Here is a 57,671-nt window from a genome sequence, read left to right as displayed (position 1 = left end):
GGCAATTGGCTTAATGCTGCTTGCTGCCTCACCAGGGGGGCCTACTGCGAACTTATTTAGCTATGTTTATAAAGGTGACGTTGCCCTAAATATTACCCTAACCGCAATGAACTCTGTGATGGCAACCTTTACGCTGCCTTTTATTGTTAATTTGTCTTTTCTGTATTTTATGACCGATCAACAACAAATTGGCATGCCAATTGAAAAAATGGCACAGGTTTTTTTACTGATTATTGTGCCTGTATGTGTAGGAATGGCGGTGCGTAATGCAATGCCACAAATTGCATTACAGTTGGGCAAACCTATGCGTTTGATGTCCATTTATTTCATTTTCGCTTTATTCTTTTATGCGCTTTTCCGCGAACGCGCCAATGTCTTTGACTATTTCAGTGCGATTGGTATCGCCACAGCGCTTTTTTGCTTTTTAAGTTTACTTATTGGTTATCTTGTGCCGTATTTGGCGGGTGTGCCTGATCAACAAGCACGCTCTTGTTGTTTTGAAATTGGCATTCATAACACTGCTGTTTCTTTAACCGTTGCGCTATCGGTTTTGCAAAGCACTGAAATTGCCATTCCTTCTGCGATTTACACCATTTTTATGTATATGTTCAGCTTTATTTTAGGGAGTATGTTAGCTAGACAATCGGCCAAACTTGCCCATCAACACAAACAGGAGCAGAGTTTAAACCACAATAAAAATACAATTTAAAACGTGAGCAAAATTAACTACATATTAAACAAACAGTTAAATATCAAATAAATTATTGTAGATGTAAAAACAAAGGAGTGTTTATGGATTCAGGATTAATCACAATATTTTTGCCGCTGGCTTTGGCCGTGGTCATGGCTGGACTTGGCTTAGAACTCACTCCTAACGACTTTAAACGGGTGAGCAAACACCCCAAAGCGGTGTTTATTGCTTTATTTTGTCAATTGGTCGTCCTGACAGCAATTGCATTTTTTATTTGTAAACTGCTGAATTTACCACCATTGCTTGCAGTCGGACTCATGCTACTGGCAGCATCTCCTGGCGGGCCAACAGCCAACTTGTTTAGCTACTTATATAAGGGCGATATTGCCCTAAACATCACCCTTACTGCCGTCAATTCCGTGATTGCAGCATTTACCTTACCACTGATTGTCAACTTTGCCATTCAGCATTTTATGCAGGATGGGCAACAAGTTGGCTTACAATTTGCCAAAGTATTGCAGGTGTTTTTAATTATTATTATCCCTGTCACTTTAGGGATGTTAGTACGCCATTTTAGCCCTCAAACGGCAGACCGCTTAAACAAACCTGTGCGTATTTTTGCTGTGGTTTTTCTAATTGTGATTATTATTGGCGCAATTGCCAAAGAGCGAAACAACATCATGCTTTATTTGGCAGATGTAGGACTTGCCACTGCCCTGTTCTGTGCCTGCAGTTTATTGATTGGTTATTTTGTCCCGCGTTTCTTTGGCGTAAATAGCCAACAAGCCCGAGCCTGCGCCTTTGAAATTGGCATTCACAACAGTACCCTTGCAATGACTATCGCCCTAACCGTTATGTCAAGCTCAACCATTGCCATGCCTGCTGCGGTTTATTCTATTTTCATGTATATTTTTGCCGCAATTTTAGGCACATTACTAAATAAATTTGTGCCGACACCTGCATCGGAGCAATCTGCATCCTAAACAAGTCTCTCAATCATCCCCAATCCAGCAATTTGACTGTTTTGGGGATGATTGAGCGATGATGGTTCAAACAAATTCTTAACTTATATTTTTTAGAGTTATATTTTTGTCACATTATTCGACTATAAGCATAAAGCGAATTTGAAACTTCCAATCGTATAGAGTTTTCCCTTTCGCAATCCGAATAAAAAATAACAGCGTCTGCACCAGTTCAGTTACAATAGCGCTTTCGCATTAAATTTTAGGTTATCTCCGTGAAGTGGTTACAAATACATATTACTGTTGATCAAGCGCAAGTCGATTTTACTGAAACCCTGCTCAGTTCATTGGGTGCAGTCAGCGTAACCTTAGATGATGCGGAAAATCAGGACTTACTTGAGCCACTGCCAGGTGAAACACCACTTTGGAACAAAGTCATTGTGACAGGTATTTATGCACAAGACGAAGGTGAAGAAATTGATGTTGCAGCCTTAGAAACCTTTATTCGTGCGCAAATGCCAGATGCCCCTTTACGCAGTGAATTTTTGGAAGATCAGGTTTGGGAACGCTCATGGATGGATTACTACGAGCCAATCCAGATTGCAGAGAAATTCTGGATTGTACCTGAATGGTTAGAACCACCTGAGGCAGATGCAGTCAATATTAAACTTGACCCAGGTTTGGCTTTTGGTACAGGTAACCATGCCAGTACGTTCCTGTGCCTGCAATGGTTAGGTAAAACCAATGTAAAAGATAAAGTCGTGATCGACTACGGTTGTGGTTCAGGTATTTTAGGAGTAGCGGCTTTGTTGCTCGGTGCAAAAAAAGTCTATGCGACTGATATTGACCCGCAAGCAGTTTTAGCGACCAAACAAAATGCAGAACTCAACGGTGTACTTAAAAACTTATATGTGGGACTTCCAGAAGAGTTCAATGAAACCATCGGTAATGAAAAAGCAGACATTTTAGTTGCCAATATTTTGGCAGGCCCATTGATGATGCTTGCGCCAGAGTTTGCAACTTTAATTAAATCTGAGGGCGAGTTCGCACTTGCAGGTGTAATTGAAGAGCAAGTTGCTGAAGTTTCTAGTGTTTATTCTGAATTTTTTGATATAGTACAAGTCGAAAAACGTGAAGAAAACTGGTGTCGAATTTCTGGGAAACGCCATCCCCACTAACTGTAATTTTTGAGTTATGAGTGACAAGCAAACCAAGTGCCCTGAATGCCAAACTGTTTATAAAGTATCCGTTGCGCAGCTGACCGTTGCGCAAGGGATGGTTTGTTGTCCTAAATGCGACAATACCTTTAATGCTCTTTCGCATTTGGTATTTGCCTTTCCTCAAAATAAAAACTCAGTCACATCACAATTACATCACATTCAAAACCGCAGTTTTATGCAGGCAACTGCTGAACTTGCGCAACCGCAACATATTTTAGATATTTTTCAGCGTAAAGTTGAACATTCCAATATTGATCTGAAAACCTATCTGAATAACCTCAATTATTTCAGTACTGAACCGATTGGCAACATTCCTGCCATGAAGTTGTCTGCGCCTGATCTTGAAAGTGAAAAAAAGCATGGCAATGGTTACTACTTACTTTGGGGAATTATTAATCTTTTATTGATTGGCTTGTTGATCTTCCAAATTTTGTGGTTTAACCCAAAGTTTTTAAACAGCAGCCCTGCACTGAATTCTGTGTTTACCCAAGTCTGTCAATTTTTTAACTGTAGCAGTTTAGAAGAACGCTATAGCTTAATTTCAGCAAATCGCGTGAAGGTTAAACGTGTAGATCGTATGAATACACAATTTACGGGTGAGCTGATCAATTACTATGATAAAAGCTTGGCTTTGCCTAATATCAAAGTCACTTTAAAAGAAAAACAACAAACATTATCGACTTACATCTATTCCCCACAGGAGTATTTGGTCGAAAGTCTTTCGAGCATTCAACGTATTCCTAAAAACAGTCCATTTAAGTTTGACATTTTAGTTCCAATATCACGAAACGACTTCGATGCCTATACTTTAGAAATTATCAAGCCTTAATTCACAAAAAAATAGCGAAAAAAATTAAAAAAATTGCAGTTTTCTTGCTCACTTTTTCTCATACAATGGTATCATACGCGCCACGAAAGCTTTGTGCTGCAAACTCCTCGCAAGATTCACAACAAATATAGATCTGTCTAATGCGCTTTATTTTTATATATCGCGTACAGAGTAGATTTTTTGTTTTGATTTTGGTCTGTAACAATTATTAATGTATTGTTACGCTTAAATTTCGACCAATGCCTAGAGTTGTGGCAAGCTAAATGTTCCAGTTTTAGAACTTCCCGTTTTAGGATCTAAAACGGAGTTCATTTAATTTATAGACCACATTGATATATCACTTTATCCCAGTGATATCTGATTTTCGGATTAATTCGCATGAATAGCAAATCTCCTATTTTTACTGCACAATCTGATGTTGCTTTACGTATTCACGTAGATCGCGCAGTTCGCCATTATTTTGCACAACTACAAGGTGAACAACCTTCACAAGTGTATGACATGGTGTTAGCAGAAATGGAGAAACCTCTTTTATCTGTTGTTCTTGAATACACTCGCGGTAACCAAACACGCGCTGCTGAAATTCTTGGACTAAACCGTGGTACTTTACGTAAAAAGTTAAAAGCTCACGGTTTAATGAGTGAATAAGTGATAAAATGCTTGCGACCTCCGCAGGCATTTTTTTTACCTGCATTTTGCTAGTTTGTTTTAATCTGTAATTGAAAACTGTGACGAAGATCATGACTATTAAACGCGCTTTAATCTCTGTTTCTGACAAAACAGGTATTGTTGAATTTGCACAAGACCTTGCTGCTCTTGGGGTAGAAATTTTATCTACTGGCGGTACTTATAAGTTGCTTAAAGACAACAATATTGCTGTCGTAGAAGTATCAGAGCATACTGGTTTCCCTGAAATGATGGATGGTCGTGTAAAAACGTTACACCCAAAAATTCATGGCGGTATCTTGGCTCGTCGTGGTCTAGACGAAGCAGTCATGGCAGAACACAATATTGATGCCATCGACTTGGTTGTTGTTAACCTTTATCCATTTGCTGCGACTGTTGCAAAACCAAATTGTTCACTTGCAGATGCGATTGAGAACATCGACATTGGTGGCCCTACTATGGTTCGCGCTGCAGCGAAAAACCATGCTTCTGTAGGTATTGTAGTAAATGCTTCTGACTATGCGACTGTTATTGCAGAAATGAAAAGCAACGGTGCATTGTCTTACGAAACTCGTTTTGATTTGGCAGTGAAAGCATTTGAACACACTGCACAATATGACGGCATGATCGCCTCTTACTTAGGTGCACGTGTAGGTAAAGAAGAAGGTACTGCTGACCAATTTTCACGTACATTCAATACACAATTGAACAAAGCGCAAGATTTACGTTACGGCGAAAACCCGCATCAATCTGCAGCGTTCTATGTAGACCCTGCTGCAACTGAAGCTTCTGTTTCTACAGCGAAACAGCTTCAAGGTAAAGAATTATCTTATAACAACATTGCAGATACTGATGCCGCACTTGAATGTGTGAAATCATTTGCAAAACCTGCTTGTGTGATCGTAAAACACGCGAACCCATGTGGTGTTGCTGTATCTTTAGACGGTATTCAAGCGGCTTATGACCTTGCTTATGCAACTGACCCTGAATCTGCATTTGGTGGCATCATTGCGTTTAACCGTGAGTTAGACGTTGCCACTGCACAAGCGATTGTAGACCGTCAATTCGTTGAAGTAATCATTGCGCCTAGCATTGCAGATGGCGTACTTGAAGTGACTGGCGCGAAGAAAAACGTACGTGTATTGGTATGTGGTGAGCTTCCTGCGATTGATGCACGCGCTCCACAAATGGATTACAAACGTGTCAACGGCGGTTTATTGGTTCAAGATCAAGACTTGGGCATGATCACTAAAGATGACTTAAAAGTTGTGACCAAACGTGCACCAACTGAACAAGAAATTGACGACATGATCTTTGCTTGGAAAGTTGCGAAATACGTAAAATCGAACGCAATTGTTTATGCAAAAAACCGTCAGACCATTGGTGTTGGTGCAGGTCAAATGAGCCGTGTAAACTCTGCTCGTATTGCTGCCATTAAAGCAGAACATGCAGGTTTAGTGGTTGAAGGTGCAGTAATGGCATCTGACGCATTCTTCCCATTCCGTGATGGTATTGATAACGCAGCTAAAGCTGGTATCAAATGCATTATTCAACCGGGTGGTTCTATGCGTGATGAAGAAACGATTGCAGCAGCAGATGAAGCTGGTATTGCAATGGTCTTCACTGGCATGCGTCATTTCCGTCACTAATTAAACTCATTAATTAGAAGTCGTATTTAATAATCCTCCGAAATCCCCCTTTTTTATAAAAGGGGGACTTTTCACGTAAGGGAACTGTGTTTTTATGCACAATCTCCTTCCTTTTCAAGGGTGAAAAGCATAGCTTCGCTAGGGGGATTTTATTCTTTGAGGGATTTTTAGATGAATATTTTAGTTTTAGGTAGCGGCGGTCGTGAACATGCGTTGGCATGGAAAATCGCACAAGATGACAAAGTCGCTAAAGTCTTCGTTGCACCGGGTAATGCAGGTACGGCAACAGAAAACAAATGCGAGAATGTAGCGTTAGATATTCAAAATAACCCTGCAATCATCGACTTTGCCAAAAATAATGCTGTTGATTTAATCATTGTTGGCCCTGAAGCACCACTGGTCAATGGTGTAGTAGATGCCTGCCGTGAAGCGGGTTTAAAAATTTGGGGCCCAACCCAGTTTGCTGCACAGCTTGAAGGTTCTAAAGCCTTTGCCAAGCACTTTTTAAAACGTCACAACATTCCAACTGCATTCTATGACGTATTCACCGAAGTTGATGCGGCAAAAGCATTTGTTGAAAAAAATGGTGCTCCAATCGTGATCAAGGCGGACGGTCTTGCTGCAGGTAAAGGCGTGATCGTGGCGATGACCAATCAAGAAGCATTTGATGCAATTGATGACATGCTAGCAGGCAACAAATTTGGTGATGCAGGTTCACGTGTAGTCATTGAAGAATTCCTTGCAGGTGAAGAAGCTTCTTTCATTTGTATGATTGATGGCGACAACATCCTTCCTATGGCAACTTCACAAGACCACAAGCGTATTTTTGAAGGCGACCAAGGTCCAAATACTGGTGGTATGGGTGCATACTCTCCTGCCCCTGTCGTGACTGCAGACGTATTTGAAAAAACCATGAATGAAGTGATGCGTCCTACTGTTGAAGGTATGAAAAAAGACGGTCATGTTTATACAGGTTTCTTATACGCAGGCTTAATGATTGACGACAAAGGTCAACCAAAAGTGATCGAGTTTAACTGCCGTTTTGGTGACCCAGAAACACAACCAATTATGATGCGCTTAAAGTCATCTTTGGTAGATTTGGTTGAAGCAGGTATTGCTGGCAACTTACCTGCCGAAGCAGACTGGGATGAACGCAAAACTGTCGGGATTGTATTGGCGACTGCGGGTTACCCTGAAACTTCAGGCAAAGGTGATGTGATTTCTGGTTTAGAAACACAAATGGCAGATGCGAAAGTATTCCACGCAGGTACAGCAAGCAATGCCGATGGTGAGATTGTGACCAATGGTGGTCGTGTACTGTGTGTAACTGCGCTCGGTAATACCATTGGCGAAGCGCAAGCTAAAGCCCTTGAACTGTGCGAAAAAGTTACCTTTGATGGTGTGCAATATCGTAAAGATATTGGCTATCGTGCCATTGCTCGTGAAAATGCTTAAAATTTTTAGTTTAGCCTAAAAATTTAAGTCCATAAAAAAGCTCGTCACTGTACGAGCTTTTTGTTTATCAGGTTGTAACTCATGTACATTGTGGTAATCTACGTTTATAAAATACTTTAGATCAATAAACATGCAAAAAATAAAAAGCTTCAAAGAATTTTTAATTTCAATATTCGTTGAGTTTACATTGCAAATACTTTTTATTTTTGCAGGATTAATATATTTGGCTTATGTTTTTATAGGGATAGGTTCATTGTTACTCTGTTTGCCTTATATATGGGCGATATATTATCGTTGGAAAAATCATTCATAACTTCTTTTATGTATTTACAGCCATGTTCTGATTCTTGTAACTAAGCCGATTTCATACCGACAATTTCATATCTCGTTTTTTACTATCGATTGCAGAATAAATTTTAAAGCACCTAAATATTTAAACACTTGTTCAAATCCTTAATCTTTACAGAATATATTTATTTATAAGAACTTATTTTGACTTATTCGCTTTCTGTTGTAAAAACAGTGATATGCATAACATACACAGCACTATATAGAATTATTTTTTATTGTTATGATGGTGCATCTTTTGAAAAAGTGAATTGCCCATCCATCTCAAAATTATTGATTGAGCTGTGGGCTGACTTTTTCAGTACTCAAACAATACCTACAACATATTTGAGAAACATACAAAATCATCATCATGCGATTCCATCCATCGTGCTGATTTGATTCTTCTCAATCATTGGCAACTTTAGGCACGGCTTAAACTTGCTCGGGATATATTCATGAAAAAGCTCCTTGGTCTTGTACTTGGTCTTTCAGTTGGCTTGGCTGGCTGTGGCAAACAAGAAGCGCCTGCGACTGACGCGGCACAAAAAGATTCTTCTGCTCTACACACTGTCAATATGGCATCGACTGGTTCAGATGCAGATATTTGGCGTTTTATTGCCGACTTACCTGAAACCAAAGCAGCAGGTATTCAACTTGAAGTGAAAAACTTCACCGATTACGTGTCAATGAACACGGCGGTAGCAAATAAAGAAATTGATCTTAACGCATTCCAATCTTATGCCTATATGGTGGCATTTAATGCCAACAATAAAGATCAAATTGCACCGGTCGCAACAACTTACTTAGAGCCAATGGGTATTTACTCAAGCAAAGTGAAAAAGTTGGATGAGTTCAAAACAGGTGCAACCATTGCTATTCCAAATGATGGTGCCAATGAATCACGTGCACTGTTATTACTTCAATCCGCTGGTTTGGTTAAACTGAAAGATGGTTTTGACAATGTTCAAGGCACGCCTGCAGACATCGTAGAAAATGCGAAGCAAATTCAAATCAAACCGATTCAAATGGCAACGGCTGTACGTGTAAAAGATGAAGTCGATGCAATTGTTTTGGGCAACACTCTTGCAATGGAAGGTGGTTTGAACGTACTGAAAGATTCAATTTATTACGAGCCAATTGACCAGAGCACAAAAATGAATGTCAACATTCTCGCGACTGCTGCAGATCGTCAAAATGACCCAATCTTGCAAAAAGTAGGTGCGTTGTATCATACCGAAGCGGTGAAGCAATATATTGATCAGCACTTTGGCGGAACAAAAGTTGCGGTAAATAAACCTGTCAGCTATTTCACTGAAGCAGCAAAATAGTAATATAATGCGTTAAACAAAACAGGCAAAGCGAACTTTGCCTGTTTTTTCATTTATGGACATTTCTTGACGATATGATTGAATTTAAAAACATTTCAAAGCACTATCAGCTCAAAGGTCAAACACTGCGTGCGTTGGATCAAATTAACCTACAAATTCCAACAGGCAGTATTTTTGGCATTATTGGCTATAGTGGTGCAGGTAAAAGTACGTTAATCCGCTTGATCAATTTGTTGGAGCGTCCAAATGCTGGGCAAGTCATCATTCATCAAAAAGATTTTACTGCACTCAATGCCCGCGAATTACGTCAAGAACGTGCCCATATTGGAATGATTTTTCAGCACTTCAATTTATTGCAGACCAAAACTGTTGCTGCCAATATTGAAATGCCGATGAAACTGTTAGGCTGGAACAAAGCCGAACGCGAAAAGCGTTTAAATGAATTACTTGAGTTTATTGATTTAAAACATAAAAAAGACGCTTACCCTGATGAACTTTCAGGCGGACAAAAACAACGTGTCGGTATTGCGCGTGCGCTAGCCAATCATCCTAAAATTTTACTCTGCGATGAAGCAACTTCAGCACTTGATCCACAAACCACCAAATCTGTGCTGGAATTACTGAAAAAAATTAACCGCGAACAAGGCATTACCATTGTAATGGTCACACATGAAATGGATGTGATTGAATCGGTTTGTGATTATGTGGCGGTGATGGAACAAGGCAAAGTCATTGAAACAGGTTCAACCCTAGAAATATTTAGTCAACCGCAACATCCGACCACCAAAAGCTTTATTCAAACCGTGTTGCAGCAGCAATTGCCTATCAATATTTTGAATAATCTGGAAAATCAAAATCAGCACAGCATTTATTGTCTGAAGTTTTTAGGTAAATCAGCTCAGGAAACCGTAATTCAAGCCGTCATTAAACAGTTTGATATCAGCCTGAATATTTTATTTGCCAATATGACCGAAATTGATGGCGCTGTGATTGGGCAAATGTTTATACAATTGCTCGGTGATGCAAGCGTCATTCAACAAGCACTTGAATTTCTGCAAGCCAATGGTGTTGAAGTTGAACAGTCAGGAGTACAAGCATGAGAGATTTAATTGTACAGTGGCTGACCTCAGTAACTGCGCCTTTCTGGAAAAGCTCTTTATCTATTGACCAGTTTGTTACAGCCTTACAAGAAACCTTTCACATGGTGTTCTTTGCCATGTTGTTTGGTTGTATCTGGGGCTTTATTCAGGGCATTACCCTTGTAGTGACTCGTCCGACAGGTATTTTGCCAAACCGTGTGATTTATCACGGGCTTAACCCGATTGTAAACGCACTGCGCTCCCTACCCTTTATTATTTTATTGATTGCGGTGATTCCGCTGACTAAATTGTTAGTGGGTACATCCATCGGAACTTGGGCAGCCATTGTTCCACTGACCATTTATGTCGGCCCGTATATTGGTCGTTTGGTAGAAACTTCACTGCTTGAAGTCAATGAAGGGATTGTCGAATCTGCACAGGCAATGGGTGCTACACCCTTACAGATTATCTTCAAATTTATTTTACCTGAAGCACGTAGCTCACTCATTTTGAACCTAACCACAGCCACCATTAGCTTAATTGGCGCAACTGCTATGGCAGGCGCAGTCGGTGCAGGCGGCATTGGTGACCTTGCTATTTCTTATGGTTATCAACGCTTTGATAGTAGTGTCGTGATGCTAACCGTGGTGGTCTTATTAATTTTAGTGCAATTGGTGCAAAGTTTAGGCGATTGGTTATCTAAACTCAGATAAATCTTTCATCTACACATCAGAAATAGATTCACCATTTAACTCCTTGCTACTCGTATGAGTGTGTAAGGGGTTAAAACCACACTCCTTCTCCATGCATACGTGATTCACGCCATATCAACATCCAAAAAACTGAAATTTTGATATACGGTCAAGATCATCGAAAACCGTAGGAAAAACTTTGCAGCATGTTTTGTCTTGAGCAGAGCATGCTAAACTAACCCGTGATTTTTTAAGGGACTGATTCATGCGCTTTGTTCATTTAGGTATACATACAGAATTTTCGATTACCGAGTCGATTGTACGCGTACCTGACTTGATTAAAGCTGCAGTCAATGAAGAAATGCCTGCTTTGGCATTGACCGATCTCTCTAACCTGCACGCTGCCGTAAAGTTTTATGGCAAATGTTTGGGGCAAGGCATCAAACCGATTTTAGGTTCAGTGCTGCGTTTAAATGATGCCGATCATCGTGTGACGCTATTGTCGATGAACAATCACGGCTGGCGCAATCTGACCGAACTGGTGTCGCGTGGCTATATTGAAGGTCAGCAACTCAATATCCCTTGCGTCAATAAAGCATGGATTTTAGAACAAGCCGATGATCTGATTCTGTTACTCGGCATTCAAAGTGATGTCGGCAAAATGCTGATCACGTCCAATCCACAAAAAGCCGAACCGTTGCTAGAAGAATGGATAGAAAAATTTGGTAATCGGGTCTATTTGGCGCTGACCCGTACAGATCGTCCCGATGAAGATGCTTTTATTGCCGAAGCGGTTAAATTAGCTAAAAAATATAATATTGGCGTGGTGGCACATAATGATGTGCACTTTGTCCGCCGTGAAGATTATGAAGCGCACGAAGCGCGAGTTTGTATTGCCGATGGTTATGTTTTAGGGGATAACCGTCGTCCTAAAACGTATAGTCCTGAGCAATATTTTAAAACTACTGCAGAAATGACGGAATTATTTTCCGACATTCCAAGTGCTATTGAAAACAGCTATCACATTGCCAAACGCTGTAACGTCACGCTGCAATTGGGTAAATATTTCCTTCCAGATTATCCAATTCCAGACGGACACACCATTGATACCTACTTCGCGCACCTATCCAAACAAGGTTTAGAAGAACGTCTAAATGTGCTCTATCCTGTCACACAGCGCGATGAAGACTGGGCAGAAATTCGCAAACCTTATGATGAACGAATTGAATACGAAATTAATATTATTAACTCGATGGGCTTCCCGGGTTACTTCCTCATCGTCATGGACTTTATTCAATGGTCTAAAAATAATGGCGTACCTGTTGGGCCGGGTCGTGGTTCAGGCGCAGGCTCATTGGTCGCTTATAGCTTAAAAATTACCGACTTAGACCCATTGCGTTATGAACTACTCTTTGAACGTTTCTTAAACCCAGAACGTGTATCCATGCCCGACTTTGACGTCGATTTCTGTATTGCAGGACGCGATAAAGTCATTGATTATGTGGCACGCACCTATGGACGTGATGCGGTATCACAAATTGCCACTTTCGGTACTATGGCCGCCAAAGGTGCGATTCGAGATGTCGCACGGGTTTTGGGCAAGTCTTATGGTTTGGCAGACCGTATTTCTAAACTGATTCCAACTAAACCTTTAGGGCTTAGTTTGGAAGAATCAATTGAAGCCGAACCACAGCTGAAAGATGTGGTGACCAATCCATCTAACCCAGACTATGACGATGCTTCAGAAATTTGGGAAATGGCTTTAAAACTTGAAGGCATTACCCGCAACACAGGCAAACACGCAGGTGGTGTGGTCATTGCACCAACCAAAATCACCGACTTTTCTGCGGTTATGTGCGATGCTGATGGAACCGCCCGTGTTGCACAATACGATAAAGACGATGTTGAATCGGCAGGTTTGGTCAAATTTGACTTCTTGGGTTTACGTAACCTGACGGTTATTGAAGATGCAGTACAAAATATCAATAAACGCATCCAAGCCGATACACCGCTAGATATTGCCCATATTCCATTGGACGATAAAGATGCCTATTTAGTCTTTGCCAATGCCAACACCACAGCGGTATTCCAGTTTGAATCCGTGGGCATGAAAAAGATGCTGAAAGAAGCACGCCCAAGCAAATTTGAGGAAATTATTGCCTTCGTGTCCTTGTATCGTCCTGGCCCGATGGATCTCATTCCAGACTTTATTCACCGTATGCACGGTGGCGAGTTTGAGTATCTGCATCCTTTGCTAGAAGGTGTGCTTGAACCAACCTACGGCATTATGGTTTATCAGGAACAGGTAATGCAGGCGGCACAGTATTGTGCAGGCTATACCCTCGGTGGTGCGGACTTACTACGTCGTGCTATGGGTAAGAAAAAACCTGAAGAAATGGTGAAACAGCGCCAAATCTTTATTGAAGGTGCTGCGAAAAAAGACATTGATGCCGCCACAGCCAACCATATTTTCGACTATATGGAAAAGTTCGCAGGCTACGGTTTTAACAAATCCCACGCGGCTGCTTATGCCCTCGTTGCCTATCAGACGGCATGGCTGAAAGCACATTACCCTGCCGAATTCTTGGCTGCGGTAATGTCGTCGGAAATGCAAAACACCGATAACGTGGTGTTCCTGATTGATGACTGTCGCCACAATGGTCTGGAAGTTTTACCACCTTCGGTAAATATGTCTTTGTATCATTTCCACGCCAGCGATGAACGCACCATTGTCTACGGACTTGGCGCAATTAAAGGCGTGGGCGAACAAGCCATGCAATCGGTGATTGATTCTCGCCAAAAAGAAGGTCCATACCGCGATTTATTTGACTTCTGTCATCGTATTGATTTGAAAAAAATCAACAAACGAACCCTTGAAGCCTTAATTCGTGCGGGTGCATTAGACTGTTTAGGCATCGAACGCTCAAGTTTAATGGCACAATTGCCAGAAGCGGTACAAGCGGCGGAACAAGCACGTTCCAACCGTGAAACAGGCATCATGGATTTATTTGGTGAAGTTGAAGAAGTACAACGTAAGCCTGCCAAACCTGTAAAACCATGGTCAGATGAAGTCCGACTTAAAGGTGAAAAAGACACACTTGGACTTTACCTCACTGGTCACCCGATTGATGTCTATCGCAATGAATTAAAAGCCTTTATTCCAAGTAAAATTAATGAACTGACGCCAACCCGTCGTGGCGTGACCACCGTCTTTGCAGGCTTGGTGGTGGATGTCGCCAACTTCCCAAATCGGATGGTGGTCACTTTAGATGATGGTACGGCACGTATTGAAGTATCTGCCAACCATGAGCGCTTCCAACGCTTTAAAGATATTGTACAAACTGAAAAAGTGGTGGTGATTGAAGGCGAAATTTACGAACGTGAAGGTTTTGACCGCCCAATGGGACGCTTAACCAAAGCGTTTAGCTTGAATGAAATTCGTCAAAAACGCGCCAATAGTATTCAAATTCACTTGCATGCAGAACATTTAAGCAAGACCTTGAGTCAAGACTTACAAAATATGTTGCTGCCTTATTGTAATGTGGATTTATGCACGCATATTCCTGTTTTATTGCACCTTGACTATGCTTATGCCACTGCAGAATTACATTTGGGCATTCAGTGGAAAATCGCCCCCTTAGATGAAGCCTTGGTCAAATTGCGTGACTATTTTGGTAAAGAAAGCCTGCATATCGAATATCAAGTGAAATCCAAAGCCGCGAAAGCTGTCGATGTGGCGAAACCTGCATCGATTGCTCCACCACCTGCTGATATGAGCATGGATGATGCTATGGATTTATACCATACCGAAGTTGATCAATATTCTTAATTAAAAATTTAACCCATCTGGATTTGTTATGAGTCAAACCGACAATGCAGCTGTTGCCGCACACCTCTCCCACGTGCGTATTGTCATGGTGAATACCACCCTGCCTGCCAACATCGGTAGCGCCTTACGCGCCATGAAAACCATGGGGCTATGTAAATTGGTTTTGGTTGATCCAAAAACCTATCCGCATCCAGATATTGATGCTTTGGCGGCAGGTGCAACCGATTTAATTGAACAGATTGAAGTGGTTGAACAGCTCGAAGATGCAATTGCCGACTGCCATTTGGTCTTTGGCACCAGTGCACGTAGTCGTACTATTCCTTGGCCACTCTTAGATGCACGCCCTGCGGCAGAAAAGTCGTTAAATGCTGTGGCACAGCATGGGCAAAATGTTGCCATTATTTTTGGACGTGAAGATCGTGGTTTAACCAATGAAGAGCTGGCTTTGGCGAATTATCACGTGACGATTCCTGTCAATGAAGAATATGGTGTGCTCAATGTTGCTCAAGCCATTCAAGTGATTTGCTATGAAATGCGTATGGCTGCCATCGATATTGTCGGAAAAATTGCCGATCCTGCAGCGACGATGCAAGTGACAGATTCTGAAGCGATGCAATGGGATGAACCTTTGGTCAACCATGAACAAATGCAACAGTTCTATCCACATTTAGAAAAAATGCTGGCAGAAATTGAATTTATGGATCCAAAAAATCCACGATTATTGCCTTTGCGCTTGCGTCGGCTTTTCGGACGTATACAATTAGATCGTATGGAATACCATTTACTTCGCGGTATTTTTAGCCGCGTACAAGCAATGAATAACGGTTCATGGAAAAAATCTACATCAACACAGGACGAGGATCAAACTAATGCTTAAACAGCTCAAAGAAGACATTCAAGCTGTCTTCGCGCGCGATCCTGCTGCTCGAAATACACTTGAAGTCTTAACCACTTATCCAGGAATTCACGCTTTAATTATGCATCGTGTGGCGCATGAATTATGGAACAAAGACTGCAAGGGGTCGGCACGTCTACTCTCGTCATTTAGCCGTTTTGCTACAGGAATTGAAATTCATCCTGGTGCAAAAATTGGTCGTCGCTTTTTTATTGACCATGGCATGGGCGTGGTGATTGGTGAAACTGCTGAAATTGGTGATGATGTCACCTTATATCATGGCGTGACTTTAGGCGGCACAACGTGGAATAAAGGCAAACGTCATCCAACTTTGGAAGATGGCGTAGTAGTCGGTGCAGGCGCGAAAATTCTAGGCCCATTCACCGTACATAAAAATGCCAAAGTTGGCTCTAATGCGGTTGTGACCAAAGAAGTACCTGAAGGCGCAACTGCTGTGGGTAACCCTGCGCGCTTTATTATGAAAAATAAACCTGCCGATGATCAGGAAGCACGTCGTCGTGATTATGCTGCCAGTATTGGTTTCCAACCTTATGCAGCAACGCAGGACCAATCTGACCCAGTATTGGACGGCATGCGAGTATTACTAGATCGCTTGGAACAAAATGAAAAACGTATGAATTTATTATGTCAGCGTCTCTCTTTACTTGACCCAAGCTTTAAAAACCCACAGCAAAATGAACAACCTTATAGTGCAGAAGAATTAAAAATAATTGAAGATGTTAGACGTGAGTGTGAAGCACAAAGTAAATAGGGCTGTTTATTTGATCAATCCTACATACTTAAAAAAACTTCGTATCACTGTGTAACTAAGCCCCCTCAATTGTATTGCATGTTCGGAACAGATTTCTTAGACTGACCGACATGCAATATTTTAATCCGACACAATCACCTCTCACTTTTAAAATAAATTGAACGGAAGAACACCATGACCCTTAAGCCTTTGGCACTCAGTATTCTAGCCGCAACGCTCGTTAGCGCCTGTGTTGCACCACCAAAACAAGAAGTAAAACCACCTATCGTATTTACCGAACCTGAATTAAGTGCACCATTCTATGCCTTAAATCCATTTAATTATGATGCCCCACCACCATTTGAAATTAACCTACAAAAAGCAGCAGCACAGCCTGTGACTAAAATGGTGGTTACTAACCCAAATGATCCAAGCAAAAGCATTACCTTAGATCAAAACAAATTGATTGTACCTACGGTCAATAACAATGCCCGTAGCTTGAAGTTTGCAGTTTTGGCAGGTGAAAACGAAATTGACATCACCGAAATTGATGACTTCTTACAATTGGTCGAAGGCAAAGCACGTCACTATCCACCACGTTTTAGCGAACGTCAGGAACGTCGTGGTTTCGAGGCAAAGCTCAAAGAATTGACTCAACAATTAGACACTTTGGCAGCCAATGAAAATGCCTCTTTTGATATTTTGATGCGTGCATTTAAAGCCAGTGTTATGGCACGTAACCTAGACTTAGGCTCTGTTTACACCACACGCTCACTTAACTATGCGCAGCGTATCTTAAAAATTAATCAGGAAGATGCCGAAGCGAATTTCTGGTTTGGTTTCGGTCTGTCTGAAGGTGGCGGTCATCGTGAAGCCATTCCTTATTTAGACAAAGCCATGAAAGCAGGTGTGCAGGAAGCTTATTTGTCTGCGGCAAACAATTATATTGCCATGGAACAAAAGAAAAATGCAGTACAAACTTTGAAAAACTATAAAATCAAATACCCGCAAGAAGCCGAAGTGGCTGACCGTTTGATTGCTGAAATTGAAAAGCAAGGTCGCTGGAATGTGTGGCAAGTGATCGCACCACGCACTTAATAAAAAATCGATACAAAAATACCTAAAAATAGACCGTTTCGACGGTCTATTTTGCTTTCTACGCAATTGAAAAAGCTTTAAAAAAACGTATGATGGAAAAAAATCTTAAAAATTAAGCCAGACTTTCCATGAATAAAATTGTGATTGCTGCATTGCTCAGTACAACACTGCTGTCTGGTTGTCAGGTGGTCAGTGTTAAAAATCAGGCGTTAAAAGTTAGTATTGCCAATGAACGTGATAGTATTTTATCGCGCAAAAAACTGAGTGAAGCCAGTTTAAATGTCTTGTCGATGACAGGACGTGAAGCCAATATTTGTGCCGAAAAACCTGAAGAATGTGTGAGTGCACTCAAGCAAATCCCACAAATTCAGGATGAACAACTGCTCTCAACCGCCAGTGAATTATATTTAGCGAAAGCGATTGAACTGGAAAATTCATCGTCCTGTAAAATCAGTATTCTGAACAGTAAAAGATCGGAAGAACAACAAAAAATTCATCATGCCAATTATGAACAATGTTTAGATCAGCAATTGCACATGCTCGATCAAAGTATTCGTTATAGTTACGCCTACATGTTTAAAACCAAACGTGCGCCGCAAGACCGTCTTTTTGATAACAGACAAGTCCAAATTCGGGATTTTTATAATCAGGCGATTGCCAAATTGGTCAGCAGCTATGCGCTGCGCTATAAACACGATGAATTGCAACAACAAATTCGTGTTGGCAACAGCATTTATGACATTGATTTTGAGTACTACCCGCAGCTGAAACAACAAAAAATTCAGCAGTTGATGTCAACCTATAACCTGAACTTTTCGGGTTTGCGCTCGGTCACGCGCCGTGATGGTTTTGGGTCTGAATTTCTGGTGGTATTGCCTGAAAATCCAAACGATGATCTGAGCAAAAGCAAATATATTATTGATCCGCTAAAATATGATTATCCTGCAGGAAAAAATCCAAATATTCACCAAGCTCGCTATTTAGCCGCGACAATCACTGCAGAACCACATAGCGCCAATTCCATTGAAGATATTTTGAATCGGCCGCATTTTAAGCTCAAGGCTTATGATCCGTATAAATATGAATCTGCCCAAATTGCACAAAAGAACTACCCGCTTGCAGCTAACTTTTCTGCACCTTATGGCTTGTGGTTAGCGCAAAATAATTTAGGTAAATCGGCTTATTTATCCTTAATTGATCGTGAAGAACGACTCAGTATGCCGCATTTGTACTTACTTGAGCCGTATAATCCGAATAAAAAAGTCATTGTCCTCATTCATGGTTTGGCCAGTAGCCCCGAAGCGTGGATTCGCTTAACCAACGATATTATGGGCGATCCTGTATTGCGGGAAAACTTTCAAGTCTGGCAAGTGTTTTACTCGACCAATATGCCAATTTTAGAAAGCCGTTTCCAAATTTATGCCTTGCTTCAACAAGGCTTTAAACAGGTCAGTCCTTCTGCTGCAGCCAAAAAAGATGCTGTAGTAATTGGACACAGCATGGGTGGTATTTTGGCACGTTTGTTGGTCAGCGATACTGATTTAACTCAACCTGCCATGCAAATGCTTAAAAACCGACGTCTGGAACGCTTTAAATCTGATCCTTTGTTGCAAGCACGTTTGCGCCTTAAACCCATCACCAATTTTAACCGTGCAATATTCTTGGCTGCACCGCATAAAGGTACAGAGTTTGCAGACCGCTGGTTCACCCTTGCAGCACGTAAAGTCATTCGCTTACCGACTGCATTTTTAAGCGCGTTTGCGGATACCTTGCAGCAACATGAAGTCGATTTAAAAAATCTAACCAAAGAAATTGGGCATGGCGTCATTCAAAATGGACCGAGTGATTTAAGTAAAAATTCCAAATTTACGGAATTAACTGAAGATATTTTGCCTGTCAAAGGATTTAAATATCACAGTATTATTGGCAATAATACCGACAGCACTGAGCATCTGTTAATGAATGACGATGTGGTGCATTACAACAGTGCCCACTTAGATGGCGCTGTTTCAGAAAAAATTATTAAAGGCGGACATTCCATTCAGGAAACGCCAGAAGCTGTATTGGAACTGCGACGTATTCTTAGATTACATTTGCAAGATTTAGGCTTGTATAAACCGTAATCCGTCACGGCAAATAAAAAACCGAAGTCTAAGTGGCTTCGGTTTTTTATCTATCATGCTATTTTTTAGCAGCATTATAGCGGTGCTTGTCCCCAATAGGCTTTGGTCAATAAAGCCTCTAATTCGGCATAGTCATATTCACGTGGATTATAATATGGACTATCACAGATAATACGTGCCACTTGGGCAGGTGCTGTTTCGGGTAATCCTAAATCTTTAAGTGCCATTGGAATATTCAATTTTTGGTTAAGCTGATAAATCGCCCAGCCTAACTGTTCCCGATCTGACACATTTAAAGCCGCTGCCAGTTGATTCATTGCAGCAATATCTGCATGTCGGTTGTAATGCACTGAATACGCCAACACAATGGCGTGGGTTTGCGCATGTGGTAACTGATAGCGTCCGCCCAAGCTATGGCAAATTTTATGATGAATTGCCATACCCACCGAACCCAAACACACACCTGCCAACCATGCGCCATATAAAGCATGTTCACGTGCCTGCATATTATGAGGCGCTTGCACAATTTCAGGTAAAGCCTGTGCCAGTTGAGTAATCGCCTCTAGCGCCATTAAACTTACAATGGGATTTTTATCCTGTGCATATAATGCCGCAACTGCATGTGCCATCGCATTCATACCCGAACATACCGAAATTTCAGTGGGTAAGTTGAGTGTCAATTCAGGATCATAAATCACTACTTTAGGCAAAACTTGAGCTGCTTTGCCTGTGGTTTTCAGCTGGTTTCCGGTGATGCCATACACCGCAGTCATTTCACTACCTGCATAAGTGGTCGGAATTGCAATAATCGGTAAATGGGTTTCTAAAGCAATTGCTTTGGCTAAACCAATCGCAGAGCACCGCCGAGTGCCAAACAGCAATCGACCTTTAAACGCTGCACATCTTGAATGGCTTGATCGGCAACTTCTTTTGGCACATGCATCACCGCATGAGGATAGACCGCTACAGCCATGTCTTGGATTAGTGCCAATAAACGCTCGCCTGCGGCTTTTTGCCCTGCAGTGGCAATAGTTAAAATACGCCTATAGGTATAAGATCGTAAAATCTCTTGAATTTTTTGCAGATGACCTACGCCAAAATGAACATTGATTGGCAATACCTGATAATGGAATGCTTACATGTTATTAAACTTAAATATTGTCTTTAGATTTTAATAGCATTTAACTATGACTAGGCTGCTGAACAGCCCAATTCTGCAACGCTGCTTTGCAAATATTCAAATAAAACTCAAAACCAACTGTTTTGCTGTAAACACAAAAACCCATGATCGCATGGGCTTTTGGATCATTAAAATTAAATGCGATGAATCATCTATCAATTTTAATGTAAAGAAAACTTATACTTTTGTGCTTAGTCTATTTCTTTTAGGCACACTGCAGACAAAATTGGAATACCAAAACATGGAAGCAACAATAAAATCCAGTATTCCACGACGGTAGCTTCACCACTGATCATATTGATGAATAATCCACCAATGATTAATACCGCTGCAATTAAACCCAGAAAAATTCCAAAAAATCTTGCAGGCATTTGACGTCCCCTGAACAATCGAACAAAAGTGTTAGATCTAGTATATACCTTATAGTTGAATAAGATATGACTTTTTGATCAATTGATGACTTAAATTTTATTAGGATTTAAACACCTGATTTAAAATGTTTTTATAGAAAATCACAACGATATTCGATCAGACACATTTCCTAACAATAATAAAATCTTATTAAATATATAATATTATATTATATAAACTCAAAATAAATGAGTGTGGATGAATGAAAACACCAGATCAACTAATCACTGAAGCCAAAAGTGAAATTACAGAAATTAGCGTGCAAGAATTGCATGAAAAATATTTGCAACATCCCGATATTATTTTGATTGATGTACGAGAACCTGAAGAACATCAGGCTTGTGCAATAGACCGTGCAGTGAATTTTCCACGCGGCATGTTAGAAATGAAAATTGCACAACACCCTGTAGTAAACCACTATTGCGATGTTGAACGTGCTCTTACCAATCTGGCTGAACGAGATATTTACTTACTTTGTGGTACTGGTGCGCGTTCTGCACTTGCCACTCAAGCCTTACAAAGAATGGGTTTCGAGAAAGTCTATTCAATGCAAGGTGGTATGCAAGCTTGGCTGGAAGCAGGTTTTCCGACAGTTTCTTTTACAAGATGATACTAGGGTCTGTTGAATGCTCAAATAATGCTCAATATTAGGTTAAATATTAATTAAAACTTCGTGTAATACTTCAATATTTATCATTGTCATTTTTGTTATAGTATTACATGAATAAATTGAATAAAAGATTGATACAGTGTTTATGATGTGGGGCAGATTGCTAGGATTATTTGCAATCTTGTTACAAGTCGCTGTGTTCCTACAGCCTTTATTACCAGAGAAACAACATTTTTCCTCTGTCTGTGAAACTATTGCCCAAGCATTATTTTTAGAACGCACCGCACCCCATTCTTCGTATTCATCTACACACCATGAAACTGCGACTCATGTTGCATTCGGACTTGAAAGTTCACACGAACATGCATCATCTGAAGATGCGGCGCATACAGATCATGAATGTGAATACTGTCTAGTTTATAGTTTTGCACTACCATTATTTGAAAACAAAATCAGACCAATTTTAGTCCGAACGCAAATTCGGGTTTTGTCTTTTAAAACATCGTTTACACCAACACTATTTCAAACTGAGCCGCTTTTTGTTCTGCCACAAGGTCGTGCCCCGCCCCACTTTGACTCTTGAATTTTCTTATCATTTCTTACAGTGTTGCCATCTTTGCTTCACTCTAAAGTGTAAATTTTGCAGTATCAAATTTATGCAGCTGTAGGACAATACTTATTTTAATAACTCATTGACTTGTTTATTCGACCCTAAGGAGGAGATAACTATGCATCTGCTTCAACACAGTCATAATCATGTGAATCATACTGTAGAGCAAACGGCTTGTTTGGATTTAGCACAACAGATCATTAAAGTTCGGCAAAAAATGAATATTTCACAAACTGAACTTGCGGCAAAATTGTGTATCTCTGCCCGAACTTTAGAAAGTTGGGAACGTGGTGTCCGTCAACCGTCGAGTTCTGCTCAAGCATTGATTCGATTATTTATTAAATCGCCACAATTTGTGTTAGAAAACTTGGCATAAAGCACTTTATGATGATGAATTAAAGCAATGAAAAACAATAAAGAAGTTCCCAAGGGAGCTTCTTTGGTCAAAAGAGTTGAAGCATCATTTTGATATACATATAGAATGAATACCCTTGCTGTTTCATAGATCTATATTCAAAAATAGAATAAAGATATGAATTTATATTCAAATACAAGAATACAACTTTTCAATATACTGACGCATATATTGTTTTTACTCGATCTATATTCTCATGAAATATCTATCTTCTTTTATCTCAATTGCTGTTATCGCACCTTTGTTTTCAACATCTGCTTTTGCAACAACAGGATATTTCATGCATGCATATAGTGTAAAATCTCAAGGAAATGCAGGCACAGCCATTGCTAATTTTCAGGACAGTTTGACTATTGCAAGCAACCCAGCGGGTTTGAGCTGGTTAGGTAAGCGTGTTGATGCTGGTTTAACTATTTTCTCTCCAGATCGTGAGTCTGAAATTACAGGAAATGGTTATGGAGCAAATGGTCAGTATGATGGCAATAGCCGTAAATACTTTGTAATTCCAGATCTAGGTTATGTTCACCCAGTGAATGAACAAGTCACTGCGGGTATTGCGGTTTATGGCAATGGTGGCATGAATACCAATTATAAAAATAATCCTTATGCAGTTTATGATAATACAGGAAGCGCAGGTATTTCATTAACCCAAGCCTTTATTTCACCTGCTTTATCTTGGAAATATGCAGAAAATCAATCTATAGCCTTGGCTGCAAATATTTTATATCAACGTTTTAGTGCACAAGGTTTTGCTGGTGATGTCTTTGGTGGTGCTTCGTCAAACGGTGCGGCAATTAGCGATCGTGGCAATGACGATTCATACGGCGTAGGTGCACGTATTGGCTGGTCGGCAAAACCAAATGATAAACTGACCCTTGGTGCAAGCTATTCATCTAAAATTAATGCCAGCCGCTTTAAGAAATATGAAGGTTTATTTGCCAAACAAGGTGATTTTGACGTACCTGAAAGCTATGGTGTAGGTTTAAATTATCAACTTACCCCTGCTTTATCAGTCGCGACAGATTACTTACGCATTAATTATTCAGATGTAGATTCTGTTGGCAATAAACTGGATCAATTATTCGCAAACAATAAATTTGGCACAACACAAGGTCCTGGTTTTGGATGGGATGACATCAATGTCTATAAAATTTCAGCGACTTATCAAGCCTCAGAAAAACTGACTTTACGTGCGGGTTATAGCTATAACGATCAGCCTGTTAAAAATGATCAAACCTTCCTAAATATTTTGGCACCAGGTGTGGTACAAGAGCATTTAAGTGTTGGTGCAACTTGGCGACTCGATGATCAACAAAATGTAAGTGTGGCTTATACACACGCACTCAAAGAAACAGTGCAAGGTAACAACTCTATCCCCGCTGATTTTGGTGGTGGCGAAGCCAATTTAAGCATGAGCCAAAATATTTTGGGCGTGTCATATAGTTTGAATTTTTAAATTCTACATAGCTTGAGTTTGAATAATAGCTTGCCATGATCTGAAAAGATGATGGCTTTTTTTACTTTGATTGTGATGAAGTTTTTCCAAAGTACGGCTTTAGCTAGAAATAAGACCATGCAAAGCATAATGTTACAACATGCACTACTTTCTAAATGAATCCATAGAAAACAATCAAATTTCGATGCTTTTTATAACGATGAATTACACGAAAAACTCAGTAAAATTCAGCCAAATGACACAATAATTTTCACTTTTAACTTCGCAAATCATACATTTTCAACAGCTAAGCTCTTTGAGCTATGCGATATCATTTTTGAAACTGTCGGTTTAGATTTTATGGGCGATATTTTTTATGGCTGTGTGCTCACTAACACACCAGATCAATTGAATATTATCCATTTAAAAGCTTAAACCGCTCGATGTTCGACTCGTTAGAGAGCGAGCAACAATGACATGCAGGTTCACTAATTTGACTAAGATGGCGTAAAATAAGCTAGTCACATACTTACACTTAAATTACGCTTCAAATTAAAGGACTTCAACTGCATGAACATGACAGAAATCATGGCTGATCTATCTTCACACACTCCAATGATGCAGCAATACTTACGGGTGAAGATGGAACATCCACATTCTTTAATGTTCTATCGCATGGGCGATTTCTACGAATTATTTTTTGATGATGCACACAAAGCTGCCAAACTTTTAGGCATTACCCTCACCCACCGTGGTAAAACTAGTGGCAAACCTATTCCAATGGCGGGCGTGCCATATCATGCTGCTGAAGGTTATCTCGCTCGCTTGGTCAAAAAAGGCGAAACCGTGGTAATTTGTGAGCAAATTGGCGAGGTGACAGGCAAAGGTCCTGTAGAGCGTGGAGTAGTACGGATTATCACCCCAGGCACGCTCACCGATGATGCCTTGCTCAACAGTCATCAATCTTCCAACTTGGTCTCTTTATGCTTACAGCAAAACCAAATTGGTATCGCATTGCTGGATTTAAGTGCAGGGATTTTTAAAGTTCAGCAAATGGATTATTTGCCTGAACAACTCGCGATTGAACTTTCTCGTTTAATGCCAAGCGAAATTGTGGTCGATGAAGATATTGTCGATCCGAATATTATTGAACAGGTTAAAAAGCAGCTTGACTGCCCTGTGACCAAACGCCCAAATGTCGATTTCAACCTGAACAATGCACAAAAAACGCTTTGTGATCAATTTGCTGTATCGTCACTTTCAGGTTTTGGTATTGATCATTTGCCCTTAGCCAAAGCAGCAGCGGCAGCGTTAATACACTACGCCAAAGAAACCCAAAAAACGGCTTTACCACATATTCGCAGTATTCAATTAGAACAAAGCAGCGATTTTATTGCGCTTGATCCTGTGACCCGACGTAATTTGGAATTGGTTGAACCATTATTTGAACACGGCACTTCTTTATTCCAACTGATTAACGATTGCCAAACTGCCATGGGTAGCCGTTTACTGAGTCGTACCTTGATGCAACCTTTGCGTGACACGGCATTGTTAGATGCAAGACTGGATGCAATTCAAGCCTTAATACAAGGTTACCATGAGTCGCCTGTGCGTTTGGTACTGAAAGAAATTAGTGATATTGAACGTGTGCTGAGTCGTGTCGCACTCGGTAGCGCACGCCCACGTGATTTGGTACAACTACGTCAGGCCTGTGCGCAAATTCCCTATTTGCGTCATGCCTTACAGCCCATTGTTTCTGCACAACAATCCGCACTCATTCAAAACCTGAATGAAGAACTGGGCGATTTTCATGGACTGCATCAACGGCTGATGCAGGCAATTGTAGAAAACCCACCTGTACTATTGCGTGATGGCAATGTCATTGCAGAGGGTTTTGACAGTGAACTCGATGAACTACGCAAAATCCGTGATCATGCGGGGCAATTCCTGATTGATTTAGAAGTCAAAGAGCGCCAAGAAAGCGGTATCCCAACGTTAAAAATTGGCTACAACCGTGTCAGTGGTTACTACATTGAACTCACTCGCGCCCAAGCCGAGCAAGCACCTGAACACTATATCCGTCGTCAAACTTTAAAAAATGCAGAACGCTACATCACCCCAGAGCTAAAAAGTTTTGAAGATAAAGTCCTGTCTAGCGAGTCCCGTGCTTTAGCCCGTGAAAAGATGCTATTTGAAATGCTATTGGATGAATTACGCCAAGACATTGCTCAATTACAAATGATGAGCAGCGCGATTGCACAAATTGATCTATTGGCAAACTTTGCCCATCAAGCACGTTTACGCAATTGGGCACGCCCTGAATATAGCCCTGAAATTGGAATTAAAATTACTGCAGGACGTCATCCTGTTGTTGAGGCCTTGAGTAAAACCGCCTTTACACCGAATGATACTTTACTCGACTACAATCATCGTTTGGCAATTATTACTGGCCCGAATATGGGCGGTAAATCAACGTATATGCGTCAAACCGCACTCATTGCCCTACTTGGCTATTGTGGTAGTTATGTGCCTGCCCAAACAGCCGTATTAGGTCCTATTGATCGCGTGTTTACCCGTATTGGTTCTGCCGATGATTTATCGACAGGTAAATCGACCTTTATGGTCGAAATGACTGAGACTTCACAAATTTTACACCATGCAACCTCACAGTCTTTGGTGCTGATGGATGAAGTTGGTCGCGGAACCAGTACCTACGATGGCTTATCTTTGGCATGGGCATGTGTGTTGGATTTAAGCAAACGCATCAAATGTTTATGCCTATTTGCAACGCATTATTTTGAATTGACCGAATTAAGCAAAGAATCTGGGGTGGATAACTACCACGTAACCGCCAAAGAAATGAATGGCAACCTGATTCTCTTGCACAAAGTTCAACAAGGTCCTGCAAGCCAAAGTCACGGTTTGCAAGTGGCAAAATTGGCAGGCATTCCAGCCAATGTGATTAAAGAAGCGCAAAACCGTTTAAGAATTTTAGAAAAACAGCAGCACAAAAATGTCAATTTAGCCGTTCAAGATGACCTATTTGCACCAGCAACAAGCTCAGCTGAACCAGAAGTGATTGAACGTGTAATAGAGGTAGAAAAACCATCACCTGCTTTAGATTTATTACGCAGTATAGATGTCGATAATTTAACGCCACGACAAGCGCTGGAACAATTGTATGCTTTAAAGGAACAATTGAACGCTTAGCCGCTGTTATTTCTAAAAAATTTGAGCTAAACAAAGACTCTCAATTGAGAGTCTTTGTCATTTATAAGTTTTTTTGATGGTTTTATCCCCCTTTTATCAAATTTAGCAGCACTGTCTATATCAAATATCAGTAAAAGCGATTGTTAGTTGTAGTGATTTTTGCCTAAAATAGACTATTCTGAATTAGAACCATATTTTTAGGTAGCTGTCGCCATGACATTTGTTGTCACTGAAAACTGTATTAAATGTAAATATCAAGACTGCGTTGAAGTTTGTCCTGTAGACTGCTTCTACGAGGGTCCGAACTTCCTTGTCATTAATCCAGACGAATGTATCGACTGTGCATTATGTGAACCAGAGTGTCCTGCCAACGCTATTTTCTCTGAAGATGAATTACCAGAAGGTCAGGAAGTGTTTATCGAGCTAAATGCTGAACTTTCACAGACTTGGCCAAACATTACACAAATTGGCGATCAACCTGCTGATCGTGAAGAATGGAATGGCAAACCAGACAAATTACAATACTTAGAAAAGTAAGTTCGTCTTGTTGTGAAAAAGATCAGTCCTGTGCTGATCTTTTTTTATACCTAAAACACACATTTGATTGCAATATTTTCAAATTTTAACCAGCATTTTCGATTAGAATACTGCCACTTTAAATAAATATCTGATTTGCCTAATGAAGAAATTTTTCAAGGCGCTGTTTTCGTTCAGCATTGTTCCCGTTATCTTGGTTGCCTGTAGTTCAACCCCAAACAGAACAACAACGATCACCACGCCCGATGGAAAACGAATTTTCATTCCTCAAGAAAAAATCACCTATGAGCGTCAGGTAGCACCTAAAATTGTGCCTTATTCGTATAATGCATGGGTGGCAGTGAGTGACAATTTACGCCAAGTTCGTGAATATGAACGCTTCTTGGAACACAACGGTGTTGGCAATATTATTCCAAGTTTTGAATTAATGCGTACCGCACGTGACTGGCAACGCTGTGGACGTTCGCAATTTATGATTCCAAGTCGTGAATTGTGGCAAAATCAGGTGCCTACCTTGCGTGTATTTAAATATTTGGTCGCCTCTAAAGTCTTAACTGATTTTGAAGTCACTTCTGTCTATCGAGATTTACCACTGAATCAATGTGCAGGTGGTGCGAACTCATCGCGTCACTTATTTAACTCAGCCATTGATTTTAGAATTGGGCCACAATTCCCGAATGCCGAAGACTATGCCTATATTGAAAGTACCAAATACAGACTGTGTCAGTTCTGGCAGCAATATGGTCAAAGTTTAAACATGGGCTTAGGCTTATACGCTTCAGGACAAATTCATATTGATACACAAGGTTATCGAACTTGGGGGCCAGATTTAAGCCGCCATTCATCTATGTGTAATTTCTAATTCAGTGTTGTTTAGAATTAAATCCTAAAGAGGTCAAATTGACCTCTTTTTTTATTGCGAAATAGATTATCACCTGCTCCATTCCGCGAATAAATTGCACTCTGAGCAGAAAAGTTTACAATGCACACATCGCAACAAAGGTGAGCACGCTATGCAACAAATGTGGACGGATATCGATCACTATATCGAATCACATTTAATTCCCGAAGACCCAGTTTTGACGCAAACTTTAGAAAATACCGATGCCAAAGGTTTTCCAGATCACCTTGCTGTTGCGGCAAATCAGGGCATGTTGCTACAAATGCTCATTCAAATGAATCAATGCAAACGTGTGTTGGAATTGGGCACATTCGCAGCTTATAGCACAATGTGGCTAGCACGTGCGCTGCCTGAAGATGGTTATATACTCACGATTGAAGGACGTGATACCCATGCAGCTTTGGGACAGGAAAATATTGACCGCGCTCAATTAAAACAAAAGGTTGAATTAAAAGTTGGTCGTGCTGCAGAAATTCTAAAAGCTCTGCCAGAAGATACTGAAGCTTTTGATTTTATTTTTATTGATGCCGACAAACAAAGCTATCCTGAATATTTGGAACTGAGTCTTAAACTTTCACGCTCAGGTACAATTATCTTTTTAGACAATGTAATTCGTGCAGGGGAAATTTTAAATCCTGACAATCACAAACCAAGCATTGAAGGGATTCGTGACATGTTCAAAGCCATGCAAAATCATTCGCGAATTTTATCGTGCACAGCATTACAAACTGTAGGCAGCAAAGGACATGATGGCTTTGCTTTAGCGATTGTAAAGTAAAGTCCACACAAGGTTAAAAAACAACCTAAAGCAATTTTACATTATATATTATAATGTTACATATACTGTCCATACAGTTATCCACAAATTATGCGGATAACCATGGACAGTCAGCAAGCATTTACATCAGTTCAACTAAACAATCTTTTGAAATGATCTTTTTTGAATCATTTACGATTTTTACTTTGCCACCAACAAAGGAACAGTTGAGTTACGGAAAATATTGGTGGTAATGCTTCCCAAGAAAAATTGGTGAATTTTACTGTGACTAAATGCCCCCAGTACAATCAACTGAATACCATGTTCACGTTGATAATCTAAGATATTTTCAGCCACATCGCCATAACGATATTCCACCACCACATCTAAACCCGCTGAAGTTAAAAAATCTGCAGGTTCATTTAAAACTTCTGGGTGATCACCGACATAGAGCAAATGACATTGCAATAATTTAAGCAAATCACTTTGTGCAATTCGCTTCATCATTTTGATACAAGTTGGGGAATATTCATAAGCAAAAATAAAACGGTTTGGTGCTTTAAAATGCTCTCCGACAGTCATCACAGTACAATTTGCACCACGAATAAAGTTTTCGACATTACTGCCTAATGCCTTATTGCGTTCAGCAGATTTCTCGCCCACACGTCCAATCACCACAATATCTTCTTCGTTCAGCACACTAAAACTTTGTTCTAAAAAGTCGCCTTTTTCTTGAATGTGGGTAGGTACAATGCCGAACTTTTCCTGAATCATACTGGAAATGTGCTGCAATAAATTGTTGCTATAATCGAGTGCTAATTCACTTTGTTTTTGTTCTAATTCGGCTAATTCTTTGAGTAACATGGCATTACTTTCAAAACCAATCACGCCACTAATTTCCCCCAAATGATAACTGGCGGGGTAATAATCCAAAACTTGTAATAACACCAATTCACGTTGAGTTTGTGTTGCAATCCACGCAGCAGCTTCAGCAAGCGCATTAATACAAGGCGAAGAATCAATACAAGCAATTACACGTTTCATTATTGCCTCTCTTACTGCCTTTTGCAGGCTATTTTTTAGTTGTTATTTTTAACTTAACACAACTCGTGTTGCAGGGACATGAAAAAATGTAATGAAGTTTAAAGATTTAGCCTTGCTGCATCGTATTTACTCACGATAACGAATCAATTTGGCAGGGTTTCCTACCACAATTTCCCGCTCCTGAACATCTTTGGTGACCATGCTATTCATACCAACGACTGCATGTGCCGCAATCTTCACCCCATCTTTAACACCAACATGCGCACCTAACCAAACATCCTTACCAACTTCAATGCCCTGTGAACGCACCGCTTGCTGATAAATGGGCTGATCCAAAGCCATGCCATGATCAAATGCATATAAATGACAATATGCTGCGATACGCACCTGATCATGAAGCTTAATTCCAACTCTGCCACCATCTAAAATACAGTGGTGATTAATCGCGACTTCATTGCCAATTTCTAAAGGGCCATGCAAAGTACAATCGGCTGCAATAAAGGTATTATCGCCAATACTGATTTTACGTCCTGGTTCTGCAAAAATATGTGCCAATGGTGAAATAAAACAGTTTTTGCCAATCTCTACCGTTTCCATTGCCATTAAATAAGCTTGATATTCCTGCTGCCAAGCTTCTGCCCAAGCACGATGTTTAGGTTTTAATGACCAATATAACCACGGCATGTAGTTTAAACGGTGTTTATGCTGCTCACGGTACTTCGATAATGGATCAGGTGAATTTGCTTCAGTCATCTTGATCATCCTCAAGGATTTTGAGTTGTTCACGCCCACGGCTAATATCTTGTAATTTTAGTTTTAAAGGGTCTATTTGATCGACTTGCATGAATGCCTTTACCAACACGCCTTCGGCGGTGTAGTCTTCGCTGTACTCAATCTGCTGACTATTTAGCTCGTATTGTAAAATTGCCCACTCATTAAAATGACAGGAAAATTGCACGGTCTTTTTTTCAATCAGTTCTATTTTTTCTGCTAGAGCCAAACATTGCCCTGCACATCCCCCATAGGCACGTACCAAGCCGCCTGTGCCCAATTTAATGCCGCCGTACCAACGATTCACCAACACCAAAACATTAGTCAACTCATTGCCTTCAATCGTGGCTAAAATAGGACGTCCTGCCGTACCTGAAGGTTCGCCATCATCATTAAAACGTAATTGATGCCCGATTTTCCATGCCCAACATTGATGTGTGGTAGATGAATCACGCTGCTGTTCCAAAAAAGTTTTTACCGCTTGCTCATTATCTACAGGCACAGCAATTGCCTGAAATCGACTTTTTTTAATTTCTTCTTCAAAAGTGATGGGCGCAGCAATGGTAAATGGCATAACACTCCAGATCAATCAACCAGTTAAATAAAAACCTGATAATTATAACGTGTTTAGCGCTCTAACGTATTTAGAGTTATAGCTTATTTGGACTGATAACCACCATAAAAAAACCTTCTATCCTCAAAGGTATAGAAGGTTAAATAATGTTTACACGACTTTCTGTTCTACAACTTATGCAGTAAGCATACGAAAACCAATAACGGTTAGAACATTCAAGCTTTAAACAAAAAAGTCTTCACCCAAATAAACTTCACGCACAATTTCATTTTCCAGAATTTCTTGCGGTGTACCCTCTGCAATGACTGAACCTTCGCTAACAATATAAGCACGTTCACAAATGGCTAAAGTATCACGGACGTTATGGTCGGTAATTAATACGCCAATGTCACGATCTTTTAAGGTACGAATGATATCTTTAATATCACCGACAGAAATAGGATCGACCCCTGCAAAAGGCTCATCTAACAACATAAATTTAGGGTCTGCTGCCAAAGCACGGGCAATTTCTGCACGACGGCGTTCGCCACCCGACACACTCATCCCTAATGAATCTTTAATATGCGTGATTTTAAAATCTGCCAGCAATTCTGATAAACGCTGCTGACGTTGCTGTTTATTTAAATCTTTGCGGGTTTCTAAAATAGCCATAATATTTTCAGCGATGGTCAGCTTTCTGAAAATAGAGGCTTCTTGCGGTAAATAACCAATCCCCTTACGCGCACGTTCATGCATGGCAAGGTCAGATAAATCCAGTTGATCTAAATGGATTTCGCCTTTATCCATACGCACCAAACCCACAACCATGTAGAAACTGGTGGTTTTACCCGCACCGTTCGGCCCAAGTAACCCGACAATTTCACCACTTTTCATTTCAAATGAAACGTCTTTAACCACCCAGCGCTTATTATAGTTTTTGGCTAAATGCTTAATACACAAAGTCTGCTGACCGTGCTGGACGCTGTCCTGTGCTGCGCTCGTTTGATCCATTAATCACGCGCTCCCGGGAATGATTTTGAACTTGATGGTGGAATCACAATTTTTACACGACCCGCTTCAGAACCAGTTTTGTTCGGTGTACCAATCGCTTCAACATCGCCTTTGTTCATACTATAACGTAAGGTATTACCACGAATACTGGCTCCATCTTGCTCTAAAAGTGCGCCACCCGTTAAGGTGATAATGCCTGTTTCAGCATTGTAAACAATCTTTTGCGCCTGACCTTTGGCAAGCCCTTTGGCTGGATCAGTCTTTTGCTGGAATTGCGCAGGTCTGCCCGTTGCCGTAATGACACTAATTTCTTTTTTGCTGTTCAGATTAGCAACAATCGAATCTGCCTGCAGTTTCATGGTGCCCTGTTCAATCACCACATTGCCTGTATAAGTGGTGACGCCAGTACGTTCACTAAAGGTCGCACGGTCTGCCAATAAAGTAATAGGCTGACTGCGGTCTGACGGAATTGCCCATGCACCTGCCGATGAAAGCACCGCCAAGCCCACAAGTGCTGCTTGTTTTATCAACGCTTTAGGAGCTGTAAGCTTAGATTTATGGTTCATACTTTCCTCGAATATTAAAAAATTCGTATTGCCCGTCATTTAAATTGGCTTTTAAGCCCTGACTGATAAAATCAGCCTGTGGAGATTGTACAGTCACTTGTTTTTCGGTACTGATTTCACGTGTTTTAGGAAACACATTCAACTCGACTGTTTCAAGCGTCAGTTTGCCTTGAGCGAGTAACTTGGTTGCTAGCACTTGATCTGACAACACAACCTTTTCATTGTCATTAAAACCTTGTGCCTGTTTAGCAAAAAAAGTGGCATCCACCGCGCCCGCTTTATACATAGAGGCATTCAAATTTTCCAGCTTAGAGGTTTTTTGCTGCATGTCTTGCTCTAAACGGTCAATTTGCGCACGCACATATAAATTGCCCTGCTCATCTGTTTGGGTCAGATGAATTTGCTCTGCACTATAAGTCATAGAGCGAGCAGCGTCAGTTTCCAGTTTTTTGCCTTTACCGCTGTAATAGTAATAACCACCACTTACAGCTGCAATTGCAATCGCAGTAACGTATAAAACTTTAGTATCCATAAGTGGGGCTGTAACTCAAACCTTTGAATGTATGACTTAATTAATGAGGGATGCTGAGATATTTTTCAAGTAAGCTTTGGTACACACCTTTGGCGGTTAAAATCATATCGCAGATTTCACGTACCGCACCGCGCCCACCCATGGCCTGTGTGACTAAATCGGCACGACGACGCACTTCAATATGTCCATTTGGCACTGTGACTTTCATCCCTGCAATCGAAAACGCTGAAAGATCAGGCCAGTCATCGCCCATATAGAGACAATCTGCAGGTGATAAACCTAACTTGGCACAGGCTTCCTGCAATGCAGTGCCTTTATCTTCACGTCCTTGGTAGACCAAATCTACACCTAAATCGGACATGCGTTTTTCGACAATATTACTTTTACGACCCGTGATGATAATGACTTTAACACCTGCTTGTTGCACCAGTTTCATACCTAAACCATCACGAATATCGAATGATTTAATTTCATCACCGCTGTTGGTTAAGGTGACAAAACCATCACTTAGAATTCCATCGACATCTAAAACCAAAGCTTCAATATGACGCGCTTGCTCTAATAAAATATAAGATGCCATTGTTTAGTTTACCCCTGCTTGAATCAAGTCATGCATACTGATCACACCAATGACTTTATTGGCATCATCCACCACCACAAACTGATTGATTTTACGGTCACGTAATTGCTCTAAAGCTTCAACTGCACGTGCTTCTTGTGAAATCGTTGCAGGATGTTGAGTCATCACTTGCCCAACTTGTAAATTCACATCAAAGCCCTGTTGTTTATCAATTAAACGTCGTAAATCACCATCGGTGAAAATGCCTAACAAGACGTCATTTTCATCGACAATTGTGGTTAAACCTAGACGTTTGTTTGAAATTTCGTATAACACTTTGTTCATTGGTGTATCTGGTGCAACTTTAGGTAATTCTGTACCGGTATGCATCAAATGTTTCACATGCAATAACAGGCGCTTACCCAAAGCGCCTGCAGGATGTGAACGAGCAAAATCATCGGCAGTAAAACCACGTGCATCAAGTAACGCTACAGCCAATGCATCACCTAATGCCAAGGTTGCAGTCGTACTTGAGGTTGGTGCTAAACCAAGTGGACAAGCTTCCTGAATATTGCCTAATGTTAAAGCGACATCAGCATTTTGTGGCATCGGCCCGCGATCATCACCGCTAATTGTGATTAGAGGAACTTCCAGATGTTTGATGAGTGGCATCAACATCATAATTTCATCACTTTTGCCGGAGTTGGAAATGGCAATTAAAACATCACCCCGTACCAGCATTCCCAAATCACCATGCCCTGCTTCACCCGGGTGCATAAAGAAAGACGGCGTGCCTGTAGAGGCAAACGTCGCAGCCATTTTACGACCAATATGACCTGATTTTCCCATACCTGTGACCACAACACGCCCTTTGCAATGCAACATGATTTCGCAGGCACGGCTAAAACGCTGATCAATTTGCGTCGCCAAGACTTGTAATGCTTGTTCTTCTATTCTTAAAGTGTCTAAGGCTACAGATTGGAAATCAATGGTATTTGACATGTTTGGCATTCAACGTTCAACTTAAATTGAGTATTTTCTACACCTCAATAAAAGTGATTTATTGAAGCACATTTAATTTTCGCAATTTTAGCATATCTATGCAATTCTACACTTTGATTCTGCGTGTGTTTTTTGTTTTAACGCATTTTTGTATGCTGTTTTAATTAACTCGCTTTTTGACTCGAGTTTCAAATGAAAAACAATCATATTTGAGCTTAGACTATTTATTTTATTGATTCAAAGTTGCAGATAAAGCTAAAGATAGAACTAGCTCAGAAGCATATTTCAACGAAAATGCTCTAAAAATTATGGATCAAACCCATCTATAAAGCTGACTGCAAGCAAGCTGTAACAAACAGCCATAAAAAAACGCTTATCTTTCGATAAGCGTTTTTTAAAATTTTGGAGCGGGAAACGAGACTCGAACTCGCGACCCCAACCTTGGCAAGGTTGTGCTCTACCAACTGAGCTATTCCCGCAATATGGAAGTGAATTATAGAGAATTTCATACAACTGTCAACTCTCTATGCTCCCAAGTGCTCAATTAATCAGCACGACGCCATACTGTACCTTGACGGGTATCTTCCAAGACCACACCTTGATCGAGCAAAGACTGACGAATTTCATCAGCACGGGCGAAATCTTTGGCTTTTTTGGCATCCTGACGTTGCTGAATGAAGTCTGCAATGGCTTGTTCAGATAAACCTAAAGCGTCCTGACCAATATCAGACTTCAGGAATTCGTCAACATCATGCTGCACCAAACCTAAAATATTGGTCAAATGACGCAAAGTCGAATAGTACACCGCCGCCTGATCTGCCTGCTGCTCTTTTACTGAACGGTTCAGCTCTTTATTGACTTCAAACAGAACTGCAATTGCTTCGGCTGTATTAAAGTCGTCTCGCATTGCGGCATTAAAACGTTCCACCAAAGCCTCATCTAACTGCTCAACTGTTTGCGTACCGTACGCTTGTTGATAAGCTTTAAATGAGTGATAGAAACGTGATAATGCGGTTTTGGCTTCTTTGAGTGCTACATCGGAGAAGTTTACAGGGCTACGATAATGCGATGACACAATAAAGTAGCGGATCACTTCAGGATGGAATTTTTCCATCACATCACGAATGGTGAAGAAGTTACCCAATGACTTCGACATTTTTTCGCCATCGACATTAATAAAGCCAACGTGCATCCAGTAATTTACATACTGCTCACCTGTTGATGCTTCAGACTGGGCAATTTCATTTTCATGGTGTGGGAACATTAAGTCTGAACCACCACCATGAATATCAAAATGATTACCTAAGCAGCAAGTCGACATCGCAGAACATTCAATGTGCCAACCTGGACGTCCATTGCCCCACGGCGAAGCCCAAGATGGTTCATTTTCTTTGGCATGTTTCCACAAAACAAAGTCAAATGGATGCTTTTTGTCGACTTCAACATCAACACGCTCAGACGCGCCCGCCTGCATGTCTTCTAGCTTGCGACCTGAAAGACGGCCATATTTGTCAAATTTTTCAACCTGAAAATAAACATCGCCATTACTTGCAGGATAAGCTGTGCCTTTATTGACCAAATTACCAATCATATTTTGCATTTGATCAATATATTCAGTGGCACGTGGTGCAGCATCAGGTTCAACACAGCCTAAGTTTGCCGCATCTTCATTCATGGCTTGAATAAAACGATCTGTTAAAGCTTGAATGCTCTCGCCATTTTCATTGGCACGTTTAATAATTTTGTCGTCAATGTCGGTAATGTTGCGGACATATTTCACATTCCAACCTTGACTGCGCAAAAAGCGAATGATGTAGTCAAATGCAACCATAACCCGCGCATGCCCGATATGACAGTAATCATAAACCGTCATGCCACAGACATACATGTCGATATGTCCTTCTTTACGCGGAACAAATTCAACTTTTTTTCGTTGCTCTGAGTTATATAGAACAAATGGTTGCATAGGTTTTCAAAATAGGTCTATTAAAAGATGCTCCATCTTAACCTAAGCATTATTTTTCATAAAGTTTTTCGATGTTTTTATTCTGTATGTGTCTGTGTGAAGAGAATATCGCGGATGATCCAAGCCTTCTCCCGAAGGAGAAGGAACTTTTTAATACCTGTACTTAGGCGTTTGCTGATCTTATACGGTTTGGCAAAGCTTATGCAGCATCACGTTTTTGTACCAAAATCGCGCCAACTGAATAGCCTGCGCCAAATGAACACAAGACACCATATTCACCGTTTTCGACTTCGTGTGCAGTACGGTGTAAAGCGATAATTACCCCTGCCGAAGAAGTATTGGCAAACTCATCTAAAATAATAGGTACTAAACCTGGTTGTGCTGCTTCTTTACCAACCACCAATTTCAAAATGAGTTCGTTCATGCTGGCATTGGCTTGGTGCAACCAGAAACGCTTCACCTCGGTTGGCGCAATCTGATTCTTTTCTAATTGCGCAGTAATCATTTTGGCAACTAAGGGGCAAACTTCTTTAAAGACTTTGCGACCATCTTGATGGAAGCGTTTATCGTCAATATCTGCATTTTCACTTAAGTTTAAAAAACCGAAATTATTACGGATATTATTCGAGAACTGAGTAAACAGGTTCATGTCCAAAATTTCAAAACCTGCTTTGGTTTCAGTATCTTCCAAAATTGAAGCGGTTGCTACATCACCAAAAATAAAGTGGCAGTCACGTGAACGGAAATCGTTATGACCTGAGGTAATTTCGACATTCACCAACAGTACGCGGCGCGCACCTGCTTTAATCGCATCATGCGCTTGCTTAATGCCGAAAGTCGCAGCAGAACATGCCACGTTCATGTCATAGGCATAACCTTGAATACCAAGCGCAGTTTGAATTTCAATCGCCACCGCAGGATAAGCACGCTGCAAGTTTGAGCAAGACAAAATCACTACATCGATATCTTCTGCAGACACACCTGCATTTTGCATGGCTTGTTTTGCAGCAATTACACCCCATTCTGCTTGTAGCGAAATTTCATCATCGCCACGTTCACGCAAATTTGGACGTAAACGGTTAATGTCCAGAATACCTGTTTTTTCTGACACGTAACGGCGTTTTACCCCAGAGGCTTTTTCGATAAAGTCAGCACTTGAGCCACGACGTTCTTCAAGCTCACCTGCTGCAATTTTGTCAGCATTGAGCTGATTATACTGTTCCACATAAGCATTTAAACTTTCGACCAACTCTTCATTGGTAATAACATCTTCTGGGTGATAAAGACCAGTACCTATAATGCGAATGCCCATGTAAAACTCCTTCTAGAAATTACTAATATCTTAACTGATTCCGAGCTTTTCCCATACTTTTTGCAGCCGAGTTGCAGAAATTGGCATTTTGGTTTTCATGGGTTGAGAGAACAGCGATATGCGTAATTCTTCCACCATAAAGTACAATTCCTTGAGTCGGGCATCTTGTTTGTGTTTAAACAATTTGTCCATCCAAGGGTCAATTTGGGCGATGGCAGCATCGTCTCTTTGCAAGTTATTGGGTAAGCGGTCTAAACGTAATAACAACGCTTTCAAATAGCGCGGATATTCGCTCCACACCTCTACAGGCTTGCTATACACAAAGTCTGCCAGATGCATTAAGTCCAGCTGATCTTCTATATCATCCATATTTTTAGCAAAAACTGCTTCATCAAGCATAAGAAGCTGACGGCGGATGTCTTGCCATGCAATATAAATTTCATTAAAGATACGCAGCGTGGTTTGACCATGACTGAGGAAAGTCTTTTTTACCTCAAGCTGCAACTTTTGAAACTCTTCCAAGTTGACTGGTAAGTCACCAATAATGCTTTGCAATGTTGCATAGATCAACATTTGCTCAAGTTGAGCTTTATCACCCAAAGGCGAATACGCCAAAGCCAAGGGTTTATCAATTTGTTTTTTCAATTGGCGTGATAAATCACCCAATTGCACATATAGCAAACGAATCACGCCTTCACGGTGCTGACGAATCGCCTCACTCTGATCATTAAAGGTTTGAATCACCACACCCGATTCATCTTTTGGTAAAAGCTCTGCAAATGTTTTGCTTGGTACCAACGCCTGATATTGCTTAACCACTACGCCCGTAACTTTTTGCGAAGCTTCAAATACAAATCGTTCAGGAAAAGTTTGAAATTCTCCGTGCAGCTGCTTTACAGGACTATGCGTTTCGGTATGGCAACGCGCTTTTAATTCAGATAAATCACGACCTTGCTCAATCACCCGCCCTTTTTCATCTAGCACTTTAATGAACGGCAATAAATACGCATCTACCCGCTCAAAGCTAAAGTCTTTTTCGGTGATGTGTTCAGCACGTAATTGAAATGCCAAAAAGCTAAAAATGTGCTCGCGTAAATTTACCGCATCAACACGTTGTAGCAACTTTCGAGCTGTGTCTGGAATAGGCACCAAATGACGACGCTTATCTTTAGGCAAAGTCTTGAGCAAGGCTTCAATTAAATTTTCACGCCAACCCAGAACACCCCACGACCAGATATTTTCATCGACCTGTGCCAACGCTTGCACTGGAATTTTAACGGTTGCGCCATCTTCATCATGGCTGGGGTCAAAACGGTAACTGGCCGCCAAGCGCAGCTCACCATTACGCAAATAGTCAGGAAATTGCTGCGTGGTCGGACGATCATTCAGCCAAAGTGCATCATCTTCCACAAATAAATAACGTGGATTTTGCGGCTCTACTGTGGCACGCCAATCTTCAAAGGAACGACGGCTTGCAACTTCTGCAGGTACTTTGGCGGCATAAAATTGATAAATAGTTTCTTCATCAACAACTAAATCACGACGACGTAATTTATCTTCAACCCGTTCCACTTCTTCCAGTTTAAGCAGGTTGTGTTTTAAAAATGGTGGGGTAATGCCCAAGTTGCCTGTGGTTAAAGCATCACGTAAGAATATTTCATGGGCGGCTTCCTGATCGACCTTTTCGTAATTGACAGGACGTTTCGGCTCGATAATTAGACCAAACAGCGAAATTTGATCATAGGCATTCACCACGCCTGCTTTTTTAGACCAATGTGGTTCAAAATAGTGATGCTTCAGCAAATCACGTGCAGCCAATAAAATCCATTCAGGTTCAATTTTTGCCAAGGTGCGTAGATACACTTGCGAAGTTTCTACCATCTCAAATGCCATGACCCACGGTGTATTGGTTTTATGCAAAGTCGATGCAGGGAAAATTCGTGCTTTTTGTTGGCGTACTGCCATAAACACATTGCGCTCATCGGTTTTATTGGCAATAAAAGAAAGCAACCCTGTTAATAACGCCCGATGCAGATTTTCATAACTGGCTTTTTTCTCATTAAACGACAGTTTTAAGCCACGCGCCAAATCCACCAATTGTTCATGAGTTTTCTTCCATTCACGTAAACGCAACCAACTTAAAAAATGCTGACGGGCAAAAGTACGACGTTTGTTTTCACTCATGCCATCACGGTTTTCGTGTAAAGTTTCCCACAATTTTAAATAGAATAAAAAGTCAGAATCTGCTTCACGGAACAAAGCATGTTTTTGATCGGCTTGCATTTGTTTGTCTGCAGGACGTTCACGCGGGTCTTGTACCGCCAATGCCGCTACAATAATCAGGACTTCATTTAACACCCCAAAATGCGCACCGCCTAAAATCATACGTGCCAGTCTTGGATCAATCGGCATTTTTGCCATTTGCTGACCAATTTTGGTTAAGCTGCTGCCTTGAAGCTCGCCTTTATTAGCGGTGGATTTAGTGGAATTATTCGGATGATTGTCTCCCTTTTGCGTCGCAGAGCTACTCATTCCGTCTAAAAGAGGGGCTTTACCCTTCTCAATCATCGCACCCAGTTCAATCAACAGCTTACGACCATCATTGACTAAACGATGATCTGGCGGCTCAATAAAATCAAAATCTTCGAGCGTACCCAAGCCCAAACTTTGCATTTGTAAAATGACCGATGCCAAGTTGGTGCGTTTAATTTCAGGTTCAGTAAACTCTGGGCGACTTAAAAAATCTTCTTCTGAATACAGGCGAATACAAACGCCTGGTGCAATACGACCACAACGTCCTTTACGCTGATTCGCTGCTGCCTGAGATACTGCTTCAATCGGTAAACGCTGCACCCGTGAGCGATAGTTATAACGTGAAATACGTGCAAAACCGCTATCAATCACATAGCGGATATTGGGTACAGTGAGTGCGGTTTCAGCGACGTTGGTGGCAATAATAATGCGACGACCACCACCTGAAGGATTAAAAATTTTTTGTTGTTCCGCCAAAGCCAAACGCGCATACAACGGTAAAATTTCAGTATGACGCGGTCCATGCTTATGCAAGGTTTCTTGCAGCTCCCGAATTTCCTGTTCAGTACTGGCAAAAATTAGAATATCGGCATGTTCAGGATGACCTTTTTCCTGTGCATCGGCAAAGCATTCTTCTACCGCTTGCACCACTGCGCGTGGCAAGTTTTCTTCAAAGTCATCAAACTCATCATCATCACTACCACCAATGCTTAATTCAGAAATTGGACGATAACGTACTTCGACAGGATAGCTTCGACCTTCGACCTCAAAAATAGGTGCGCCGTTAAAATAGTTACTAAAACGCTGCACATCTAAAGTTGCAGAAGTGATGATGACTTTTAAATCAGGGCGACGTGGCAAAAGTTGCTTTAAATAGCCCATAATGAAGTCAATATTTAAAGAACGCTCATGCGCTTCATCTATAATAATGGTGTCGTATTTATTTAAATAACGATCATTGGCAAGCTCTGCTAACAAAATACCATCGGTCATTAAACGGACAATTGAATCTTGCGAACCCTGTTCATTAAAACGAACTTTAAAGCTGATGGACTCACCTAACTTTTCGCCAACTTCTTCGGCAATACGCTGCGATACACTACGCGCAGCAAGACGTCGTGGCTGAGTATGACCAATTAACCCCGTTAAACCACGACCTGCCAACATTGCAATTTGTGGTAACTGTGTAGTTTTCCCTGAACCTGTTTCACCCGCCACAATAATGACCTGATGTTGCTGAATTGCAGTAATCAACTGTTCGGCAGATTGAGTCACAGGTAAATCTTGATTCAACTTAATGTTGGGAATGCGCTGTGCACGCTCCAACACTTTTAAATTAGATTTTTCAAATAATTCCTGATATTGCTTTGGATTGGCATCTTTGCCTTTTCGTAGTCGATTTAAACGATGACGATCACGCGCCAAAACGAGGTGGTCTACATTTAAATGACTCTGCACAGAATACGCTTCCTAACCAAAACACAAACGCGTATTTTACGCTGTAATGCCTTTAAGCGAAAGAACAGTGATTTAGAATGCGTATTTAAAAAGTTTTAAATCCCCCCTTGAATTTCAAAATAGCATCCCCATATAGATGTATGTTCACCAATTGCTTGAAATGGGTTGTATTTGAACCTGAAAAATAGGTTGTCATGCAATCATCATCATTTTGAGGCCTAATAAAGACTCAATAATACTGTGATGAAAGTGTACGCTTTTTACATACTCATTTGTTTTTCCGATGCTAGTAATGTAAAAATACCATTTCAGCAATAAAACAAAATTAGATACTCTATTGCCAACGAAATACAAACCTTAATCATGGAGACAATGATGAGCTTAATTAATACTGAAGTTAAACCATTTAAAGCAAATGCATACCACAACGGTCAATTCATTGAAGTAACTGAAGCTGATCTTAAAGGCAAATGGTCTGTAGTATTCTTCTACCCTGCTGACTTCACTTTCGTTTGCCCAACTGAGCTTGGTGACCTTGCAGACAACTACGCAGAATTCCAAAAATTAGGCGTTGAAATCTATGCAGTTTCTACTGACACTCACTTCACGCACAAAGCTTGGCACGATTCTTCAGAAGAAATCAAAAAAATCCAATACGTAATGGTTGGCGACCCAACTTGGACGCTTTCTAAAAACTTCGAAGTATTAATCGAATCTGCTGGTCTTGCTGACCGTGGTACTTTCGTAATTGATCCAGAAGGTAAAATCCAAATCATTGAAATCAATGCTGGCGGTATTGGCCGTGATGCTCAAGAACTTCTTCGTAAAGTTAAAGCAGCTCAATACGTTCACGCTCACCCAGGTGAAGTATGCCCAGCTAAATGGAAAGAAGGTGATGCAACTTTAGCCCCATCTATCGACCTAGTAGGTAAAATCTAAGTTTTAGATTAAACCACTCAAAAAAACCACGCATATTTTGCGTGGTTTTTTTTAATCAGAACATCACCCTTTTCTACCTTATTTATTCATATTTCATCTCTAGAATAGAAAATGTAAAAACATTACAACACTACAATCGAATCTGTACCGGTAACAGTTGTGAGATTTATTTTTGAGGGCTGTTCTATGAAAAAATTATTTTTACTTTCAACATTAATAGCATTTTCAGTGCCAGCTTTAGCTGATTTCAACTGTAATGGCAGCATTAAAAATCGAACTATTGATGATAATGTCAAAGTGCATAAACAATGTGTTCTTGATCATGTGACTATTAAGGGCAACCTAATGTTGCATTCCAACTCACATACGGCAATTAAAAATAGTACGATTGATGGCAATTTAGAATCTAAAGGAAACTTTAGTCAGGTTAATGCACATGCCAACCGCATTGATGGCAATATCCAACTCGAAGATGGGCGTAACATCCAACTCACGTCAAACCGTGTAAATGGCAATATTCAACTTAAAGATAATTCAGGCTCAATCGTTGTAAAAAATAACCGCGTGAATGGCAATTTAGAATGTGAAGATAACCGCGTAAAACCGACTGGCCGCACAAACCGTGTTTCTGGTGACAAAGAAGATCAATGTCGTCATCTATAAAATCTAGTCTTTCAATCATTTTATTTAAATGAATGACTATTCATGTGCAAAGCATAAACACCACATCCTAAATGTGGTGTTTTATTTCGCTTCATAATAGTTTTGTCGTTTTTGGCACGTTTAGGTTGCGCAAAAAACTTATATTCAAAAGTTACAATTCTGTAATACTTTTTAGCAAGCACTTCACTTATGTTCAAAATAAGCAGATTTATTCTGTGAAAAATAATATAAAAAATAAAGGAGTTGCTTATGGGTAAAACACTTGCCGTGACATCCTGGACATACAGTGCATCTTCACGTTATTTAAAAATATTTTACGAAAATGGCTCTGGGGATTTATTCCATCCTGTACCACAATTTATTTATGACAACTTATTAAGACGCAGTGATAAAGCAGCTTTTGTGAGTAAATATTTAGCATACGATTTAAGCTTTAACCGTATTTCCATTCAATAATTGATTTTATTAAACTTTGAGCATCCACATAACGATCCAATCTAAAAATAGATTGGATCGTTTTAAATAGGTAAATAACTTCAAATATTAATACACTTCTTGAATCAATTTAAAGCGTTCCTGTTCACGGTCATCATCCAAAGTAATACTCTCCGTGAACATATCAAGCGGTCTAGCCCAAATAGAATAATCGCCATATAAGCATTGATAAACCACCAATTTCTCTTGGGTTTCACTGTGTGTAGCCACATGCAGCACTTGATACAATTGCCCTTTATAATGTTGATAAATCCCTTTTTTAAGCATTTTACAATCCCAATCTTACAGAATGGCATTACTGTACAATAAAAACTGTAACCATTCTCAAGATTTCACCTTATCAGAAAAAATGAATCGCATCGGCATATTTTTCTCTAATTTATCGTTCTAATCTACACAACAAAAAAATATCTAAACCCATTACATTATTTGAACAATTTTAAGCTTCAAATTGATTGTTTTTTGGTTATATTCGCATTATCCCATCTTAAGTGGATGTAAAAAAAGGAAACATGATAATGAATAAACTTCTTATTGCTTTAGGTCTTGCTGCCACTGTAGCACTTGTAGGTTGTGCAAAAGAAAAAGCACCAGAAACAGGGGCAACTACGGGTGAACACTTAGAAAACGCTGCGGCTCAAGCTGCACATGATGCCAAAGATGCAACACATGAAGCTGCTACTGCTACAGCAACTGCGGTAGATAACGCAGCGCAAGCAACTGAAAATGCTGCACACAATGTTGCAACAGCAACAGAAAACGCAGCTGATACGACTGTACAAGCTGCTAAAGATGCAACTGCTGCGACTGCAGGTGCGGTTGAACAAGGTGCTGCAAATGTGAAAGAAAAAGCACAACAATAATTTGATTGTATAAAACAAAAACTCCTGAGCAAGTTCTCAGGAGTTTTTTATTCAGCACGATTTAATTAGGGTCTGTTGACAATTCGTCTATGTTTGCGACATGAGAGATATATCTCGCAAGGTTTTTTAGCTGATATAAGGCATGGGACAGGAAATTTACTCATTCTAAATGACTGGCACATAACGTAATAGCAGCAAAAAATATGCTTGTATCCTTGCGCAGCAAACAAAGCAGTGCTTTGTTTTTGCTCATGTGGCTAAAACTTTCACAGATTGCGTTATAAAACTTGAAAATAAACCCGTTATTCCCTGCGTTTCATGCCTAATCTGCTCAGTTTTAGCCTACAGCGCAAGCCATTTATGAAATATCAACAGACCCTAGTAAACCTAAATCCTGCCGCAACTATAACGCCGCTTTTAAATTACAACCATAGCCCATGGTCTGTTGTACTTGGCGGTAACTGGTGTAACGATTCAAAATAAAATCATAATAAGATTCTGCATTGGCAAAATTTTCAGCCAAATTTTCCTGCTCTGCACGCGGTAATTTTACATCTTTAAGAAAATCTAGATTGTTATGTCCTAAGCGATATAACTCAGCAAAATAACCATTCATCATATCGCAATAAGCAATTTTAGTCGGCTTTAAAGCAGTACTGGCGACCAAATGCTGATTCAAAGTTTGTAAGTTATTTACATCTAAAGGGAATTGATGCGCAAATGCGATATTTTCGACTTGTTTAAATTGTTTGAAGTCTTGCGCCAATTTGACATTTAAAGCATCTATACGCTGTTGTAATGCAGTCGCATCCTGAACCTGATATTGCTTTGGATCAATTTTTACTTGAGTTTGCTGTGGATTGCTACACGCACTTAATCCACACACCACAAGCAAACCACCATAAACGAAAGGCTTCATTAATTTACTCATCAATTCATACATCAGGCTTATTATGCCTGAAAGCATCTGCAAATTTAATGATATCGCTCATCTTAATATTTCATAAAGAAATGACGGATATGATTTGCCAATCTACCTAGAGTTGGGCAAAGTAGATAAAAACATGGAGTAAATAATATGACCTTATTAGAACAACTGAATATAAAGCATCCTATTTTTCTTGCTCCAATGGCTGGCGTTTCTACTCCCGAACTTGCAGCCGAGGTTTCTAATCAAGGTGGTTTTGGCTCACTCGGTTTAGGTGCAAACACGGTAGATGCTGCACGTGAGCAAATTTTACGCACTCAAGAACTGACTGATTTTCCATTTCAGGTCAATTTCTTTTGCCATGAATCAAGTCCACTAGATGAAGTCGCTGCACAAGCGTGGATTGCACATTTTCAGCCAATCTTTGAACGCTATGGCGCAACTGCACCGAGTCAACTAAATTGTATTTATCCAAGTTTTAAAGACCATGATGGATATTTAGATCTTGTACTAGAAACTAAACCACAAGCCGTCAGTTTTCACTTCGGGATTCCGCATGCGCATCAAATTCAGGCTTTAAAAGATGCAGGAATCATTACTATGGTTTCAGCAACCAACTTAGCCGAAGCTCAAGCCATTGAAGCAGCGGGAATTGATGTCATTATCGCCCAAGGCATTGAGGCAGGTGGACATCGGGGTATCTTTAACCAAACTTTTGATAGTGCAATTAAAACCAGCGATTTAGTACAACTGATTCGTGAACATTGTACCCTGCCAGTGGTTGCCGCAGGTGGCATTATGAATGGTCAGCAAGCACAGTTAATGCTGAAATTGGGCGCTTCTGCGGTACAGCTGGGTACAGCTTTCGTGCAATGTAAAAGTTCCAATGCCAATCCAGCTTATCGACAAGCTTTATTTCAGCAAAACATTACTCAAATGACCGACAGCATCTCTGGACGCTCTGCCCGTGGTTTAATTAATCATTGGCATACACAGGTAGATACACCAAATCGTTTAACTGTGCCCACCTATCCATATACGTATGATCTTGCAAAACAGTTGCATTCAGCAGCCGTCACACAAGGCGAGCAAGGTTATGCTCCGTTTTGGGCAGGCAGTAATGTCAGTCAGATTCGTGAATTAGAGGCCGCAGATTTAATTAATCAGTTGGTTTTGGAAATGATTCACGCACGCTAAGTTTACGTACGAAAAACTCAACTGTGTATCACGGTTGGGTTTTTATTTTGTATCTAATAAGTTCACCGCTTCAACCTGCACATCACTCATGATTTCACCATGCGCAAGTAGCTGATTAAAGTAATCTTCCACTACTTTATATTGCTCTGCCGTACTTTCTACTTGATACATACTTTGACGAAATTCATTACTTGAACGTAAACCTTTGGTGTACCAAGCAATATGTTTACGTGAAATGCGACAACCTGAATATTCACCATAAAACTCATACAGCTCGGCTAAATGTCCGAGTAATACTTTTTGAACTTCTGCAATGCTCGGTGCTGATAGCTGCTCACCTGTTGCTAAATAATGTGCGATTTCTCGAAAAATCCACGGACGTCCTTGCGCAGCACGTCCAATCATAATCGCATCTGCGCCTGTATAATCCAAGACATATTTGGCTTTTTCAGGACTATCAATATCACCATTGGCAATCACAGGAATATTGAGCATACTTTTCACTTCTTTAATCAGTGAATAACGTGCACGGTTTAAATACATATCTTCACGGGTACGCCCATGCAATGCCAGTGCAGCAATACCTGCTTGTTCTGCACGTTTGGCAACCCGCAAAATATTTTCCTGCCCATTCAAAAAACCTAAACGGGTTTTAAGTGTCACAGGCACATCCACCGCAGCAACCACAGTATCTAAAATGCGTGCCACCAAATCTTCATCTTGCAATAAAGCCGAACCCGCCAATTTATTGCAGACTTTTTTAGCAGGACATCCCATATTGATATCAACAATTTGTGCACCATTGGCGACTTGATAACGCGCAGCTTCGGCTAAATCATGCGGGTCTGAACCAGCAATTTGTGCAGAAATTGGTGCAAGTTCCCCATCAAAGTTCGCACGATACAAACTCTTTTTACTCATGCGCAAAGTTTTGTCAGAGGTCATCATTTCACTGACCGCATGCCCCGCACCAAAGTACTTGCACAGTGAGCGAAAGGGTCTATCAGTGACGCCTGCCATCGGGGCAACGATCAAATTATTTGACAGTTGATAGGGACCAATATACATATATATTCTTAACTTTAACGATTGGCATAGTATACTGCATCTGCCCTTTGGGCTCATCCATTAGGAACGAGTTTTCCCTATCTATGAAAGACACTGTATTCACTTCTTTGATGAAATCCTTCAGCGTGCTTGCTTTATCATTAAGCTTGGCTGCCTGTGGAGATAGCGCATGGTGGTCTAAGGACAATGAGCCAACCCTTGAAGCAGAACAAATCCGCAAACTCATTCCGAATCGGGTCAGCGAGCGTAGTGCTTGGGCAAAAGATATTTACGATATTTCAGAGCAATTGGGCATTCCACAAACCAAAGAAAATATGTGTACCATCATTGCCGTCGTGGATCAGGAATCCAACTTTGTAGCCGACCCTCAAGTCTATGGTCTGGGTGAAAAAGCAGTTAAAGAAGTGCAAGACCGTTTGGATGAGAAATTTAAAGATAAACTGGGCGAAGCGATTGGCGGTACGGTTGCAGGGTATTTTCAGGATGTACTAAAAAACCACCCAAGCCCTGAATATAACTATTTAAGCCAAATGCGTCGTGTGAAAACCGAACGTGAACTGGATGAATTGTATCGTGAAATTTTTGACTATATGGCCAAACATTATCACGTGTCTGCACTAACAGGTGCTGCCAAGCTGTTTGGACAAAATATTGGCGAAAAACTTAATCCAATTACCACTTTAGGTTCGATGCAAGTGCATATTAGCTATGCCAAAGAGCATAAACGTCAAAGTGGCAACATCGCAGAGTTACGCAGTGACTTATACACCCAATACGGTGGCTTATATTACGGGATTCACCGTTTAATGATGTACCCTGCCGATTACGATCAACCGCTATACCGCTTTGCTGATTATAACTCTGGCATGTATTCGAGCCGCAATGCCGCATTCCAAAGCATGCTAAATGATTTAACTGAAGCAGAATTAGATTTAGATGGTGATTTGCTACTTTATACTAAAGATGGTAGCGTGCGTAATGCAAAGAGTGAATCCGAACGTGAATTAATTGCTGTTTTTTCAAAACATAATATTTTAGTCACCCCACGACAAATTCGTGCAGACCTAAAAAAAGAAAAAGAAAAGAAATTTGAAGATACTGCGACATATTTAGCAGTCACGAAACTCTATAAAGCGCAAACGGGCAAAGAGCCATTTTATGCCATGATGCCGCAAGTGGTCATTTCAGGGCCTAAACTGAGTCGAGATTACAACACCAATTGGTTTGCTACGCGAGTCAATGGACGTTATAAAACATGCATGCAAAAAGCCAAAAATATAAAAATCTAGCCCTATTTGATTTTGATGGGACCCTGTGCAGCAAAGACAGTTTTACAGGGTTTATTTTCTATGCTTTATCTAAGCGGCATATTTTTAAGCAAGGACTTAAAATCTTGCCTTGGATTCAGGCTTACTATTTAAAAGTTTATCCTGCACATGCCATGCGCCCTAAATTGTTTAATGCTATGTTTAAAGATGCAAATACAGCTGAAATATTAGCACTTGCACAGCGCTACGCAGTAGATTTAATACATGATCTTAACCCACAACTATTACAACAATTAAAGCAGCATCAATTCAATGGAGATGAAGTGGTGGTTGTTTCTGCAAGTGTAGATATTTATTTACAGTATATTTGTCAGCAGTTAAATGTCGCTTTGATTTGTACTGAAACAGCAATTGAAAAGCAGCAATTTACAGGGCGATATTCAACACCTGATTGCAGTCAGGAACAAAAGAAAATACGGATTTTAGAACAATATGATTTAGAAAATTATGCAGCTATTTATGCGTATGGTAATAGTGATGAAGATGATGCCATGCTGAGTTTAGCGACTTATTCTTATATGGTGGGTAGTGATCATTCATTGCCAGAAATTGTAACTTATAAAAAACTGGCTTGATTTTGATGAATGATATAATAAAACCACAATTTGAATTGTGGGTTTTTTAAGTTACATGTAGCGGATGCCGCCTATGGTGATTACTTTTTTATACCCAGAATAGAAAATAAAAATAGAGTTTTCTCTTAATAAAATAGCTGATGATTCTGCATAAAAATAACGACTACAACACCTAAAGCAATAAAAAAGGTGACACTTTACAGCATCACCTCTAATTCAAAATAGAAGTATAGTTTTAAACCAAGATCAATCACTTAATCTATTCGTACTAAACAACTCATTTGTAAGTCACTTATTTCTTAAATGGAAAAGCATATTTCACAATACGTTTAAGCACACTGCCGTACTGTTTAACTAAGCTCGCATTGTTGTAGTTCAAGCCATACTTTTCACACACAGCTTGTACTTTTGGAGCCATTTTACGATAGCGACGTGCAGGAATATCTGGATATAAATGGTGTTCAATTTGATGGCTTAAATGTCCTGTCAAAATGTGGAATGCTTCAGAACCTGTAAGATTCGATGAACCACGAATTTGACGCATATACCAGTGACCACGGCTTTCGTTTTGCATCACAGACTTTGGAAATACTTCTACATCCTTCGTAAAGTGACCGCAGAAAATAATGCTGAATGTCCAAATATTACGAATACCATTCGCAACCAAGTTCCCTGTAAACACTGGTAAAGCCGAAGGGCCTGCAATCAATGGAAAGAACACATAATCTTTAAACAATTGTTTTCCAATTTTCTTCTGCATAGGTTGCCATTCTTTTTTGGCTTGGGCTTTGCTTTTACGGCCATTCAAAATTTTACCAATTTCTAAATTCTGAATGGCAACACCCCATTGGAACAGTAAGCAGAAAGGAATACTGTATAAAGGTTGCAATAAATAGCCTGATCTCCAGCGCTGTTCTGGGAACAAACGCACCAAACCATAGCCAATATCATCATCCATACCTTTAATATTGGTATAAGTATGGTGTTTAAAGTTATGGGTTTGACGCCAGTTGTCTGAAGTACCTACCGTATCCCATTCATAACTTGCACCATTGAATTTAGGATCATTCATCCAGTCATACTGACCATGCATGACATTATGACCTAATTCCATGTTTTCCATAATTTTGGCAAAGCCTAACAAGCCTGTACCCAAAACCCATGCTGGCGGGAACCATCCTGCGAACAATAAGGCACGACCTGCCATTGAGCTATAACGAATGGTTGAATAAACACGGCGGATGTATTTAGCATCTTTTTCGCCAATATCATCCAAAACTTCTTGTTTAATGGCGTCTAATTCACGTGCAAGCTCATCTAATTCAAATTGAGTGAGTTCACGGTTTTTAGGATTGCGGAAATATTCTATTTTTACTGGCATATTCATAATCGGAACTCGCTTATAAATCAATAATTAAATCGGTTTGTGCTGAATTGACGCAGATTTTCAATTGGTTATTCGGTTCGCTGTTTTGAACACCATCGACCAAGTTTTTAGTTGAACCTTCAGCCTTGTTGCATACGCATTTATGGCAAATTCCCATACGACAGCCGTATTTAGGTTTAATATTTTGCTGTTCCAGACTTTCTAAAATGGACTTGCCTTTTGGAATAGTGACAATCTTTTTCGATTGAGTCAGTGTAACTTGTACCAAACCAACATCGTCACTTAACACAGGGGTCATGCTAAAAGCTTCTGTTTTCAGCAAAGCAGCTTGTGCAAATAATTGTTCAGCTTGCGTGGTAAAACCCGATGGGCCACATGCAAACACTGCACTTTGCTCGATTTGTGCCAAGTCTTGTAAATGTTCTGCATTTAAACGGCTGTGCGCCACACTCGGCTCTTGAGTATAAAACACTTGAAATTTAAAGTTTGGATATTGTTGTGCCCATGCTTCAAACTGTGCTTTAAATGCTGCGTCTGCAAAGGTTTTTACCCAATACATTAAAGTTACTGGAGTGCTACCAAGACGACCTGATTTCGCCATGTCTTGTAGCAAACTATACATTGGTGTGATACCACTACCCGCTACCAATAGAATTAAAGGCTGGGCTTGTGCAGGCAGTTGCATATCACCATAAGGCGCACCAAATTCCAAAGTATCACCAACTTTGGCTTGCTCAACCAGCCATGTGCTGACTTTGCCCTGATCAACTTTTTTTACCGTCAATAAAACGTGTTGTGCATCAAGCTGAGTCAAACTATAGGTTCGCTCATAGCGTACGCCTTGAATTGTCACATAAACAGGATGATGCTGCCCTGCTGCGCCAATTTGGAATTTTTTATTGAATTGCAAAGTAAAGCTCACTACACCTTGTGCAGCGGTATCTTTTTTTACAATTTTGCCGAGTGACTGATTCACCGACCATAATGGATTAATTTTTTGCAACCAGAAATTGGCGGCATAAGGGTCTAGTACTGCAGTTGCAATACTGGTTAAGGGAGATTTTCTTTTTTCAGTTAGCTGCATGATTCAGCACCACCCGATGAAATTTTAATTATTATACACATGTATATATATTTGTATATACACCTGTATTGTTTCTAATCATTTCACAAGTACTGGCGCAACCGCTATAATGCCTCTAAGCTTATAAATTATTGAAAATATGACTCAGCCTGCCATGAAAACAAACCATGATGTGACTTTTCCAGAATCTGAAACGGTTCATGAGCCTCTTGTCGTGCGTACGGTTGGGCGTAAAGCTACCATTACCAAACAAGAATTATTTCAGGCAGCATTAAATTTAATTGGCCCACAAAAAAGTATCGCATCTTTAAGTTTACGTGAAGTTGCACGTGAAGCAGGCATCGCACCAAACAGTTTTTATCGTCATTTTAAAGATATTGATGAACTCGCGATTGAACTGATTGATCGTGCAGGTGTAGTGTTGCGTCAAATTTTGCATGAAGCACGTTTAAAAGCATCTAAACAAAATAGTATTATTCGCAGTTCAGTTGAAGTATTTATTGAACAATTAGATACCGATGAAGGCAATTTAAGTTTGTTACTGCGTGAAGGTTATACGGGTTCAACCTCTTATAAACTTGCTGTTGAGCGCCAGTTGAATTATTTCCAGCAAGAATTGCAGGATGATTTAATTCGTTTAGAACGTTTAAATAACAGCAAGTTAGCGCATCCCGATATTGTCGCAAAAGCCATTACCCAGTTGGTGTTTAATATGGGCGCTAAAGTCATTGATATGCCTGCGACTGAACGTAAAGAAACCGCTGAACAAACCATGACCATGATTCGCATGATTTTAGAAGGTGCACGACATTTGGATGATGCCAAAATTCGTTAACATAACACAGGATAAATCGGGCGATTTTCCTGAATCAGGTCACGCCCGTTTGAGCATTTAATTGCTAGACTTCGCTGTTAAGCGTGTTGTTTTTGAATTAATTGCTGCACATGTGTTGCCGTGGTTTCAGGATTTTCCAAAGGAAACATGTGTCCTCCCTCGACCACACTAAACTCAATTCCATAAGTTTTTTGCATGCCTTGCGGTAAACCTTGCAAATAAAATGGGCTATGCCTTGCTGTAATTAAATGCACAGGTACATCTGGGGCTTTGCGTGGTGTGCGCCACCACCATGCAGGTACGGTTCTAAAAATTTCAGCTTCTACCCGTTTTGGAATTGTTAAAGTCACACCACCTCTTTGTGCATCGACTTGTATGCCGCTGGCAAAATAATCTTCAAAACATTGTGCATCAAATTTTTTAAATAAACGGTTATGCCGCAAAGCTTGATAGGCTTCTGCATGGCTAGCCCAATGATCTCGACGCTTCATGGTCACGGCGGCAGGTGTGAGTTGATCTACATATTTCAGTTTAAATTTTTGTAAAATTTCAAATAATGCCGACTTCGATCCAATCACAAAAGGTGGATCCATAATAATCAATTGAGAAAATAAATCTGGACGCTGATAGGCACACATCAGGGTTAATAATGAACCAAAAGAATGCCCTAAACCAATCACTTGTTGCTTTGGAAACTGCTGCTCAATGTCCTGAATCACTTGATGAATCAAATAGGTCCACTTATAGGTCACAGGAAATTCTGCTTGCATACCAATCAGTGGAATTGCCTTTAAATGATAATCTGCTTCAAAACATTGAAAAAACTTTTGATAACTGGCAGAAGGAATACCATTGGCATGGGTAAAATGAATTGCAGCTTTAGTCATTTAAAATACGCTTAAAAGAAGAATATCGGGTCTGTGACTTGATCTATGCGTACGCGCTTACAGATTCAACACTTGGCACATCAATCATAGATAAAAGATCAACAGCCTTTAAACTACGCATACCACTGGGTTTTGCAAATGACCGGAATGCTGAAAAAGATGAATTATGAGTCATTTTAATGACACATAAGCACTGGTTGCTACTTTGTTTAAGTCTGTGATGTGAAAAATCTCGCACAAAATTTTTATTGCGATATTAAAAAAGCACCCGCTAAACTGCTCCGTAAAAATGAGGCGCAATGCCCAACTTAAAACGTGCAATTTAGAAGATGCCAAATATTTAAAAAAGTGATTGATTAAAACCGACTCAATACAAATACACCGTCTAGACACCTGTATTGAATGCACTCTTTATGGCTTTACCACCACCATCACCTGAATTGCTTCAGGCGTGACCGACAAACCATCTAATAATGCAACACCTTCTTTTTGCAATTTCTGTAAACGTGTAATTTCATCTTCACGAATACTTGGGTTAAATTGCTTCAAATAGCTTAAACGGTCAATTTCATATTGCCATTTTTTGCTATATACATCTTTAGCTTGTTGCTTAAATTCAGGCAATGCAGCTTTAGCCAACTCCAAAGCCTGTGTATAACGCGCTTCAATCGCGTCACGGCGTGCTTTCACCACTTGACGACAACTGTTGCCATCTAAATGATGTAAATAAGGTTTTAAAATTTCAGGGGCAATTTTTTGCGATAAATCCTGCCCTTTTTCGCTCAATAAGACACGAATGAGTTGCTGTGGCAAGCTTGATGGCAAATTCAGGGCTTTAGGTGCAATGACATCCACTTTGAACCAGACTTCGAGCAACACAGAACCTTGTGGCAAAGCGGCAGATTTTAATACCGCAACGTTGGTGCTACCAAAACCTTGTGTATTGATCATTTCCATCACGCTTTCTGTGAATGGATGCTCTAGGGTCAAATACTGTGCATCTTCACGAATTTGCGCCTGATCCCGATAGAACGTCGCGGTCATGCCTTCTTCGTCTAAGGTCAAACCTTGCACTTGCATTTGATCAGTTGGTTTAATAATCACCGTGCCATTGCTTTGTTCATCGAAGTCAATATTGGTCGATGCCATAAAGCGCTTCATAAACATAGGCAACGTGGTATTGTCGTCGTAATCTTCTAAAGCTTGTACAATTTCCTGCGCCACCACAGGACGGCAAGAGTTGTATTCCAACAAACGATCTCGACCCGCTTGAAGTTCTGCTTCCAAAGCTTCACGCTGCACACTGACTACTTCCAGTAAATCTTCAAACTGTTGTCCTAAATCTGCAAGTAAGCAGTCTTTTAAATCGACAATAAAGTTTTCCTGCAAGGTTTGTGCAGTGGGTGAAATATTGCTGAAAATATTGAGTGCTTCGTTATACCAACGGAACATACGCTCTTGCGCAGTCCCCACCAAATACGGCACATGAATTTGAATACGGTTTTCTTGACCAATACGGTCTAAACGACCGATACGTTGTTCTAACACGTCGGGATTGGCAGGTAAGTCAAACAAAATCAGGTCTGATGCAAACTGGAAGTTACGCCCTTCTGAACCAATTTCGGAACACAATAAAATTTGTGCACCATAAGAATCTTCTGCGAAATATGCTGCCGCTTGGTCACGTTCTAACAAGCTCATGCCTTCATGGAACATTGCAGTACGAATACCTGCATGTAGGCGCAGCGCATTTTCAAGGGCTTCTACCACAGGGCCGCTACGCGCAATTAAAAGCACTTTTTTATGTTTTAAGTCGCTACGCAAACGCTCCATTAACCACATTACACGCGGGTCAGTTTCCATCCAACTGCCATCGAGCTGTGCTTCTTCTGGCCACATTTGTTCACGTAATTTACCATCTTTAGACCAGTTTTCTGGCGCAGGTAACGGCGCAGGCTGACAATCACGACCTGGGAAACCTTGAATTGCTTCACGGGTATTACGGAACAAAATACGCCCTGTACCATGACGGTCTAATAATTCGTGGATGGCACGGAAACGCTGCTCTGGGTTATCTTCAATGCGATGTCCCAACAAGCCTTCCAGTGCAACCAAATGGCTTTCTTCCAATGCGGCATCTGACATTAAGACTTCGGCAATTTTTGCCGTATGTTGATATTGCGCTTCTTCATCCAAGAAACGGTCTAGTGAACTAAAACGCTGCGGATCGAGTAAACGTAAACGCGCAAAATGGCTTTCTACACCCAGTTGCTCAGGCGTTGCTGTAAGCAATAACACCCCTGCGGTTTGTTCGGCTAATTCTTCGACCAGATCATAACGGTCATTACCACCTTCTTCTTCGCTCCACATTAAGTGATGCGCTTCATCGACCACCAGCAAATCAAAACCTGCTTCTAGGGCTTGTTCGCGTAAGTCATCGTGGTCAATCATTA

General features: G+C 40.5%; 52 protein-coding genes and 1 tRNA gene (2 of these 53 cut by a window edge). 31 read left to right on the top strand and 22 right to left on the bottom strand.

From position 1 onward, the window contains the following. The 15 genes from FTU39_RS05765 to FTU39_RS05695 all read left to right on the top strand — a co-directional run. Window positions 1-709, top strand: the 3' portion of a protein-coding gene (locus FTU39_RS05765; protein WP_004973134.1) for a bile acid:sodium symporter family protein. It extends 203 nt beyond the left edge of the window; only the last 709 of its 912 coding nucleotides appear in the window; its start codon lies beyond the left edge, outside the window; the stop codon is at window positions 707-709. Between the two features lie 83 nt (window positions 710-792). Continuing rightward, a complete protein-coding gene (locus tag FTU39_RS05760; RefSeq protein ID WP_004973133.1) occupies window positions 793-1,674 on the top strand; it encodes a bile acid:sodium symporter family protein in 882 nt (293 codons plus the stop codon). Window positions 1,675-1,928: 254 nt separating this feature from the next. Next, window positions 1,929-2,831, top strand: a complete 903-nt coding sequence (gene prmA / locus FTU39_RS05755; RefSeq protein WP_004973131.1) for a 50S ribosomal protein L11 methyltransferase — start codon at window positions 1,929-1,931, stop codon at window positions 2,829-2,831. Window positions 2,832-2,847: 16 nt separating this feature from the next. Then, on the top strand, window positions 2,848-3,702 hold the full coding sequence (locus FTU39_RS05750) for a DUF3426 domain-containing protein (RefSeq protein ID WP_004973129.1): 855 nt from the start codon (window positions 2,848-2,850) through the stop codon (window positions 3,700-3,702). Between the two features lie 378 nt (window positions 3,703-4,080). Continuing rightward, entirely contained in the window at window positions 4,081-4,350 is a 270-nt protein-coding gene (gene fis / locus FTU39_RS05745; protein WP_001086304.1) for a DNA-binding transcriptional regulator Fis, read from the top strand. A 92-nt stretch (window positions 4,351-4,442) separates the two neighbouring features. Then, window positions 4,443-6,017, top strand: a complete 1,575-nt coding sequence (gene purH / locus FTU39_RS05740; RefSeq protein ID WP_096900914.1) for a bifunctional phosphoribosylaminoimidazolecarboxamide formyltransferase/IMP cyclohydrolase — start codon at window positions 4,443-4,445, stop codon at window positions 6,015-6,017. Window positions 6,018-6,188: 171 nt separating this feature from the next. Beyond that, complete coding sequence (gene purD / locus FTU39_RS05735; RefSeq protein WP_004973125.1) at window positions 6,189-7,472, top strand: phosphoribosylamine--glycine ligase; 1,284 nt, start codon at window positions 6,189-6,191, stop codon at window positions 7,470-7,472. 785 nt (window positions 7,473-8,257) lie between these two features. Beyond that, the gene (locus tag FTU39_RS05730) at window positions 8,258-9,130 is read left to right on the top strand and encodes a MetQ/NlpA family ABC transporter substrate-binding protein (protein ID WP_180051850.1); all 873 of its coding nucleotides are present in this window, start codon (window positions 8,258-8,260) and stop codon (window positions 9,128-9,130) included. A gap of 74 nt (window positions 9,131-9,204) precedes the next feature. Further along, window positions 9,205-10,230 carry a methionine ABC transporter ATP-binding protein gene (locus FTU39_RS05725; protein ID WP_004973123.1) on the top strand — a complete coding sequence of 342 codons (1,026 nt, stop codon included), beginning with the start codon at window positions 9,205-9,207 and terminating at the stop codon, window positions 10,228-10,230. Next, a complete protein-coding gene (locus FTU39_RS05720; protein WP_004973122.1) occupies window positions 10,227-10,922 on the top strand; it encodes a methionine ABC transporter permease in 696 nt (231 codons plus the stop codon). Before FTU39_RS05725 ends, FTU39_RS05720 begins: the two co-directional genes overlap by 4 nt. Window positions 10,923-11,166: 244 nt before the next feature. Beyond that, a complete protein-coding gene (dnaE, locus tag FTU39_RS05715) occupies window positions 11,167-14,730 on the top strand; it encodes a DNA polymerase III subunit alpha (RefSeq protein ID WP_004973121.1) in 3,564 nt (1,187 codons plus the stop codon). A 28-nt stretch (window positions 14,731-14,758) separates the two neighbouring features. After that, complete coding sequence (locus FTU39_RS05710) at window positions 14,759-15,607, top strand: RNA methyltransferase (RefSeq protein WP_004973119.1); 849 nt, start codon at window positions 14,759-14,761, stop codon at window positions 15,605-15,607. Next, entirely contained in the window at window positions 15,600-16,397 is a 798-nt protein-coding gene (gene cysE, locus FTU39_RS05705) for a serine O-acetyltransferase (protein ID WP_004973118.1), read from the top strand. Before FTU39_RS05710 ends, cysE begins: the two co-directional genes overlap by 8 nt. Before the next feature lie 174 nt (window positions 16,398-16,571). Then, window positions 16,572-17,474 carry an ABUW_2363 family tetratricopeptide repeat lipoprotein gene (locus tag FTU39_RS05700; RefSeq protein WP_154320674.1) on the top strand — a complete coding sequence of 301 codons (903 nt, stop codon included), beginning with the start codon at window positions 16,572-16,574 and terminating at the stop codon, window positions 17,472-17,474. Window positions 17,475-17,602: 128 nt separating this feature from the next. Then, on the top strand, window positions 17,603-19,597 hold the full coding sequence (locus tag FTU39_RS05695; RefSeq protein WP_180051849.1) for a triacylglycerol lipase: 1,995 nt from the start codon (window positions 17,603-17,605) through the stop codon (window positions 19,595-19,597). A 74-nt stretch (window positions 19,598-19,671) separates the two neighbouring features. Here FTU39_RS05695 and FTU39_RS05690 read toward each other — a convergent pair whose 3' ends face one another. The 3 genes from FTU39_RS05690 to FTU39_RS05685 form a co-directional block, all read right to left on the bottom strand. Beyond that, a complete protein-coding gene (locus FTU39_RS05690; RefSeq protein WP_257224396.1) occupies window positions 19,672-20,478 on the bottom strand; it encodes a maleylacetate reductase in 807 nt (268 codons plus the stop codon). Next, a complete protein-coding gene (locus FTU39_RS13825; RefSeq protein ID WP_253103581.1) occupies window positions 20,439-20,714 on the bottom strand; it encodes an iron-containing alcohol dehydrogenase in 276 nt (91 codons plus the stop codon). The genes FTU39_RS05690 and FTU39_RS13825 overlap by 40 nt, the downstream gene beginning before the upstream one ends. Window positions 20,715-20,968: 254 nt before the next feature. Continuing rightward, window positions 20,969-21,148 carry a hypothetical protein gene (locus tag FTU39_RS05685; protein ID WP_004973110.1) on the bottom strand — a complete coding sequence of 60 codons (180 nt, stop codon included), beginning with the start codon at window positions 21,146-21,148 and terminating at the stop codon, window positions 20,969-20,971. A 242-nt stretch (window positions 21,149-21,390) separates the two neighbouring features. Between FTU39_RS05685 and FTU39_RS05680 the strand changes: the two genes are divergently transcribed. From FTU39_RS05680 to FTU39_RS05645, 8 genes are all read left to right on the top strand, one after another. After that, window positions 21,391-21,798: a rhodanese-like domain-containing protein gene (locus tag FTU39_RS05680; protein ID WP_096900921.1), complete on the top strand. Its 408-nt coding sequence runs from the start codon at window positions 21,391-21,393 to the stop codon at window positions 21,796-21,798. Window positions 21,799-21,946: 148 nt separating this feature from the next. After that, window positions 21,947-22,381, top strand: coding sequence for a DUF2946 family protein (locus tag FTU39_RS05675; RefSeq protein ID WP_154321263.1), 435 nt, complete (start codon window positions 21,947-21,949; stop codon window positions 22,379-22,381). A gap of 145 nt (window positions 22,382-22,526) precedes the next feature. After that, window positions 22,527-22,784: a DNA-binding transcriptional regulator gene (locus tag FTU39_RS05670; protein ID WP_004973099.1), complete on the top strand. Its 258-nt coding sequence runs from the start codon at window positions 22,527-22,529 to the stop codon at window positions 22,782-22,784. A gap of 235 nt (window positions 22,785-23,019) precedes the next feature. After that, on the top strand, window positions 23,020-24,279 hold the full coding sequence (locus tag FTU39_RS05665; protein ID WP_180043834.1) for an OmpP1/FadL family transporter: 1,260 nt from the start codon (window positions 23,020-23,022) through the stop codon (window positions 24,277-24,279). A gap of 549 nt (window positions 24,280-24,828) precedes the next feature. Further along, window positions 24,829-27,468: a DNA mismatch repair protein MutS gene (gene mutS / locus FTU39_RS05660; protein ID WP_096900922.1), complete on the top strand. Its 2,640-nt coding sequence runs from the start codon at window positions 24,829-24,831 to the stop codon at window positions 27,466-27,468. A 213-nt stretch (window positions 27,469-27,681) separates the two neighbouring features. Then, entirely contained in the window at window positions 27,682-28,005 is a 324-nt protein-coding gene (gene fdxA / locus FTU39_RS05655; protein WP_004973093.1) for a ferredoxin FdxA, read from the top strand. Between the two features lie 142 nt (window positions 28,006-28,147). Continuing rightward, a complete protein-coding gene (locus tag FTU39_RS05650; RefSeq protein ID WP_004973092.1) occupies window positions 28,148-28,867 on the top strand; it encodes a D-Ala-D-Ala carboxypeptidase family metallohydrolase in 720 nt (239 codons plus the stop codon). Between the two features lie 151 nt (window positions 28,868-29,018). Next, a complete protein-coding gene (locus FTU39_RS05645; RefSeq protein ID WP_136144534.1) occupies window positions 29,019-29,684 on the top strand; it encodes an O-methyltransferase in 666 nt (221 codons plus the stop codon). A gap of 180 nt (window positions 29,685-29,864) precedes the next feature. Here the strand turns inward: FTU39_RS05645 and FTU39_RS05640 are convergent, their stop codons facing one another. From FTU39_RS05640 to FTU39_RS05585, 12 genes are all read right to left on the bottom strand, one after another. Then, the gene (locus FTU39_RS05640) at window positions 29,865-30,707 is read right to left on the bottom strand and encodes a universal stress protein (protein ID WP_096900923.1); all 843 of its coding nucleotides are present in this window, start codon (window positions 30,705-30,707) and stop codon (window positions 29,865-29,867) included. Window positions 30,708-30,833: 126 nt separating this feature from the next. After that, complete coding sequence (locus tag FTU39_RS05635) at window positions 30,834-31,460, bottom strand: DapH/DapD/GlmU-related protein (protein ID WP_004973079.1); 627 nt, start codon at window positions 31,458-31,460, stop codon at window positions 30,834-30,836. Beyond that, a complete protein-coding gene (locus FTU39_RS05630; RefSeq protein ID WP_096900925.1) occupies window positions 31,453-32,052 on the bottom strand; it encodes a YigZ family protein in 600 nt (199 codons plus the stop codon). Before FTU39_RS05630 ends, FTU39_RS05635 begins: the two co-directional genes overlap by 8 nt. A 222-nt stretch (window positions 32,053-32,274) precedes the next feature. Beyond that, window positions 32,275-33,042: an LPS export ABC transporter ATP-binding protein gene (gene lptB, locus FTU39_RS05625; RefSeq protein ID WP_004973074.1), complete on the bottom strand. Its 768-nt coding sequence runs from the start codon at window positions 33,040-33,042 to the stop codon at window positions 32,275-32,277. Further along, on the bottom strand, window positions 33,042-33,608 hold the full coding sequence (lptA, locus tag FTU39_RS05620; protein WP_004973072.1) for a lipopolysaccharide transport periplasmic protein LptA: 567 nt from the start codon (window positions 33,606-33,608) through the stop codon (window positions 33,042-33,044). Before lptA ends, lptB begins: the two co-directional genes overlap by 1 nt. Beyond that, window positions 33,598-34,140, bottom strand: coding sequence for an LPS export ABC transporter periplasmic protein LptC (gene lptC / locus FTU39_RS05615; protein WP_004973071.1), 543 nt, complete (start codon window positions 34,138-34,140; stop codon window positions 33,598-33,600). Before lptC ends, lptA begins: the two co-directional genes overlap by 11 nt. A 40-nt stretch (window positions 34,141-34,180) precedes the next feature. Next, on the bottom strand, window positions 34,181-34,720 hold the full coding sequence (locus FTU39_RS05610) for an HAD family hydrolase (protein ID WP_004973069.1): 540 nt from the start codon (window positions 34,718-34,720) through the stop codon (window positions 34,181-34,183). A 3-nt stretch (window positions 34,721-34,723) separates the two neighbouring features. Next, window positions 34,724-35,701 carry a KpsF/GutQ family sugar-phosphate isomerase gene (locus FTU39_RS05605; RefSeq protein ID WP_004973067.1) on the bottom strand — a complete coding sequence of 326 codons (978 nt, stop codon included), beginning with the start codon at window positions 35,699-35,701 and terminating at the stop codon, window positions 34,724-34,726. Between the two features lie 403 nt (window positions 35,702-36,104). Beyond that, window positions 36,105-36,180: transfer RNA gene (locus tag FTU39_RS05600), tRNA-Gly, on the bottom strand. A gap of 65 nt (window positions 36,181-36,245) precedes the next feature. After that, window positions 36,246-37,667, bottom strand: coding sequence for a cysteine--tRNA ligase (gene cysS / locus FTU39_RS05595; RefSeq protein ID WP_154320668.1), 1,422 nt, complete (start codon window positions 37,665-37,667; stop codon window positions 36,246-36,248). 199 nt (window positions 37,668-37,866) lie between these two features. After that, window positions 37,867-38,979 (bottom strand): beta-ketoacyl-ACP synthase III, encoded by a 1,113-nt coding sequence (locus FTU39_RS05590; RefSeq protein ID WP_180051848.1) that lies wholly within the window; start codon window positions 38,977-38,979, stop codon window positions 37,867-37,869. Window positions 38,980-39,009: 30 nt separating this feature from the next. Beyond that, window positions 39,010-42,969 carry a DUF3418 domain-containing protein gene (locus FTU39_RS05585; protein ID WP_180051847.1) on the bottom strand — a complete coding sequence of 1,320 codons (3,960 nt, stop codon included), beginning with the start codon at window positions 42,967-42,969 and terminating at the stop codon, window positions 39,010-39,012. A 375-nt stretch (window positions 42,970-43,344) separates the two neighbouring features. Here FTU39_RS05585 and ahpC point away from each other — a divergent pair, with 375 nt between their 5' ends. The 3 genes from ahpC (at window position 43,345) to FTU39_RS05570 (ending at window position 45,027) form a co-directional block, all read left to right on the top strand. After that, window positions 43,345-43,908: an alkyl hydroperoxide reductase subunit C gene (gene ahpC, locus FTU39_RS05580; protein ID WP_004973058.1), complete on the top strand. Its 564-nt coding sequence runs from the start codon at window positions 43,345-43,347 to the stop codon at window positions 43,906-43,908. 345 nt (window positions 43,909-44,253) lie between these two features. Next, on the top strand, window positions 44,254-44,571 hold the full coding sequence (locus tag FTU39_RS05575; protein WP_257224395.1) for a hypothetical protein: 318 nt from the start codon (window positions 44,254-44,256) through the stop codon (window positions 44,569-44,571). A gap of 249 nt (window positions 44,572-44,820) precedes the next feature. Beyond that, entirely contained in the window at window positions 44,821-45,027 is a 207-nt protein-coding gene (locus FTU39_RS05570) for a hypothetical protein (RefSeq protein WP_004973053.1), read from the top strand. Between the two features lie 87 nt (window positions 45,028-45,114). On the opposite strand, the gene FTU39_RS05565 is transcribed toward FTU39_RS05570, so the two are convergent. Next, window positions 45,115-45,333: a DUF1653 domain-containing protein gene (locus FTU39_RS05565; protein WP_004973051.1), complete on the bottom strand. Its 219-nt coding sequence runs from the start codon at window positions 45,331-45,333 to the stop codon at window positions 45,115-45,117. 251 nt (window positions 45,334-45,584) lie between these two features. Between FTU39_RS05565 and FTU39_RS05560 the strand changes: the two genes are divergently transcribed. Further along, window positions 45,585-45,929 carry a hypothetical protein gene (locus FTU39_RS05560; protein ID WP_179989569.1) on the top strand — a complete coding sequence of 115 codons (345 nt, stop codon included), beginning with the start codon at window positions 45,585-45,587 and terminating at the stop codon, window positions 45,927-45,929. Between the two features lie 403 nt (window positions 45,930-46,332). On the opposite strand, the gene FTU39_RS05555 is transcribed toward FTU39_RS05560, so the two are convergent. Beyond that, the gene (locus tag FTU39_RS05555) at window positions 46,333-46,848 is read right to left on the bottom strand and encodes a hypothetical protein (RefSeq protein ID WP_131260826.1); all 516 of its coding nucleotides are present in this window, start codon (window positions 46,846-46,848) and stop codon (window positions 46,333-46,335) included. Between the two features lie 159 nt (window positions 46,849-47,007). On the opposite strand from FTU39_RS05555, the gene FTU39_RS05550 reads away from it, so the two are divergent. After that, window positions 47,008-48,054, top strand: coding sequence for a nitronate monooxygenase family protein (locus tag FTU39_RS05550; protein ID WP_179997320.1), 1,047 nt, complete (start codon window positions 47,008-47,010; stop codon window positions 48,052-48,054). 42 nt (window positions 48,055-48,096) lie between these two features. On the opposite strand, the gene dusB is transcribed toward FTU39_RS05550, so the two are convergent. After that, a complete protein-coding gene (gene dusB, locus FTU39_RS05545; RefSeq protein WP_180051845.1) occupies window positions 48,097-49,122 on the bottom strand; it encodes a tRNA dihydrouridine synthase DusB in 1,026 nt (341 codons plus the stop codon). 83 nt (window positions 49,123-49,205) lie between these two features. Here dusB and FTU39_RS05540 point away from each other — a divergent pair, with 83 nt between their 5' ends. Then, window positions 49,206-50,411 carry a DUF1615 family protein gene (locus FTU39_RS05540; protein WP_180051844.1) on the top strand — a complete coding sequence of 402 codons (1,206 nt, stop codon included), beginning with the start codon at window positions 49,206-49,208 and terminating at the stop codon, window positions 50,409-50,411. Further along, the gene (locus FTU39_RS05535) at window positions 50,378-51,025 is read left to right on the top strand and encodes an HAD-IB family phosphatase (RefSeq protein WP_004973036.1); all 648 of its coding nucleotides are present in this window, start codon (window positions 50,378-50,380) and stop codon (window positions 51,023-51,025) included. Before FTU39_RS05540 ends, FTU39_RS05535 begins: the two co-directional genes overlap by 34 nt. A 292-nt stretch (window positions 51,026-51,317) precedes the next feature. Here FTU39_RS05535 and FTU39_RS05530 read toward each other — a convergent pair whose 3' ends face one another. Together FTU39_RS05530 and FTU39_RS05525 are read right to left on the bottom strand one after the other, a co-directional pair. Beyond that, window positions 51,318-52,412: an acyl-CoA desaturase gene (locus FTU39_RS05530; RefSeq protein WP_096900933.1), complete on the bottom strand. Its 1,095-nt coding sequence runs from the start codon at window positions 52,410-52,412 to the stop codon at window positions 51,318-51,320. Window positions 52,413-52,425: 13 nt separating this feature from the next. After that, window positions 52,426-53,496, bottom strand: a complete 1,071-nt coding sequence (locus FTU39_RS05525; RefSeq protein ID WP_167846089.1) for a ferredoxin reductase — start codon at window positions 53,494-53,496, stop codon at window positions 52,426-52,428. 154 nt (window positions 53,497-53,650) lie between these two features. Here FTU39_RS05525 and fabR point away from each other — a divergent pair, with 154 nt between their 5' ends. Continuing rightward, window positions 53,651-54,331, top strand: a complete 681-nt coding sequence (gene fabR / locus FTU39_RS05520; RefSeq protein ID WP_026438369.1) for an HTH-type transcriptional repressor FabR — start codon at window positions 53,651-53,653, stop codon at window positions 54,329-54,331. Window positions 54,332-54,408: 77 nt separating this feature from the next. Here the strand turns inward: fabR and FTU39_RS05515 are convergent, their stop codons facing one another. Then, on the bottom strand, window positions 54,409-55,218 hold the full coding sequence (locus FTU39_RS05515; RefSeq protein ID WP_104852176.1) for an alpha/beta fold hydrolase: 810 nt from the start codon (window positions 55,216-55,218) through the stop codon (window positions 54,409-54,411). A 411-nt stretch (window positions 55,219-55,629) separates the two neighbouring features. Beyond that, window positions 55,630-57,671, bottom strand: the 3' portion of a protein-coding gene (gene rapA, locus FTU39_RS05510; protein ID WP_180051843.1) for an RNA polymerase-associated protein RapA. 796 nt of this gene lie beyond the right edge of the window; only the last 2,042 of its 2,838 coding nucleotides appear in the window; its start codon lies off the right edge, out of view; it ends in the stop codon at window positions 55,630-55,632.

Origin of the sequence: Acinetobacter sp. YH12099, assembly GCF_013419195.1 — a bacterium.
Taxonomy (GTDB): Bacteria; Pseudomonadota; Gammaproteobacteria; order Pseudomonadales; family Moraxellaceae; genus Acinetobacter; species Acinetobacter towneri.
This window is presented reverse-complemented; position numbering and strand designations above follow the sequence as displayed.

Excerpts from the sequence above, each read along its gene's own strand:
- FTU39_RS05760 (WP_004973133.1), top strand. The coding sequence starts at position 793 with ATGGATTCAGGATTAATCACAATATTTTTGCCGCTGGCTTTGGCCGTG.
- FTU39_RS05750 (WP_004973129.1), top strand. The coding sequence starts at position 2,848 with ATGAGTGACAAGCAAACCAAGTGCCCTGAATGCCAAACTGTTTATAAA.
- fis (WP_001086304.1), top strand. The coding sequence starts at position 4,081 with ATGAATAGCAAATCTCCTATTTTTACTGCACAATCTGATGTTGCTTTA.
- purH (WP_096900914.1), top strand. The coding sequence starts at position 4,443 with ATGACTATTAAACGCGCTTTAATCTCTGTTTCTGACAAAACAGGTATT.
- purD (WP_004973125.1), top strand. The coding sequence starts at position 6,189 with ATGAATATTTTAGTTTTAGGTAGCGGCGGTCGTGAACATGCGTTGGCA.
- FTU39_RS05730 (WP_180051850.1), top strand. The coding sequence starts at position 8,258 with ATGAAAAAGCTCCTTGGTCTTGTACTTGGTCTTTCAGTTGGCTTGGCT.
- FTU39_RS05725 (WP_004973123.1), top strand. The coding sequence starts at position 9,205 with ATGATTGAATTTAAAAACATTTCAAAGCACTATCAGCTCAAAGGTCAA.
- FTU39_RS05720 (WP_004973122.1), top strand. The coding sequence starts at position 10,227 with ATGAGAGATTTAATTGTACAGTGGCTGACCTCAGTAACTGCGCCTTTC.
- dnaE (WP_004973121.1), top strand. The coding sequence starts at position 11,167 with ATGCGCTTTGTTCATTTAGGTATACATACAGAATTTTCGATTACCGAG.
- FTU39_RS05710 (WP_004973119.1), top strand. The coding sequence starts at position 14,759 with ATGAGTCAAACCGACAATGCAGCTGTTGCCGCACACCTCTCCCACGTG.
- cysE (WP_004973118.1), top strand. The coding sequence starts at position 15,600 with ATGCTTAAACAGCTCAAAGAAGACATTCAAGCTGTCTTCGCGCGCGAT.
- FTU39_RS05700 (WP_154320674.1), top strand. The coding sequence starts at position 16,572 with ATGACCCTTAAGCCTTTGGCACTCAGTATTCTAGCCGCAACGCTCGTT.
- FTU39_RS05695 (WP_180051849.1), top strand. The coding sequence starts at position 17,603 with ATGAATAAAATTGTGATTGCTGCATTGCTCAGTACAACACTGCTGTCT.
- FTU39_RS05685 (WP_004973110.1), bottom strand. The coding sequence starts at position 21,148 with ATGCCTGCAAGATTTTTTGGAATTTTTCTGGGTTTAATTGCAGCGGTA.
- FTU39_RS05680 (WP_096900921.1), top strand. The coding sequence starts at position 21,391 with ATGAAAACACCAGATCAACTAATCACTGAAGCCAAAAGTGAAATTACA.
- FTU39_RS05675 (WP_154321263.1), top strand. The coding sequence starts at position 21,947 with ATGTGGGGCAGATTGCTAGGATTATTTGCAATCTTGTTACAAGTCGCT.
- FTU39_RS05670 (WP_004973099.1), top strand. The coding sequence starts at position 22,527 with ATGCATCTGCTTCAACACAGTCATAATCATGTGAATCATACTGTAGAG.
- FTU39_RS05665 (WP_180043834.1), top strand. The coding sequence starts at position 23,020 with ATGAAATATCTATCTTCTTTTATCTCAATTGCTGTTATCGCACCTTTG.
- mutS (WP_096900922.1), top strand. The coding sequence starts at position 24,829 with ATGAACATGACAGAAATCATGGCTGATCTATCTTCACACACTCCAATG.
- fdxA (WP_004973093.1), top strand. The coding sequence starts at position 27,682 with ATGACATTTGTTGTCACTGAAAACTGTATTAAATGTAAATATCAAGAC.
- FTU39_RS05650 (WP_004973092.1), top strand. The coding sequence starts at position 28,148 with ATGAAGAAATTTTTCAAGGCGCTGTTTTCGTTCAGCATTGTTCCCGTT.
- FTU39_RS05645 (WP_136144534.1), top strand. The coding sequence starts at position 29,019 with ATGCAACAAATGTGGACGGATATCGATCACTATATCGAATCACATTTA.
- FTU39_RS05640 (WP_096900923.1), bottom strand. The coding sequence starts at position 30,707 with ATGAAACGTGTAATTGCTTGTATTGATTCTTCGCCTTGTATTAATGCG.
- FTU39_RS05635 (WP_004973079.1), bottom strand. The coding sequence starts at position 31,460 with ATGACTGAAGCAAATTCACCTGATCCATTATCGAAGTACCGTGAGCAG.
- FTU39_RS05630 (WP_096900925.1), bottom strand. The coding sequence starts at position 32,052 with ATGCCATTTACCATTGCTGCGCCCATCACTTTTGAAGAAGAAATTAAA.
- lptB (WP_004973074.1), bottom strand. The coding sequence starts at position 33,042 with ATGGATCAAACGAGCGCAGCACAGGACAGCGTCCAGCACGGTCAGCAG.
- lptA (WP_004973072.1), bottom strand. The coding sequence starts at position 33,608 with ATGAACCATAAATCTAAGCTTACAGCTCCTAAAGCGTTGATAAAACAA.
- lptC (WP_004973071.1), bottom strand. The coding sequence starts at position 34,140 with ATGGATACTAAAGTTTTATACGTTACTGCGATTGCAATTGCAGCTGTA.
- FTU39_RS05610 (WP_004973069.1), bottom strand. The coding sequence starts at position 34,720 with ATGGCATCTTATATTTTATTAGAGCAAGCGCGTCATATTGAAGCTTTG.
- FTU39_RS05605 (WP_004973067.1), bottom strand. The coding sequence starts at position 35,701 with ATGTCAAATACCATTGATTTCCAATCTGTAGCCTTAGACACTTTAAGA.
- cysS (WP_154320668.1), bottom strand. The coding sequence starts at position 37,667 with ATGCAACCATTTGTTCTATATAACTCAGAGCAACGAAAAAAAGTTGAA.
- FTU39_RS05590 (WP_180051848.1), bottom strand. The coding sequence starts at position 38,979 with ATGGGCATTCGCATTATAGGTACTGGTCTTTATCACCCAGAAGATGTT.
- ahpC (WP_004973058.1), top strand. The coding sequence starts at position 43,345 with ATGAGCTTAATTAATACTGAAGTTAAACCATTTAAAGCAAATGCATAC.
- FTU39_RS05575 (WP_257224395.1), top strand. The coding sequence starts at position 44,254 with ATGTTGCATTCCAACTCACATACGGCAATTAAAAATAGTACGATTGAT.
- FTU39_RS05570 (WP_004973053.1), top strand. The coding sequence starts at position 44,821 with ATGGGTAAAACACTTGCCGTGACATCCTGGACATACAGTGCATCTTCA.
- FTU39_RS05565 (WP_004973051.1), bottom strand. The coding sequence starts at position 45,333 with ATGCTTAAAAAAGGGATTTATCAACATTATAAAGGGCAATTGTATCAA.
- FTU39_RS05560 (WP_179989569.1), top strand. The coding sequence starts at position 45,585 with ATGAATAAACTTCTTATTGCTTTAGGTCTTGCTGCCACTGTAGCACTT.
- FTU39_RS05555 (WP_131260826.1), bottom strand. The coding sequence starts at position 46,848 with ATGAAGCCTTTCGTTTATGGTGGTTTGCTTGTGGTGTGTGGATTAAGT.
- FTU39_RS05550 (WP_179997320.1), top strand. The coding sequence starts at position 47,008 with ATGACCTTATTAGAACAACTGAATATAAAGCATCCTATTTTTCTTGCT.
- dusB (WP_180051845.1), bottom strand. The coding sequence starts at position 49,122 with ATGTATATTGGTCCCTATCAACTGTCAAATAATTTGATCGTTGCCCCG.
- FTU39_RS05540 (WP_180051844.1), top strand. The coding sequence starts at position 49,206 with ATGAAAGACACTGTATTCACTTCTTTGATGAAATCCTTCAGCGTGCTT.
- FTU39_RS05535 (WP_004973036.1), top strand. The coding sequence starts at position 50,378 with ATGCATGCAAAAAGCCAAAAATATAAAAATCTAGCCCTATTTGATTTT.
- FTU39_RS05530 (WP_096900933.1), bottom strand. The coding sequence starts at position 52,412 with ATGAATATGCCAGTAAAAATAGAATATTTCCGCAATCCTAAAAACCGT.
- FTU39_RS05525 (WP_167846089.1), bottom strand. The coding sequence starts at position 53,496 with ATGCAGCTAACTGAAAAAAGAAAATCTCCCTTAACCAGTATTGCAACT.
- fabR (WP_026438369.1), top strand. The coding sequence starts at position 53,651 with ATGAAAACAAACCATGATGTGACTTTTCCAGAATCTGAAACGGTTCAT.
- FTU39_RS05515 (WP_104852176.1), bottom strand. The coding sequence starts at position 55,218 with ATGACTAAAGCTGCAATTCATTTTACCCATGCCAATGGTATTCCTTCT.